Raw genomic sequence first — 57,671 nt, forward strand, 5'->3', positions numbered from 1 at the left:
ACTTCAGCGTTCATTTTACCACCGTTGTTCGAAGCGGTTGCGCAAGTAGATCGCAAGGCCGTTCATCAGGAGCAGGAAGACGAGGAGTACCACGATTGCGGCGCTGGTGCGTTCCACGAAGCCGCGGTCGATCTCGTCTGACCAAAGGAAGATCTGCACCGGCAGGACGCTGGACGGTGCGGTGAAGCCCGATGGCGGGCTGGCGACGAATGCGCGCATACCGATCATCAGCAGCGGTGCGGTTTCACCCAGCGCACGGGCCATGCCGATGATCGTGCCGGTAAGAATGCCGGGAAGGGCGAGCGGGAGGACGTGGTTGAACACGACCTGCACCTTGCTGGCACCGATGGCGAGGGCGGCATCGCGGATCGAGGGTGGCACGGCCTTGATGGCATTGCGGCCCGAGATGACGATGACCGGCATGGTCATCAGGGCCAGCGTCATGCCGCCGATCAGCGGGGCGGAGCGATAGTGCGGGAACAGGGCGAGGAACACGGCTAGGCCGAGCAGACCGAAGATGATGGAGGGGACCGCGGCCAGATTGTTGATCGAAATTTCGATCCAGTCGGTCCAGCGATTCTTCGGCGCGTATTCCTCAAGGTAGAGTGCAGACAGCACGCCGACAGGGAAGGCGAGGACGAGCGTGATGAACATCGTCAGCATCGAGCCCTTGAGCGCGCCCCAGATGCCCACCGATTGCGGGCTGGTTGCGTCAGAGCGGCTGAGGAAGCCCTTGTCGAACTGGCGCACCAGCACGCCTTCGGCCTTGAGCCGGGTCGCGAGCACTTGCTGTGCGGGGTCCCCGTCGCCGCGCATGGCGCGGGCCAGCGCGTCACTGGCGGGGAGCGAGACCTTGATCGTGCCGTTGAGCAGGCCGGGGTTCTCGATCAACTGATCGGCCACTTCACGCCATGCGCCGTTGGCCAGAATATCGTCAGCTTCGGGGCCGAGGGCCTTGCTGGCGGCATTGTCGACCACCTTTTCGAGGCCCGCCAGTTCAAGGCCACCCATCGGATCGGGCTGCGTCAGGCGTTCGGCGTCGATCTGCATGGCGCCTGCCAGCGGCACATCGAAACGCACTTCGCTGCGTTGGAAGCCTGCGATGCCAGCCGAACTCATGTTCACGAGCAGCAGGATGAGCATCAGCGCTGAGAAGGCGACGGCAAAGAAGCCTAGCCAACGGAAGCGGCGGTCAGCCTTCTTGCGACTGGCGAGGCCGCGTTCCATCATTGCGCGGCGACGCGCCTGTGTTTCTTCGAAGGAAGGGGTGGCGGAGGTCATCTGGGCGGCCTCAGTCATAAGCTTCGCGGTAACGCTTGACCACGCGCAGGGCGATGAAGTTCAGCGTCACATGCTTTCAAACGGGTTGGCAGTGAGATTGGCCGAGGCACCAGCGGCCATGACCACGATCATCGTTTCACCAATCGCGCGGCTGATGGCCAGCATGACGCCTGCGACGATGCCGGGCAGGGCGGCGGGGACCAGCACCTTGCTGATGGTTTCAGACGTTGTCGCGCCCATTGCAAGGCTGCCATCACGCAGCGATTGTGGGACCGCGGCAATGGAATCATCGGCCATCGAGGAGACGAACGGGATGATCATGATGCCCATGACAAGGCCTGCGGCAATCGCGCTTTCGGTGGAAGCGCTGGAAATGCCTATGGCGTGGGCGGCATCGCGCACCATCGGAGCGACGGTCAACGCGGCGAAATAGCCGTAGACGACGGTGGGAACGCCCGCGAGGATTTCGAGCAGCGGCTTCATCACCTTGCGCACGTTGTTGCTGGCGTATTGGGTGAGGAAAATGGCGCTCATCAAGCCGAGCGGGATGGCGACGATCATGGCGATGATCGCGCCGATATAGATGGTGCCCCAGAACAGCGGGATTGCGCCATAATCCTTGCCGTCGGGCGTGCCCGAACTCATCGGATCGGGCGACCAGTGGGTGCCGAACAGGAAATCGATGGGCGAGACCATGCCGAAGAAGCGGACGGTTTCGAACACAAGGCTGGCGATGATGCCGATAGTGGTGAGGATGGCGACCAGCGAGGCGATCATAAGCAGCGCCATGACTGCGCGTTCCACGCGTGTGCGGGCGGTGAAATCGGGCTTGAGGCGCAGGAACGCGAAGGCTCCGCCTGCAAAAGCGACGAGGAGCGTGACGGCAAGGCCGATGGAATTGTAGAGCGTCAGCGCCGTGCGGTATGGTTCGACCAGCGCCTGCGCTTCATCGTTGAAAACGCCGAAGGCTGCGCCCGAAGCGACCGAGCGGGCCTCTGCCAGTAGGGTTTCGCGTTCGAAACCGAAGGCGGGGAGGACCGACGATGCCGGATCGGCAAGAACGTGTGCGGTGACCAGTGCAGGGCTGAGGGCGTTCCACAGGACCGCAAAGAGTACAGCGGGCACGCCGACCCACAGCGCGACATACCAGCCGTGGAAATTGGGCAAGGAATGCAGGCGGACACCCGGCGCAGCCTTGCGGAAGGCCCAGGCGCGCGAACGTGCCGCCAGCCAGCCCAAAAGGCTCAGCCCGAAGGCGAGCAGAAGCAGAATGGCTGGCGACATAACCCCCGTTATTCCCTTTAACTTACTTCAATTGCGAACCATCAAGAACCGGCAGGTCGTTAACAGCCTTGGCGCTTCCTGCAAGCACGTCATCAGGCGCAACCACCATTCCGAGCTTGGCAAGAGTGCCACCCTTGCCCCAAAGCTTTGACCATTCAGTGACAAATGCCTGCAATCCGGGAATTGCTTTCAGATGGGCTTTTTTCACGTAGATGTAGAGCGGGCGTGCACCGGGATAGCTGAAGTCCGAGATCGTGGCATAAGTCGGCTCGATCCCCTTCATCGTCAGGCCCTTGATGCGACCCTTGTTCTCTTCCAGATAGGAGAAGCCAAACACTCCGATGGCCTTGGGATTGGCTTCGATCTTCTGGACAATCAGGTTGTCATTCTCGCCCGCGTCGACATAGGCACCGTCATCGCGCACTTCGGTACAGATCTTTTCGTGGGCAGACTTGTCGCTGTCCTTCAGCGCTTGCATCTCGGCGTTTTCGTCGCAGCCCTTGGCAAGGATCAGTTCTTTGAGCGCATCACGCGTACCCGAAGTGGACGGCGGACCATAAACAAGGATGGCTTCGGCCGGGAGTGACGGATTGACGTCTTTCCAGGTCTTGTAGGTCTGCGGCTTGCCATAGGGGTTCTTGGCGAGCGCCTTGTAAACATCCTCGGTCGTCAGCGCGATGCCGACACCGCCCTGCGCTTCGGCAAAGGCTACGCCATCAAGGCCGACCTGGACTTCAACAATGTCCTTCACGCCATTCGTCTGGCAGCTTTCGAACTCGGACTTCTTCATCCGGCGCGAGGCGTTGGCGATATCGGGGAACTGCGCGCCTACGCCGCCGCAGAACAGGTTCATGCCAGCGCCCGTGCCAGTCGATTCGATGATCGGTGATTTCAGCGAAGGGTCGGCCCGCGCGAGCGATTCGGCCACAGCCTTGGCAAACGGGTAGACGGTGGAAGACCCGACGGCGCGCACCTGATCGCGGGTGCCCGCATCCTGCGAACCGCACCCGGCAAGAGCGAGCGCCGAAAGCGCGGCAGCGGAAAGGGCAATGTTGCGAATCGTCGTCATGTTCATGAGCCTTCGTCCAAGTGGGCAGGCTGGCCAATGCGACGGCTACGTGACAAGTTTATGACAATGGTGATTCGGCGGCAACGTTCTGTGGTGCTGCCAGTGGAATGCGCACTGTCACGGTGGTGCCAATCCCTTGCGTGCTGGCGATATCGAGCTTGCCGCGATGCCGTTCGACAATATGCTTCACGATAGCGAGGCCTAGGCCTGTGCCGCCTGCTGCCCGGCTGCGGCCGGGGTCGGTGCGATAGAACCGGCGGGTAAGATACGGCAAGTGATCGGGGTGAATGCCTTCACCCTTGTCGGCCACCACCAATTCAGCCTCGCCGCCGTGGACGGTGATTTTCACCGTTACCGGCTGCACCGGATCACCATATTTGAAGGCGTTATCGATGAGGTTGCGGACAAGCTGGTCGAGTTGCTGACGGTCCCCCATGACAATCGCCTGCGTGGTGTCGATGGCGAGGCGCTGTTCACCCATCGTCATGGCGGTTTCGCTGGCAATAGTACCGACCATCTGGCCAAGATCGATGCGGTCACGCGGAAGCTCGTGCTTTTCAGCCTCGATGCGCGAGAGTGACATCAGGTCTTCGACCAGACTTTGCAGACGGCGTGATTCGCGCAGGACGGTAGCGTGGAACCGGGCAGCTGTGGCCTCGTCCACCTTGGCGTCAGGGTCGGCCAGTGTTTCGATATAGCCGATGATTGATGAAAGAGGGGTGCGCAGTTCGTGGCTGGCATTGGCCACGAAATCGGTGTGGGCGCGGCTGATGTCAGCCTCGGCAGTGCGATTGACCATCTCGATTAGCGAGAACCGTTCGTCGATGGGAACGCGGCTGACCTGCCAGATGCTGCGCGCGCCAGTGAGGCCACGCACCAGCGCACGGCCCTGCGGCTTTTGCAGCAGCCCGATAGCTTCGGGATGACGCAGCGCCACGCGTGCGTCCTGCCCGATGATGTGCGCGCCCAGTTCCTCGCGTGCGGCAGCGTTGGCTGCGGCAATGCGTTGCCCATCGAGCATCAGGACGGGCAGGCCGAAGGGTTCGACCAGTTCGATCATGGCTTGGCGAGAAACGCTGCCATCGTCGCGGTCGATGGTTTGAACTGTGGGTTCAGGCCGCGCCAGCCAAAGCGTTGCGAGCCAGACGAGCAGGATCGCCAGCGACATCCAGAAGCCCGAACCGCCCAGATACATGACTATTGCAGCGCAAAGCGCCACGATGATGCTGGGAATTGGCAACGACAAGCCCTTCATCGAATCACGCCGTATGGATTGCCTGTGCCTGCGAATCGCCGAACGGTGTTTCGGCGTTGTTGCACTGCGAATAGGCGAGGGGTGATGGGGCGCGCAAGCAGCCTGCGGCCTGTGTCACAATTGATCCGTCTTTTGACGCATTCGCCCAGATGGTAGGGCTAGTTCACTAACGCGTTGAAGATCATGGCAAAACTTGCCCCGCTGGCAAGGCTGGCCGCATGGCCGGTCAGCGTGGTACCGGAAAATGAAATGCCGATCGGGTCAGCCTCATCGATGCCGGTGGCATTGTCGTCCTCAACCGTCGTGGCTGCGGCGCAAGTGGTGCCAGACCGGGCGGTGCCCGCCAGATAGGTGAGCGACGAGGGCAGCGTGTCGGTTACGTAAACGTCATTGGCTGCCAACGTTCCGGGGTTGGTGACAAGGATACAGTATCGCACGGTCGCGCCCGGCAGCGCCTTTGGCCCGGTACTGCTTATCCCGTCTGACAGGATCGTCGATGTCTTGCTGACCACCAATGGCAGTATTCGGGTGTTGGTATATGTACAGACAATCGCCGTTTCGCCATTCCCGATGGTCAGCCCGTCTGCCAGATTGGTGTCAGCCGCGCCGGTGCAAGCCACCGCACCATTGTAGCGGCCTGTATTCGTGCCCGCCATGATCTCGGCAAGTGTTAGCGTCTCGCCAATCACCACGGGGGTGGGCGATCCATCGGTATCTAGCTGGTTCGCCGTGCCAGCGTCTGAGACCAGCGTATCAATGACGGTAGCGCTGCGCGAAAGCGTGACGTTTGCATCATCCCCGACCACAGCGTTTGCCCACTGCTTGCGCAGGGTAACGCGAGAGTCATTGTCGACGATGGTGTACGTTCCGGCCGTTTGCGTTGTGCCGCCGCAGATGGTGGTGTGGCCACGCGTGTAACCGGTGCCTGTGGAGAGCGAGTAGGTGATTGTCTCGTTGCTCTCGATCGCGTTGTCATCGACAATCGTGATGCCGAGCGGGATCGCGGTATTGTTGTACGTTCCAGCCGGGACCGTGACGGTGAAGGTCGATCCGCCGCCGGGCGTTGTATAGTCGGTGCCGCGCGTGGCCGTGCCGCCGGTGATGGTCATGGTGACACTGATGGCACTGGTCGCGCGCCCGGTGACCAGCAGCGTTGCAATGTTGGACGAAGGCACGGATTCGCTGCCCGAGCTGCTTCCGATGGAAAGCTGGATGAACGGACGAAGAGTCAGCTGGATCGCGTCGAGAAAGTTGCCGAACGAACCCGGATCGGTGGTGTTGAACTGCACCCGCTGCATACCGGTGGAACCGGTATAGGTTGCCGTGCCGGTGTTGACATTCCACCGCAGGTTGTTGGTTCGCGAGCTTTGTGTAGCCAGAGTTTGGATCACACCGCCGCTGCCGTTGGCCACCTGAAACCGAACCGTTTGCGTACTTGCGCCACCTTCGCGGGCACGATGGGCGAATGTCCAGCCAATCGGCTCGCCATTGACGAGGCAGATGTTCTGGAAAAATGTGCCGTTCACATTGGCGTTCATTTCGGCAAAGACATTGCCGTCATAGGCTGGAACGCCATTGAAATTGGTGTCCCACAGTTCGATTTCATCGGTCGTGGTATCCCACCCTGGTACCAGATCAATCGACATGATTTCATAATTGGGCGATCCGGGGCCAGCCGGATCGTTGGCTTCAAACGATGGGTTTTCAAGCGAGCGGAACTGCGCATGGGCAGGGCCTGATGCCGCTGCAAGGCTGCATAGGCCGAGCAGCGCCCGGCCCAGATGCTTCGGAAACCTTGTGCCGATATGCACCCATCTACTCCAGTTGCGGCCTCCGATCACTGCCGCAGCCCCAGAAAGCCGAGACTGTTGCTGTCAAACTTCATGCGCATGGCAACAAACAGGCCCGCGGTCGTCTGCCGCGCCGCGATGAAATCGGGATCGCGATAGCCCGTCAGGTTGTAGCCCACGGTGATAAGCGTATCCTTGACGAGGCTCACGCCGATCTGCGGGCCGATTGCAAAGTGCGTAGTGCCCGAAGTCAGATCGTGACGCACGGTGACAACTGCGCCAATTTCGACCGATTTGCCGAGTCCGATGCGACCATCAAGACCACTGATCAGCGACGTGCCTTCAAGGTCATAGCCTTCAAAGGCATCGAAGGTGTGCCGCACCGCGGTGAACAGGCCGATTTCGGTGCGCTGCGCGTCTTCGCTGCGGGGCGACCAGTTGAACGAGGCACTGGCCATCATGCGCGTGGATTTGGCATCGGTGCCGCCGAGCAGTGCGGTGCGCGAGCCGATAGCGGTGCCGTTTTGAATTTCGTCACTGCGCAGTTCCAGCTTTGACAGGATCGCGAGCGCGCTGTCCGCCGGGCGGTGGGCGAGCGAGAGTGCGGCGTCGAAAATCTGGCTGCGCTGGCCGTTCTGGTCCTGTGCGCGGGTCATGGTGAAGCCTGCGCCTGCCATGCTGCCTTCGCCAAGCTGGCGGATTGCACCGAGCACGACGCCCTTGCGGTCGGTCAACTGGCCATTGCGCATTTCGCCACGGCCCGTCACGCTCCAGCGGTCCCGCCGCCAGGTTGCGCCAAAGGTTATGGCGGTGAAGTCTTCGGCAATCGTCCCGGCATCGCCGAGGTTGCCGCCGCTCGAAGCAGGTTGGTCGATGTTGATGATCCGGCTCGCGTCGATCCCGGCAAGCGTGGTTGAATGGTCAACCGTGGCATCGATGGTGAGCGAGGGTGTGATCGGCAGCGACTGGGTGAGGCCGAACGCGGCGAAGCTGCGCTTGCCATATTCGCTGAGCGTTTGTTGGCCAAGCGAGGTCACTGCGCGCGCGCCGTCCCACGGGCCGACCTCGAACCCTGCCTGCACGGTATCGGCAGAGACAGCCTTGCCGCTGGCACGCTCGTAGGTGCCGAGAAGCTTGATCGAAGGCGTGAAGGCATAGGCTGCGCCAACGCGATAGCGAGAGGGCAGGTCGATGCTCTCAGCCGCGCCAAGTGCAACACTGGCTGCGCCGTTGATCTCAAGGCGGTTGTCGAGAAAATGCCTGGTTGCGCCAGCCTCGACCGTGGTGGTGCGGGCGGTGCGGCCATCGGCCAGACGGTCGTCGAACATCGCAAGCCCAAGGCGGCCTTCGGTATCGCGGCTGCGCCACACGCTGTTGATCTCGGCGGCCTTGCGCTGGGCTGCATCGGTGAGGCTGTCATCGAACCACGTGCTGGCGGTGATGGCGAAAGCTTCGCTCAACCGGTAACGGCCATCCACGCCAACCTTGCGGCGGCCACGTTCGGCATTGTTGAGCTGGCCAAGGCCAAAGCGGCTGCCGGCAGAGCGGATGTAGGCGAGGGCGTCAAGCGCGCCATCATGATGCTCGATTTCGGCGATCCATGCGTTGTCATGCGCACCGGCGAGGCGGCTGATTGCGGCTTCTGCGCGCAGTTCGGTGCCTTGGCCCAGCGCAGCCTTCACATCGATGGCGGCAAGGTCAGACCGGGCACCGTTGTTTGCGCCGGTATCGGTGATGGCGGTTGCGCCGATGCGCAGCGCGCCGCCCAGCGTAGTCACGTCAGCACGCAGGCCTGCGTTGATCTCGCCGCCGGTTGCCTGCTCGATCTCATAGTCCACGATGATGAAGCGCGGGTTGAGGTTTTCGTCGCGGCTCAGTACCGGGGCCCGGAAGATTATCGTGCCGGTCAGCAGGTCGATGTCGTAGTCGATGAAACGCTGGAGCGTCTTGGTATCGACGATGACTTCGGACCGGAAGCGGTCGCGCACCTGCAGCGTCACGATCTCGCTATTGGCGATGATGCGACGGCTGGTGAGGCGATAAGGGCCGGAAATGCCGCCGCCCTGGATCTCGTCACGGCGGTGCGTGTCGCCCGTGCGGGCGGCAAAGCCCTGTACGTGCAGCGCGCCGAAAGCGCCCTCAGCCGCAGCGCCGGTAACGGTGCGTTGATAGCGGGCCAGAACGGTTTGGTCGAACGCCGTCACGAAATCACCGTAGATTGCGTAAAACGCGCGTGCTTCGAGCCGGATGTACAGCTTTTCGCGGCTGGCGGCGTCGAAGCGGCGGCTCGAACCATCTGCGAACACGGTGTAGTAAGCTTTTGGATCGATCGCGCCGAGCAATCGCTGCTGGTCCTTCTGCTTGGCGCTGTCGTAGCTGGCGGTCAGCAGGAATTTGCCCAGCACGCGGCCCTTGGCATAGAAAGCTACGCGAGCATTATTGCCCAGATCGCTGTCAAAGCGGCCATCACGCTGCATCTGCTTGGCGATGGAGCTTTTGCCGCTGGCGGCTTCTGCGAGGCCGACCAGCGTCCATTTCTGGTCGCCCGGCGCAATCCAGCTTTCCAGCGTCTGGCGGCGGGTGATGGTCTGGTCCTTGAACAGGAACTCGGCGCGCAAGGGACCACTGACCATGGTCGGGGCCAGTTCAACATAGGCAATGCCATCATCACCCTTGACCACAAAGGTCGGTGCGGCGCGGTCCAACCCGGACAGCGTGCGCGATTGCATGGCGTCGATGGCCAGCGCGCTTTCATAGGGCTGGTTGAGCGTGAATTCGCCCGTGATCCCGGCATGGACCGGACGGCCATTGCGGTCGGTCACGCGGATCGCCAGCATCGGACGGGTCGTTCCATCGGCGACAAGCTGCGATTTTTCGCGGATCAGTTCCACACGGGCGGGAACCTGCACGAAATGGACGTCGCGCTTGAGTTGTGCGGTTTCCTTGCCATCGGCGCTGCGGACGGTGGCAGACAGCGTCGAGGCCTCCCCATCAAGCGGGACGCCGCGCCAGACGCTGACGGCGTAGCCCTGCGGTGCAGCGCTTGCGCCATCGAACGCGATCGGATCGACGGGCTTGCCGTTGATCTTCAGGTCAACCGTCTCACCCTTGCGGTGGCGGATGGCAATGCGGATTGCGGGCGAGCGCGGGTTGTGGTCCGCCGTGGGGAACAGAAAATCGGTGGGGCCATCGCCCATTGCCAGCCAGTTGGTTTCAGCGCCCGCCGCCTTGCGGTCTTCCAATTCGGCTTCGCGCACCGCTACGGGCTTTTCAGCCTCAGCCTGCTCAGTCTTTTCTGCGTCGGCCTTTGCGGGAATTGGCGCTGCCAAGGCAACTTCGCGCAGCACTGCGCTGAAATCTGCCACGGCAAGCGTCCCACCCTGGCCGGTCACGAAGCGCGAGGTCGTGTTCCCGGCGCTGCGCGTGGAATTGGCGCAGTCGATGAAGCGGCCACCTTCGGGCAGGGTCTGCTCGGCTACCTGAACCACGTGGGTTCCGGGCACCAGACCTTCGAAGTGATAGCGGCCATCGATATCGGTGATAGCAAAGCTGCCATCTTCCAGCATTACCCGCACGCCCGGAATTCCGACGCGGCTTTCGCGCACGTTGCACTCGCCAGCAGTCACCCGGCCAATCAGAGTCATCCGGCTGGCCAGAACCTCGTCCTCGATCCGCACGCGTGCCTGCGCCGTGCTGGTCTGGCCGCGTTCGTCGGAAAGCTGCACGATGTTGGTCGCTTCTCCAGCCGGGGCGTCGGGGCGGGCCGTCATGGCGTAAGTGATTTTTGCGGTTTCACCAGCGGCGATCCGGCCAAGCGCAATCGTCATCAACCGACCATCATCGGCAAACTGGACGGCAGCTTCGGCGCTCTGGCCGTTGACGCGGACAGACTTCGGCACAAAACGCAGCCAGCGCGAAGGTGTGTCCTTCAGCGAGACGTTGAACAGTGCGCGCTTGGCGTTGGGATTGCTGGCAAGCACCGTGAAGATCACCGGATCACCCGGATTGATGACTTCGCGCGAGGCTACCTTGGTGACCGAAGCCGCGACGCTGGGCGAATCCATCGGAATATCGACACGCACGGGATTGGGAGAATCCAGCGTCACCACGCCGCCGAACGAGGCATCGCTCAATTCAACAAGATCGCCTTCGGGGCGCACAATTGCCCGCAGATTTTCCAGCGGCACTGTAGAGGGCACGACAAAGCCACCGGGCGGAACCACGCGCAGGCGATAGCGGCCCAAGGCAGCCAGCGGGAAGCGGTATTCGCCCACCGGCATGGGATGCACAGTGCCCGAAGCGTCGGTCACGGCTTGCCCTGTCACCACGGTTGAGGGCCACCCCGTAAAGCCATCGTCGGCAAAAACCTGGGCGGGCTGGCCGGTTGCGTCATCGATCAGGGTGATCGTCACGCCATCAATGGGCGTGCCGTCGGCACTGTCAAAGACGAGGCCATAAGGGTCGGCCAGCACCTGAACGCTGCTTACCGGCTGGGTTCCCAACGGGATGGTGCTGTCAGCGATCTCGACCGTGATGGAATCACCGTCGTGGACGCTCAACTGGCAATCGCGCCTGGTCGGGCTTGGGGGAATGGCGGTAGTTGCAATTGCTGCAAGGAATTCACCGGTGTTCGCCCCGGTCTCGGCAATCGTCATCAGTTCTTCGTCGCCTGACGATGTCACTGTCTTGATCTGCAGATGGTCGATTTCCGTGGCCGAACGATTGGCCGACGGCGCCGTGATCCGCACGTAGAGCAGTTCGCCAATGCGGAAGCTGTCGGAAGGCTGGAGCGAGCCGCTGAGCGTGATGGCTGCGCGGTTGCCCGACAGCATCATGCTACCTTCACCGCACGTAGGCGTGGCCAGCGTGATCGTGCTTGATCCGTCCGGCACATAGCGCAGCGTCTGCAATTGGGCGATGGCCACTTCGACCGGGAACGACACGGTGTTGGACGTGGCCGTCACGGCCTGGCCGCGATCCGTCCAGTTCGCGGTTGCGGTGTTGGTGATCGTCTCCTGCGCGGTGGTGGCGCAAGGGGCAGTCAGCAAGATCGCGGCCAGCAAGTCCGAAAGCCAGTGTCTGAAGGTGGAAGGTCTGAAGGAGAACATGGTGCAGGGAGGTGCCGGTCCCACCACGCGGGCGGGACCGGCAATCTCGTCAGTTGATCGTCGCGTGGAACAGGACGGTCTTGGTCGCACCGCCCGAAAGCGTCGCGATCGTGCCGGAAACCGTGCCGCCGGTTTCGCTGCCGGCGGTGGCCCCGTCAGCAAGGCAAACGCCGCTCCCATCAACGGTGCCGTCAACCTTCACCCCGAACGACCCGTCGTAGGTGACGGTGGTCGGCAGAGGGTCGTTTACGGTGATTGCAGCAGCATCAGATGCACCGCTCGCGTTGGAAACCGCGATGCAATATTCGACCGTTGCACCGGGGATCATCTTGGGATTGGTGGCGCCGTTGACCGGGTCCGAAACGATGCGGCTGGTCTTGGCGACGGTCAGCGTGGCCGTGGCAACCGTGTAGTCATCGCGAGCGGAGTGAGCGGCATCGCGCTCGCCGTCGTCGGTGCCTGCGGTAACGTCTGCAAACACGGTGTCCATACCAGCGGTGTTGCCACCTGTGGTCTGGACCAAAGCCGCACCCTGCGAGGCGGCAGTTCCGGCTTCACGTCCTGTTGCAAGCAGGGCAACGCCTGCGACCGAAGCATTGGCCAGGCCAAGCGGAATGTCGCTTACCACAAACACGCGGCGGGTTGCATCGGCGGCCACTTCGTCAAGGAAGGTGACCAGCGTGTCCGAACCGGAGTCAAACGTGTTGTCGCCGTTGTCGAGGTAGATCCGCACGTTGGTTGCCGTGAAGCTGTCCGTCCCGCCATGCGCAGCGGTGCCACCGCTCTGCTGCAGGGCGTCCAGTGCGAAGTCGAGTGGCGCGTTCGAGTTGTTGGTCACGGTAAAGGTCGTAACCTGCGAGGTGGAACCCGGTGTCACGATCGTGGTGGCAGTGCCAACTTCAGCCACGGTCAGGTTGATCTTGCGGTCAACCGTCAGCGTGTCGCTGGCCGTCTCGTCATTCTGGTCGATGCCACCAACCTGATAGCTGATGGTGGCGGTGTTGGTGATCAAGTCGCCTGCAGTGGTGCCGGCGGCGTGCGCGTTTGTTGCGCCGAACGCGAACAGCGCAAGCGCACTGGTCGCGCCCAGCATCTTGCTGGTGCTTTTCATGGTAACGATCCCTGTTCAAAACTGCCTGCTCAAATCACCGCCAGCAGGCCGGGCGGTCTTTCGCAGAGCTTTCAGCGAACGATGGCGTGATACTCGACCGTGCCGCTCCCCCCCGGAGCGATGACTGGCACGGTCCAGCGGATATGGGTGATGTCGTCGGCCAAGGCCGGGCGCGCCGCACCGCTGGCATCCTTGACGGTAAGCGTAGCCAACGAACCGTAAGCCTTGCCGCCATCGACCGAGACTTGCAGGCTTGCTGCACTGTCATCGGCCACGCGCACGGCCTTGGGCACCGGGTTGGTCACAACGAAATTGTCGGCTGGCTTGCTGCCCTTGTTGGCGTATTTCGTTGAGAACAGCAGCCTGTCGCCGGGGACCACCACTTGTGGGTCTTCCAGCACGATCTTCGTGCCGCCATTGGCCGTGACGCTCTTTTCGAGCTTCACATCGCCTTCGAGCGCGACGCTTGGAGTTTGCTGTTGCGCCATCGCCGGCGATACCGCCAGGGCGAGGGCCATGAATGCTGTGCTGAGCCTGATCATGTTCTTGTCCCGATTTCTGTGCAGGTGCTGCGGATCAATTGATCGTGGTCTGGAAAGTGACCGCGCTGCTGGCCCCGCCCGCAAGCGTGCCAATGGTCACATCGATGCCGGAAGAGGAGGCAACGCCCGCATCGCTGTCTGCTGCGTCAGTCAGCGCAGTGCCGCCCAGCGTGGCCGAGTTGGCAATGTAAGTCGTGCCCGCAGGAATGGCGTCGGTGATGTGCAGGTCATTGACGGAGCCAGTGCCGGTTGCCGTGGCTGCAATGGTGAATGTCACCACCGCGCCCGGAACCGGCTTGGTCCCGCCAAACGGATCGGCCACAGTGTAGGACTTCACCAGTGCCACGCTGGCCGAACTGGCAATCAGCGAGCCGAGCGCATTGGCATTGGCTGTGGTTGCGCCGACCACGGCATCGCCGCCGCCCTGGCCTTGCCCCGCAAAGCTGGTGCCGGGTGCGCCAGCGCCGGTCAGTGCCTGCGCAGTCACGCGGACTTGCCCCGCAGCGCCATCCGCCGTGCCCGAAGGCTGCGATACGACTACGAAGATGCGCGTGTTGGCATCGGCGGCAAGTTCTGCCGTCGATCCGCCATTGGTGATGACCGTGTCCACGCCCGGTTCATACGTGCCGTTGTTGTTGGCATCGATCGCGATGGACTGGATTTCGGCGTCAAACCCATTGCCGGTGACAGCAGGCGATACCGTGATCGAGAATGCCTCTGCACCATTCCCGGTGTTGTCGAGCCGGTAGGTGAGCACTGCCGTGCTGCTAACCGGAACTGCGCCGGAATCGAGCGAACTGACTGCGACATCAAGCAGTTCATCCACGCGGATCGAAACGGTGTTCGAAGTAACCGTGGTGGTGGCGCTGCCGCTGCCATAGCTGGCAGATGCGGTATTCTGGATCAATGTTCCAGCGGTGACCCCGGCAGCTTGTGCGTGTGTCGCGGCAAGGGCCGACGTGGCAGCAAGCGATGCAAGGGCGAATTTTGTGCAGGCGTTTGTCATATCCGCAGCAGTAGGTCTGCGTGGTTACCAAACGCTAAAGCACTTAGTATTTCCCCTTAGTTTTGGCCGATGACAGTGGTTAACCAAAGTGAGCTAACAATTTCTTAATTACTAAAATTAAACCACGATGTCAGTTGTTTGTGAGATAACTGAAATGGAATGTCGGCTGAGATTTATCTTCGGGATTGAAGTGCGATTTTTGGGCAGGAATTTGCTCATCAACCAAGAGGCCGCCCGAATCGCGCAGGGATCGACTGGCGGTATGCGCGCAGAACAACGCTGCGCGGACAATAGGCCAAGCCTGTGATCTCGTGATGGATTGGCTGGTGACCCCTACGGGAATCGAACCCGTGTTTCAGCCGTGAGAGGGCCGCGTCCTAACCGCTAGACGAAGGGGCCTGATGCCATTTTGCGCACTGCCTTGGCAGGTAATCTACACCGCTTGTTCCGTCCCATCAGGAGGGAGGAAAGTGGTGACCCCTACGGGAATCGAACCCGTGTTTCAGCCGTGAAAGGGCCGCGTCCTAACCGCTAGACGAAGGGGCCACTGGGCTTGCGCCGCTGGGTACGATCTTTGCGCGCCCTGCCAGCCACAATTGCCGTCCTCGCGATCCGTGGAGCAGCGTCTGCCCCATTTCGCTTTGCGCCGCGCGAAAGGCGATGGCCTTGAACGAGCGTCCATCTGCGCCTGCGGCCACCATGCGCACGTGATCGGTGCCAACCAGATCGCACTTGACCAGCCGGACCGGACCCACTGCCACACGCGGCCCCGGCCAGCCTACGCCGAACGGCCCTGCCACCTCCAGCGTCTCGACCAGTGAGGGCGTCAGCCCGCCGGGGCTGAGCGAAAGATCAAGCAGCAGTGCCTGCGATGCTCTTGCACCGACGATCTCACGCGCCAGCCGTTCGTCCAGCCAATCGGCCAGCGCGTTGACCTGCCCAGGCTCTATAGTCAGCCCACAGGCCATCGCGTGTCCGCCCCCTGCCACCAGAAGCCCTGCCTCGCGCGCGGCGATGATGGCCGCGCCAAGATCCACCCCGTTGATAGAGCGCCCCGATCCCTTGCCTTTGCCGCCATCGTCGGCATCCAGCGCGATCACCAGCGAGGGCTTGCCGGTCTTCTCCTTGATCCGACCCGCCACAATGCCGATCACGCCGGGATGCCAGCCGCGCCCGGCCACGACCATCACCGCACGGTTATGCTGCGAGGCGACCTGCGCTTCGGCGGCTTCCTGCACTTCCTGTTCAATCGCGCGGCGTTCCTCGTTCAGCTGTGATAGCTGCGCAGCAATATCGCGTGCCTCGTCCGGGTCTTCGGTGGTCAGTAGCCGCACACCCAGCGTCGCCTCGCCCACGCGGCCCCCGGCGTTGATGCGCGGCCCCAACGCAAAGCCCAGATCGCTGCAAGTCGGTGCACGGTTCAGGCGGCTCGCATCAATCAGCGCCGCAAGGCCCACATTCTCGCGCCGCGCCATGATTTTCAACCCTTGCGAAACCAGCGCCCGGTTCAGCCCTTTGAGTTGTGCAACGTCGGCAACGGTCCCCAGCGCCACCAGATCCAGCAGCGCCATCAGATCGGGAGCCTTGCGCCCCATCCGCTCGAACCACTTGCGCGCCCGCAATTCCCGCACGATCGCCACCGCCAACAGGAACGCGACGCCAACCGCTGCCAAATGCCCGTGCGATGCTGCCTCATCACATTCGTCCAGCCGGTTGGGATTGACCAGCGCGGCGGTCTGAGGAAGGTCTGACGAGCATTTGTGGTGATCGACCACGATCACATCCACACCTTCAGCAGCGGCCATCGCCAGCGCCTCGTGTGCCATCGCGCCGCAGTCCACCGTGACAATCAGTTGCGATCCATCGCGCGCCAAACGCACCAGCGCTTCGCCGGATGGGCCATAGCCTTCAAGCAGGCGATCTGGAATGTAATGCCCCGCGCTCACACCCACTGACCGCAGCAGCCGCACCAGCAGCGCCGCGCTGGTCGCGCCGTCCACGTCATAGTCGCCATAGATGGTGATGCGCTCGGCATTTTCTATGGCATCGCAAAGCCGCGCAGCAGCAGTGTCCATATCTCGGAAGATTGAAGGATCAGGCATGAAATCGCGCAGCGTGGGGCGGCGGTGCCGTTCCAGATCATCATGGCTTACCCCGCGTGAAAGCAGGAGTTGGGTGACAATGTCCTCGCCCGGTGCGCCGCTGCCGCTGTTGTTGAAGCCAAGGTCCATATTTCCGCCGCGCCAGCGCCAGGCTTGGCCGGAAAGAGAATGCGTTATCGCTGTTACTGGAATCATGGGGTTGCGCTATAGCATCGGGGGCTTTCCGAAAAGGGCCGCGCGAAAAGGGTAGCCTCAGTGCGTTTGCGCACGCGCAATGACATGTCACCGGGGCATAAGGTTTCATCATTCCGCACCAGACCCGTTCGCGTCTGGCGTCGTTGAGGAGGATGGTGTCATGCGCAAGTTCACGGTTCAAATGGCGGTGAGTGGTTTGGCCCTGTGCGGCCTTGGTGCGGGCGTGTTCGCGCAGCAGGCAGCAGGGCCGATCGCCCGCTACGAAATGCGGGCTGAAACCATGTCCGGGCTTGGCGGAATGGGCGGCGGCGGCGGTATGGGCGCGGCTATGGCCATGGCGTTCGGTGGCGCTCCCAAAGCGCAGCATATGCTCTGGCTCGATCTCGGCTCCAGCCGAGCTGCTGCCGATGGCAAGCCAAAGGCCGAACATTTCATGCCTGCGGGGGCAAAGCTCGGAAAATCGGTGCTTTTGCGCTCGCCCGAACCTTCAAAACCTGCACCACGAGAGCGGACAGAGCCACAGGAGAAGGATTTTCAGCGACCGAAGGGCCGTATGCTGATCTTCTGGGGTTGCGGTGAACACGCGCCCAAAGGGCAGCCGGTCGTGATCGATTTCAGCAAGCTTGCGGCAGGGCAGGTGCCGCCGGGCCTGTTCACCACAACCGTGCCGATGGATCGCTGGGTCTCGCCATCGTCGAGCAAAACATATGGCTACTGGCCGGGCGACGATGGCAAATCTGCAAAACCGGATTCAGCGCTGCCGGGCACGCATCGGGTCGCAGGAAACTATTCCCCCGAAATGGCTTTTACGCTGGCGAAGGATTTCATGGCGCCGCTCAATGCCTCGAACACGCTGCAACCTGGCGGGGCAACGCTGCTGCGCTGGGGGGCGGTGCCCGATGCTACCGGCTATTACGCGATGATTATCGGCGGAAAACAATCGGGCAGGGGTGGGGACATGGCAGACATGGTCTGGTGGTCGTCCAGTGCCAGTCGCCAATTCGGCGGAGGCCTGCAGGACTGGATGGCACCTGCCACGGTGGCAAAGCTGGTGACCGACAAAACCGTGCTTTCCCCGCAGACCACTACTTGCACCGTGCCCGCCGAGGTCAAGGCCGCAGCCCCCGATTTCATGTTCGGCACGCTTCACGCCTATGGGCCGGAGGAATCCTTCGCCTATCCGCCGCGTCCCGCCGATCCGAAAGTGAAGTGGGTGCCTGAATGGACCGCACGTATCCGCCACCGCTCGACCACGGGCTTCCTTGTAGGTATGGACGGGTTTGGTGCAGGTGCAGCGGTAGATGGGGAACAGCCCAGGCCCGCTTGCAAGTCCAAGAAACGGGGTTTGGGCGGTATGTTGGGTGGAGCGATTGGCGGGGCGCTGGGCGTGCCAACAGGGGACGGTTGTTGAAGGAAGATCGCTGAAACGGCATGGCAGCGGGGCTGTTGATCATATGGCATAGTCGCACCGGCGCTGCGCGGGCTATGGCCGAGGCGGCTCGTGACGGTGCCGCCCGTGCCGCGCATTGCCGAATCCTGTCTGCCGATGAAGCCATGCCCGACGATTTGCTGTCCGCTGCTGGTTACCTGTTCTGCTGCCCGGAAAATCTCGCCGACATGACTGGCGCGATGAAGGAGTTCTTCGACCGCTGCTACTATCCGCTGCTGGGCCGGATTGAAGGGCGGCCCTATGTAACAATGATTGCTGCGGGTTCGGATGGATCAGGTGCGGAACGACAGATCGACCGGATCGTTGCAGGTTGGCGTTTGCGGCGGGTTGCCGATGGAATCATAGTATGCACCAAGTCGCAGACTCCCGAGGAAATTCTTGCACCCAAGCATGTTTCAAACACGTTGTTGCAAAGCTGTCACGATCTGGGACAAGCCATTTCCGAAGGTCTTGAACTAGGCGTATTCTAAGCGTTCACCACCTATATGGTCCATCGCGAAGCTTACTGCTGTAGGCAGACTCGACGCCAGTCTGACAAACGAGGGACTCTGGCAAACGAGGAACTTGGCAGATGTGGCAGATGGGATCGTTGTGAAAAGGGACTTACGTGGACGCCAGTGACCGGTCTGCCGACTGTGCGCCCTTTGCCGCGCTTGTCTATGACCCACCGAAACTTCCTACGCTGGCGGATATTGAGCGGGAAGTCATGCGCGGGTCGGCTTTTTCCGTATCGCATTCACCAGATGTGCTTGAAGGTTGGGCAGAAATTCTGCGTGACGGGCTGACTTTCGATCTTCGCGGCCTTGCTGGCGGGCCGCCACGTCCGTTGCCCGAAGTCAAAGCCGGTGTGGGCGCAGAGCTTGCCCGGTTTTCGGATATGGCTGCGCTCACGTTGTATCCCGGACCGCATCTTGCGGGCGCGCAAAGACTGCTGCCGGTGATTCGGGTTGCGGCCAATCTCCTAATCGATCTTGCGCGAATCGGACCGGCAAATGCGGTTGCGTGGCTCCCGGCCCGGCTTTTGATCAGGATGGACCTGTTCGAACGTGCTGTGCGCCCTTGGCTTGAGGGTGGCCCTTTTCCGGCCCCGGCCTTTGTTGCTCTCCATGCCAATAGTTCTGGTGGATTGCGAACAGAGGGGCTTAACTTTTTCATAGAGCAGGAATTTTCACTCCAATCTCAAACGGAGACTGGCATTGCCCAGTTGCCGCGCGTGGCCATCCGGCTGATTGACTGGCTGGTCGCGCATGGACCCGTAAGTATTCCTACGGAGGCAGTTCTTGCCGGAACGGGAGCAGTCTTTCTTGAGGTGCAGGACAAGGGCCTTATCCTTGCCCGGTGCGACTGAGCTTCGATCTTTCAAGAAACAAGCGGCGAAAGCTGCCCTTCGGGAGCGTAAATGTTCCCGGAAAGGCAGGCTATTCTCCGCAGCTTCAGCGCCATCATCTGGTGCCGCAACAGATACTGCATGTCGCGGCACTTACGCAGTTCGTTTCGCAACTGGGGATTGAGCGGCTGGGCATTCATGACTTCCGCCGCAACGGCCAACTCCTCCCCGCTTGCGAGCAGGTGGCCCGCCGCATTGGCCTCCCGCTCCATCGCGGCCCGCATCGCGCCTACAACGAACTCGTGATCGAGCGCGTGGGCCAGATTGAAGCTGATTGGTCACGTGATCGGCGCAAAGGGGCCGAGGCGGACTACGTGGCGCTGATGCGGTTTGATCTTTTGCAGCGAGCTTTGCGGCGGCGCTTCCTTGATCCGCGCAACTGGTCGCGGGTGCCGCTGAACACCCGCGATCCGGCGCTGGACTTCAGCCATCTTGATGAAATGGCTGATCTTTTCTGGTCGGAGACGACCTCTGCGGCGTGTGCTGCCTGAACTGCACCTAAATGCACCTAAATGCACCTAGGCGCACACAAGTTACTTCAAAAAGGGCGCGGAGTTGCCCGAAAGCGCCTCTGCAGCAGATCGATATTCCGCCTCAAGCCGATCGACCCGAACCGCGACCGATTCGACTGCCTTGACCGCGCCGATACCTTGCCCTGATCCCCAAATGTCCTTCCACGCCTTTGCCTCGGTGTTGCCGCCTGACCCAAAATTCATAGCGCTGGGATCGCTGACAGGTAGGTTGTCAGGATCCAGTCCGGCATTGACGATGGAGGAGCGCAGGTAGTTGCCGTGGACGCCGGTGAAGAGGTTGGAATAGACGATATCATCGGCGCCGCTGTCGACGATGGACTGTTTGTAGGCGGCATTGGCGTTGGCTTCCTCGGTAGCGATCCAAGCTGAACCAATGTATGCAAAGTCTGCACCAAGTGCCTGAGCTGCAAGGACAGATCGGCCATGCGCAATCGCGCCGGATAGCGCGACCAGGCCGTCAAACCACTGCCGAATTTCTTGCATCAGCGCAAAGGGCGATTGCGCGCCTGCGTGTCCACCTGCGCCCGCTGCGACCGGAATAAGGCCATCTGCGCCCTTCTCGATGGCTTTGTGGGCGAAGCGATCGTTGATCACGTCATGCAGCACGATGCCGCCCCAGTTGTGGGCTGCCTGATAGACATCTTCGCGCGCGCCGAGCGAGGTGATCAGCATGGGCACCTGCCATTTCGCGCACATCGCCATGTCTTCATCCAGACGGTTGTTGGTCTTGTGGACGATTTGGTTGACGGCGAAGGGCGCGGCGGGCCGATCCGGGTTGGCGCGGTTGTGGGCGGCCAGTTCTTCGGTGATCTGGTGAAGCCATTCGTCCAACTGGCTGATCGGGCGCGCATTAAGCGACGGGAAAGACCCGACAATCCCGGCCTTGCACTGCGCGATCACGAGTTCCGGGCAGGAAATGATGAACAGTGGCGAGGCGATGACGGGCAAGCGCAAGTTGGCGAAAAGGGGAGGCAAGGGCATCCGGTTCCGGTCCTTCTCAAGGAAGTTTAATCACATGATTAAATGGCTATTCCAAGCTGCAGCGCTTGTCAAAGGGGTTCAGGTGAGCAGTTCCTCGATGCCGTAGAGCCGCGCTGCGGTTCCTGCGAAAAGTGCTCGTTTTTCAACGTCAGACGCACCTTGCGCGAGGCGTTTGAAGGTGTTCCATAGCGTGTTGTAGCTGGCACCCCATTTGTCGACCGGATAGTTGCTTTCGAACATGGCGCGATCCGGGCCGAAGGCTTCGATGCAGGTTTCGATATAGGGCCGCCACATTCCAGCCAGCGTTTCGGACGACAGGCCAGCCATCGGACCTTGTTCGGGCAGGCCGCAGAATGCCATGGCAAGGCCGCCGAGCTTGATCGTTACATTGGGGCACTGCGCGATGGTGCGGATGTTTTCGCGCCAGATATCAAAGCGTTCGTGCAGCTTGCCGTGGTAGCTGGCGGTGCCTAGCGGACTGCCGCAGTGATCAAGGCAGATCGGTTGATCGGGGAAGGCGCGGGCGAGATCAAGAAGATCGCCCAGTTGCGGTTCAAGCAGCCACGCGTCGAAAGTGAGGCCCAATTCGCGCAGATGCCGAAAGCCCAAACGGAACTGGTCTGACAGATAGACATGCGCAGGGATGTGGAAGGCAGGACCGAGCAATGCAGGGTCGGCATCCCACGCAGCCTGATGACGAATGCCCCGAAACCGGCCGTTTCCAGCCGCGGTCAAGGCCTCAAGGACCGGTCTTGCGCCGTCTCCAAGCATCAGGTCTGCGTGGCCGATGATCGCCGCGCAAGGGCGGAAATTGCCATAGAGGCCGCTGGCGCCCTGCGCAGCCACACCGCCGACGTATTCCACTTCGCCCACCGGCTTCATCGCTGGATCGGCTCCGGCGCGATAAAAAGCGCCGCATTCCATGAACACCGTGCCGACAACATTGTGGCCACCGCGCGCATCGGCGAGCAACTGGTCGAAGGTGTAATAGGCGGAGTGCGTCAGCGTTTCGAGGAACGGGTGGCGCGGTTCAGAAAACGCGCCGATCAGCGGGCGCAAGTCCCACAAGTGGTGGTGCGGATCGATGATCGGCAGATCGGGTTCGAGAATCGCTTCTTCGGCCATGTCCTGTCCCTTTTTGCGCCTCTTGCGGACGAGTGGGGACTATGGCGCATCGGTTGATGGCGGCAAGTGCGATTTAAGCGGGCGGTTGAAATTGCGTAATAGGAAGTGGGTTTCGCGCAGAGGCGCAGAGGAGACAGAGATCGCAGGGCGGGTGGGCAAATCGGCGAAGCCGACAAACTGTCCAGACGCTGGCTGCGGCTTATGGTGCCTGCGGCGCAGGGCAACGGTCTCTGCGGAACTCTGCGCCTCTGCGCGAAACAATCTTTCTTTTTAACCGACCGCGTTAGCTGCGCTGAGGACGGCGCGGACTGACGCAGTTGCAACGTCCTCGTCAATGCCGACGCCCCAGATGGTGCGGCCATCGGCTGTTTTGCATTCGACATAGGCAGCGGCGCGGGCGTTGCTGCCTGCGCCCATTGCGTGCTCGGTATAGTCGGTTACGTCGATGTCCACGTCGAAGCCGTCCTTGAGCGTGGCGACCACCGAGGAAATGAGGCCGTTGCCGCGGCCGGAGACGGTCTGCACCTTGCCATCGACTTCGATCTTGCCTGCGAAGATGCGCGTGCCGTCTGATCCGCGCGTTTCATCGTATTCGACCAGTTGCAGGTGCTGTGGCGCATCGAGGCGATAGGCCTTGCGGAAGACGCCCCAGATATCAGCTGCTTGCAGTTCGCGACCCAGTTCATCGGCCAGTTCCTGCACGTGGCGCGAGAAGTGGGCCTGCATCTTCTTGGGCAGCTTGAGGCCCTGATCCTGTTCAAGAACCCAGGCGAAACCGCCCTTGCCAGACTGCGAATTGACGCGGATCACCGCTTCGTAGCTGCGACCAAGGTCCGCCGGATCGATGGGCAGGTAGGGGACCGCCCAAAGTTCGTCATTGCGCTGTTCAGCGGCGGCGAAGCCCTTTTTGATGGCGTCCTGATGGCTGCCCGAAAACGCGGTGAACACCAGTTCGCCGCCATAGGGGTGGCGCGGGTGGACTGGCAACTGGTTGCAGTATTCAACCGTCTGGATCACTTCATCGATGTCCGAGAAATCCAGTTCAGGATCAACACCTTGCGTGTACAAGTTCAGGCCGACTGTGACGAGGCAGCAGTTGCCGGTGCGCTCTCCATTGCCGAACAGGCAGCCTTCCACGCGGTCTGCGCCAGCCATCAGGCCGAGTTCGGCAGCAGCAACGCCGGTGCCGCGATCGTTGTGGGTGTGCAGCGAGATTACCGCACGATCCCGGTTCGGCAAGTTGCGGCAGAAATATTCGATCTGGTCCGCATAGATGTTGGCCGTGGCCGCCTCTACCGTGGCGGGCAGGTTGAGGATGATCGGCTTTTCGACCGTAGGCTGGAGAATTTCCATCACCGCTTCGCAGCATTCGATGCTGAAATCGAGTTCGGCGGTGGAGAATGTCTCCGGGCTATATTCGAAGTGCCAGTCAGTCTGCGGGAAACGCGCGGCCTGATCGCGCAGGAACTTTGCGCCGTCCTGCGCGATCTTGCGCACGTCTGCCCGGTCCATGCCGAACACGACCTGCCGCCACAGCGGCGAAACTGCATTGTACACGTGGACGATGGCTTGCTTGGCGCCGGCAAGGCTTTCGAACGAGGTCTTGATCAGATCTTCGCGCGATTGGGTGAGAACCTGCACGAACACGTCATCGGGGATGCGCCCGGCATCGACCAGGCCGCGAATGAAATCGTACTCGGTAGCGCCCGCCGAAGGGAAGCCGACCTCGATTTCCTTGAGGCCGACTTTCAGCAGCAGGTCGAAGAACCGGCTCTCTGATTTGGCCATTGACGGTTCGGCAGATCGATCTGCGGGAACGGGCGATACTTGGCCGAAGGGTTCTTGAGCATGGTCATGAAGTTACACTCGAAATATCTGGATTTTGCCGCTTGCGATGCTTCATCCCCTGGGCGCCGTGCGCACCGGTAAGGACCGACGCGTCAGCTCACGCCCAAGGGCGGATAAGTCGCAGGGTAACATCCAGTCGAGCAATCATAACACAAGCCTATGGTGAATCGCGGCGCGCTTGTCCAGAATGTTTGCAACGGAAAAGGGAGAGCCTGCATGACTGTTGCGCCATTCGTAGTCGATATTCCCCAGTCGGCGATCGATGACCTGAATTGGCGGATCGACATGGCACGCTGGCCTGAGAAGGAGACGGTGGACGATTGGTCACAGGGTGCTCCGCTGGCAGCCTTGCAGGACTTTGTAGGCTGCTGGCGCAACGAATATGACTGGTATGCCTGTCAGCGGATGCTGAACGACTGGGGTATGTTCGAGACCGAGATTGATGGCGTAATGATCCGGTTCCTGCATGTGCGATCAGCGCATCACGAAGCAAAGCCGCTGGTGCTGACGCATGGCTGGCCAGGATCGATCCTCGAGTTCCGCCACTGCATCGCGCCGTTGACGCAGCCTGAGGCGCATGGCGGGACAAATGCGGATGCGTTTCATGTCGTGATTCCGTGCCTGCCCGGATACGGATTCTCTGGAAAGCCCGCAGTGAAGGGCTGGGGTGTGGAGAAGATTGCGCAAAGCTGGGGCGAGCTTATGCGGCGGCTCGGCTATGATCGTTGGTTTGCGCAAGGGGGTGACTGGGGTGCGGCCGTGACGACTTCGATTGCGGTGCAGCAGGTGGAGGGTTGCGCCGGTATTCACCTGAACATGCCGATTGCCCAGCCGCTGCCCGAAGATCTGGCCGCGCCAAGCCCTGACGAGGCGCTGGCGCTGATGAAGATGCAGCACTATCTCGACTGGGATTCAGGCTATTCCAAGCAGCAGGCCACGCGACCGCAAACGTTGGGTTATGGCCTTGTCGATTCACCAGTGGGGCTGGCAGGATGGCTTTACGAGAAGATGTGGGCGTGGACCGACAATGACGGTGCGCCCGAAGACGCGCTGAGCCGTGGAGACATGCTCGACAATCTGATGCTCTATTGGCTGACAGCAGCGGGAGCATCCTCAGCAAGACTCTATTGGGAGAGCATTGCCAGCTTCGTGCCCAAGGACATTCCGCTGCCGGTGGGGGCGAGCGTCTTTCCCAAGGAGATCATCCCGGCCCCGCGCAAATGGTTCGAGCGCCATTGCCCGAAGCTGGTTCATTGGGGGGAGTTGGCCAAGGGCGGGCACTTTGCCGCCTGGGAGCAACCCGAAGCCTTTGTGAAAGAGCTTCGGGTTGCGTTTGGGCTTATGCGATAGGGTCTTACTTCTTTTCGAAGGCGGCGGTGATGTCGAGCGTCACGTCGTCAGAGACGAAGGGCAGTGCGTACTTCACGTTGAAGTCTGACCGCTTGATCGTGGCTTTGCCGTGGAAGCCTACTGTGGCCGCCTTGCTGAACGGGTTGGTGCCCGCACCTGCAAAGGTGGCGTCGATAGTGACGGGCTTAGTTACGCCGTTGAGCGTTAGGTCGCCGGTGATCTTCGCGCTCATGCCATCGGCGCCGGGGGCGACGCTGGTGGAGACGAAAGTGGCGTCGGCAGGCGCTGCGCCGAAGAAATCAGCGGGTTTGCCATCGGCCGCAGGCTTGAGCAGGTGGCTCGTCAGCCCGGCGCTGGCAGTGACGACTTTCGATACGGGAATATTGACCGAGACTTTGGCAGCAGCAGGGTTGGCGGGGTCAATTTCCAGCGTGCCGGCCACATCACCGAAAATACCGAAATAATCGTTGAAACCGAAATGGTTGACCTTCCACGCGACGAGCGAATGACCTGCATCGGCGGTGTAGGTGCCAGCGGTGACGCGGGTCTTGTCAGCCTTGCCTGGCACATCGGGCATCTGGGCAACCATCGGGGCTGCTGCGGCGGCGAGGGCGAGCGGAAGCGCGATCTTGAGCGCACGCGGCATACGGATGAGGCTGGACATGGGGGGATCTCCTGAGGGGTAGGAAGACCTGTGGATGCCAAAGCCGGGCGGGGGGCACAAGCGGGATTTCGTGCGTTGCGGAAAGTAACCGGTTTAGCCGCAACGGATGGTCATGATCTTTCCGGCATCGTCCAGTATCAGATTTATCCGATCAGGCCGCATGTCTTGCGTGATGACCGAGCCGGGGCGGATCAGCCTGATGCGGTTGTGCAGAATGGCCCGGGCAAGGTCTTCGTGGACCTGCCGCTTGTAAACTATGCCAGTGAAGCGTTTGGCCTGGCGCATGTTGCATGTATCGGGTGCGGAGGCGGCGCTGGACGTGGCCGTGGGGGACGCAGGCGGCTGCGCAAGATCTGCGCCGGACATGGCGGACAGACCTTGCACGGGGATTCCAACCCATGCAGATGCCGCTGTTACGGCTATGATGACCCGTTTGCGCATGTTTTTACCTTGTGACGTAGATCACACCGTTTCGGTCTCTACCGATTGGTGCGTCGGCGTCCACTCCATTCGTCGATGCGATAGGGCAGTTCGCAGAAGCAATTGTGGTTTAACGGAAAAAAGGGCAGCCCGAGAGCCGCCCTTTTTTGCAAAGCACTGGTTCGAGTCGAACCGTTTTCAGTTTTTCGTCTGGTCGACCAGCTTGTTCGCGCCGATCCACGGCATCATCGCACGCAGCTTAGCACCCGTTTCTTCGATCGGGTGGCGACGGGCAAGGCCACGGGCGGCCTTCAGTTCAGGCTGGCCAGCGCGGTTATCAAGCACGAAGTCCTTGACGAAGCGGCCCGACTGGATGTCGGCCAGAACGCGCTTCATTTCCTTCTTGGTTTCTTCGGTGATGATGCGTGGGCCGGTCTTGATGTCGCCGTATTCGGCGGTGTTCGAGATCGAGTAACGCATGTTGGCGATCCCGCCTTCATACATCAGATCAACGATCAGCTTCAGTTCGTGGAGGCATTCGAAATAGGCCATTTCCGGTGCGTAACCAGCTTCGACCAGCGTTTCGAACCCGGCCTGAACCAGCGCGGTGGTGCCGCCGCAAAGCACGGCCTGTTCGCCGAACAGATCGGTTTCACACTCTTCACGGAAGTTGGTTTCGATGATGCCCGAACGGCCACCGCCAACGCCCGACGCATAGGCGAGGCCTACGTCATGCGCGTTGCCGGTCACGTCCTGATGCACCGCGATCAGGCAGGGTACGCCGCCGCCGCGCTGGTATTCGCTGCGCACGGTGTGGCCGGGGCCTTTGGGGGCGATCATGATTACGTCGATATCGGTGCGCGGTTCGATCAGGCCGAAGTGGATGTTCAGGCCGTGGGCGAACGCAATCGCAGCGCCGGGTTTCAGGTTGGCGTGGAGATCGTCGGCGTAGATGGCGGCCTGATGCTCGTCAGGCGCGAGGATCATCAGCACATCGGCCCATGCAGCGGCATCGGCGTTGGCGAGAACCTTGAAGCCTGCAGCTTCGGCCTTCTTGGCGCTGGCCGAGCCGGGGCGCAGCGCGATGGCCACGTCCTTGACGCCCGAATCACGAAGGTTCTGTGCGTGGGCGTGGCCCTGCGAACCATAGCCGAGGATGGCGATCTTCTTGTCGGTGATGAGGTTCAGATCGCAGTCTGCGTCGTAATAGACCTTCATTTCGTTCCCAATCTGTAGTGATTTCGTGAGTGGATGAGCGGTTAGGATTTCAGGCAGCAGTCGCGCCGCGGATCATGCCGACGATGCCGGTACGGCCAACTTCGACAAGGCCGAGCTCCTTCATCAGCGAGACGAAGCTGTTGATCTTGTCTGGCGCGCCGGTCAGTTCGAAAACGAAGCTGGATGTCGTGGTATCGACCACCTTGGCGCGGAACACATCGGCCAGGCGCAGCGCTTCAACGCGGTTTTCGCCCTTGCCAGAAACTTTGACGAGTGCCAGTTCGCGTTCCACGAACGGACCAATCTCGGTGAGATCGGTGACCTTGTGGACCGGCACGAGCCGTTCCAGCTGTGCGCGGATCTGGTCGATCACCGGGGGCGGGCCGTGCGTAACAATGGTGATGCGGCTGACGTCATGGCCGTCGGTAATGTCGGCCACGGTCAGGCTGTCGATATTGTAGCCGCGCGCGGTAAAGAGCCCGGCGATCTTGGCGAGAATGCCCGCTTCGTTATCGACGGTGATGGTGAGGACGTGGCGCTCTTGCGCCTCCTGCGGAATGTGCATCATTTTTCGGTTCCTCAGACCAGCGCTTTGGCTTCGTCGTCCATCGTGCCGGCCACTTCATCGCCGTAGAGGATCATGTCGGTGTGTGCGGCGCCGCTTGGGATCATCGGGAAGCAGTTGGCTTCCTTGGCGACGAGGCAATCGACGAAGACCGGGCCATCGTGATCGATCATTGCCTGAATGCCTGCGTCCAGCTCGCTTTCATCAGTGATGCGGATGCCCTTCCAGCCATAGGCTTCGGCCAGCTTCACGAAATCGGGCAAGCTGTCCGAATAGGAGTTCGAATAGCGGCTTTCGTAGGTCAGTTCCTGCCACTGGCGGACCATGCCCATCCATTCGTTGTTGAGCACGAACACCTTGACCGGCAGGCGATACTGCGTGGCGGTGCCCAGCTCCTGAATGTTCATCTGGATCGATGCATCGCCTGCAATGTCGATCACCAGTGCATCGGGGAAGCCCGCCTGCGCACCGATGGCGGCGGGCAGGCCATAGCCCATCGTGCCGAGGCCGCCCGAGGTGAGCCACTTGTTGGGCTTCATGAAGTGGAAGTACTGTGCCGCCCACATCTGGTGCTGGCCGACCTCGGTGGAGATGATCGGTTCGTGCGCCTTGGTCAGCTCATAAAGGCGCTCTACCGCGTATTGCGGCATGATCGCCTTCGATTTGCGCGGATAGGCGAGGCTGTTGCGGCCACGCCAGCCTTCGATGCGGGCGTTCCATGCCGATAGGTCCTGCGCTTTGTAACCGCGCTGGTGCCAAGCGTCGATCAACTGCGCCAGAACCTTGCCGCAATCGCCGATGACGGGCAGATCAACTGCCACGGTCTTGTTGATGGAGGCGCGGTCGATATCGATGTGGATCTTCTTGCTGTTGGGCGCGAAGGCATCGAGCCTGCCGGTGACGCGGTCATCGAAGCGGGCGCCGACGCAGATGATCAGGTCTGCCTGATTCATCGACAGGTTGGCTTCGTAGGTGCCGTGCATTCCCAGCATCCCCAGCCATGCCGGATGGTCTGCGGGAAATGCACCAAGGCCCATCAGTGTGGAGGTGACCGGGGCGCCGGTGATTTCTTGCAGTTCACGCAGCAGGCGCGTGGCTTCCGGTCCCGAATTGATCACGCCGCCACCGGTGTAGAAAACCGGAGCCTTGGCCTTGGCGATCATGTCGATTGCCTGCGCGATTTCGGTTGCGCCGCCTGCGGTCTGTGGAGTGTAGCGATTCCGCTGTTGGGGGGCTGCCCCGGTCCAAGTGGCCAGCGCAATCTGCACATCCTTGGGAATGTCGATCACGACCGGGCCGGGGCGGCCTTCGGTGGCGATGCGGAAGGCCTCGTCGATTGTGGCGGCGAGCTGCGAGGGGTCCTTCACCAGATAGTTGTGCTTGGTGCAATGGCGCGTAATGCCGACGGTATCAGCTTCCTGAAACGCATCGGAACCGATCAGGCCGGTGGGGACCTGTCCGGTGATGACCACCATCGGGATCGAATCCATGAAGGCATCGGCAATGCCGGTAACAGCATTGGTTGCACCGGGACCGGAAGTGACCAGCACAACGCCGGGCTTGCCGGTCGCGCGGGCATAGCCTTCAGCCGCGTGAGCTGCGCCAGCTTCATGCCGCACAAGAATGTGACGAATACGTTCATCGCCGAACAGCGCATCGTAGATCGGCAATACCGCGCCGCCGGGATAGCCGAACACGAATTCGACGCCCTTGGCGACAAGGCTTTCGACCAGAATCTCGGCGCCGCTGCGCTCGGTTGTCACGTTACTTCACCCTTTTTCGCGTGGAGGCCCGATAGACCCGATGCCACGCCGGAAAAACAAAAAATATCGGCCCGGCTACAGACTAGCTGCGCCGGGCCGTCTCTCCCTAAACGGGAGCTTGATCGACACGAATGTGGATCAAGCAATTGACGGCCTGTTACTTGACACAAAAGGTGGCGTCAAGCAGCTATATGCGCAATAAACTTACGATATGGGCCATGTCAATGGAATTTTCGTACGCAAAGCGTGGCCAGTCGCCTGGATTCTGGTTGCGCAGCCAGGTGTATTGCCGCTTGGCGTAGTTGCGCGTGGCCTGCTGGCCTGCGGCGATTGCCTGTTCGCGCGTGAAATCGCCGCGCAAGTATGACGTGATTTCCGGCACGCCGATGGCGCGCATGACGGGCTGCGAATCGGGCAGGTTCCGCGCAAGCAAGGCTGCCACTTCATCAATAGCACCGGCTTGGCACATCAGTTCGAAGCGCAAGTCGCAACGGTGGTAGAGCCAGTTGCGTTCAGGCATGAGGATGACTGGAGAGAGGGTGATGTCATCACCGATGCCGCCGCTGCGCTGCTTTTGCCAGTGGGCGAGCGGGAGGCCGGTTGAGCGCACCACCTCCAAAGCGCGGGTGATGCGTTGGGCGTCAGCAGGTGCGAGCAGGGCGGCGCGGTCAGGGTCTTCGATCTGAAGCGCGATGTAGGCATCGGCCACTGGAAGCGCGCGCACTGCTTCACGCACTATGGGGTTGATCTCGGGCACTGGGGCGATGCCGTTGAGGAGGGTGTTGATATAGAGGCCGGTGCCGCCGACGAGGATCGGCAAGGCTTTGGAGGCGTGAGCGCGGGCAATTTCGTGCTTTGCCGCATTGGCCCAATCGGCAGCGGAACAGGCCTGTGCGCCGTCCCATGCGCCAAACAGGATGTGAGGCACGCCCTGCATTTCTTCGTCCGAGGGGCGTGCGCTGAGCACCCGGAGGTCGGCATAGACTTGCGCACTGTCGGCATTGATGATGACGGCGTCACGCCCTTGCGCAATCGTGTGCAAGGCGAGTTTTACTGCCAGATCGCTCTTGCCGCTGGCGGTCGGCCCTGCGATTAGCGCCACTCTTGGCTTTGCAGCCGCATTGGTTTCGCTCTGGAAGGATTCTTCGTTGATCATCGCGCGCCTGATAGCAGACCCGGAAACGCTTGGTGAAAATCTCTCACTTGCGATGGAAATGATCGAGGCGCGCGATTGGGAAGTGGCGGGCGCGGGAATGCTCGACACCTGCGACGATGTGCTGGAACTGGAAGTGGTGGAGGGTGACCCTGCTGCTATCCGCCAGATCCTCGATCAGTGCTTTCCGACAAGCGATTTGCTGCTGGCCGAAGGACTGATCGAAATTCCGCGGCTGTTCGTGTCGGACATGGATTCGACCATGATCGGTCAGGAATGCATCGACGAACTGGCCGATTTTGCCGGTTTGAAGGAGCGTATTGCTGCGATCACCGAGCGGGCGATGCAGGGCGAACTGGACTTTGAATCCGCGCTGCGTGAGCGTGTGGGGCTGCTCAAGGACTTGCCCGAAACCGCGATAACGCAGTGTCTAGATGAGCGCATTCGCCCGGTTTCAGGTGCGCGGACACTGGTTTCAACGCTGAAGGCGCGGGGATGCCATACCGTCCTGGTAACCGGCGGGTTTCATTCATTTGCCGATCCTGTGGCGGACCTGCTCGGCTTTGACCGGGTGGTGGGCAACCGACTTGGCCTGCATGACGGCGTGCTGACGGGCGGACTGGCTGGCGGGATCGTGGACAGTTCGGTCAAGAAGCAGGTGCTGCTGGAGGAAACTGCACGACTGGGCGAGGGTGTATTCAGCCTTGCCACTGGCGATGGCGCGAACGACATTCCTATGATTGAGGCTGCAAGCTTTGGCATCGCCTATCGCGCCAAGCCCAAGGCGCGTGCTGCCGCGAACGGGTGGATCGACCGGGGTGACCTGACGGCTATTCTGTCACTGCTGGGCGTGCCGCGTGAGGATTGGGTGCTCGACTGATCAGGCGAACGCTGGGACCACGCGATTGCGGCGCGCGGCCAGCCTGATGATCAGTGCGGTGATGGCCAGCGTCGTCATGGTGATCCCGATGGCACGCGTATCGGGAACGGGAATGCGTTTGGCGTAGGCCAGCGTATAGATCAGCCAGATCACGTGGATGCCGGTGCTATGCAGACGTTTCCAGTTGCGGCCGAGTGTGCGCATGGCGGTTTTGCTGGAGGTGAGGGCCATCAGCAGAATGAAGATGTAGGCGATGCTGCCAGGGATCAGCGATGCCACCGTGCGCGGTTCGGGGTTCAGGTTCGTTGCCATGATCAGTGCGACCAGATGCACAGTGTGGCTGGCGGCAAAGCCGAGGCCCCACCAGCGCCGGTCACGCGCAAGCGCGCGGCTCCACGGGGCGGGGTAGACGCTGTAGAGCGATGAGGCGAGATAGGTCGCAAGGAAGATCGGGAAACCGACGCGAGCGGTCCACCTCGCGGCGAGTTGCCATTGTTCGAGTGTGCTGCCGCCAAGCTGAAGTCCGGCGGCAAGCGCCAGAAGCGCGGCCACAAGACCAAACGCTGTGGGCCATTTTCGGGCCATATTTATGCGATCCCCCATTTACACAAAGCAGGATGCACCGTGTGCGACCAAGGGGCAAGCGCATTTGCCGGACAGGCAATTGACGATCTATTTACAGAACTGTTAGTATTGCGTCCGAAAGACGTCTGGGAGAATCGCCGTGAATGCTATGACCGGTACGATCCATGCCGACCTGCCCATCTATGATGAGCGTCGCCCAGAGATGAAGCTCAGGCCACTGAAGGCATGGCATCACTTTCAGAACCTGCTGAAGGATAAGGAAAACACTGAAGAGGTGTTTCACATCTTCCAATCGCTGCCGTGGCGCAACCTGCGTTCATCGGCAGAGCATTTCCTGCGTAGCGAGCGCGGGCAGGCGTTGCGGGTGAGGGAGCCTTATCTCCCGGCGATTCTGGACGATCATGCTGCGTTGCGGCTGACGCCCAAGGGTTCGCTGGCGCACGCCTATTGCGATTTCATGGAACGCGAAGGGTTGAGCGCGCAGGGTTTGGTAGACGAGTTCGACCGGTTTACGCGCTCCAGTGGCTTCGAAGAGTTTGAAGACCAGTTCAAGTGGTATCTCAACCGTATGCGTGATGTGCATGATATGCTTCATGTTTTGACCGGCTATGGACGCGATGCGCTGGGTGAGGCTTGCGTGCTGGCGTTCACCTACAGCCAGCAGCCAAGCCCTGCGCACTTGTTCATCGGATATATGGCCGGGCTGAACATCAACAAGCAGACGAAGCGCAGCGCGCCGGTGCTGCGCGCGGTGCGCGAGGGGCAGAAGCTGGGCAAAGCCTGTCCGAGGCTTTGCGAGCAGGCGATTACCGAACTTCTGCCGCTGCCGATTGAAGATGTGCGCAAGCGGCTGAACATCACGCCTGCGGTGCATTACCACGATGCCCATGCGATTTGGCGTGAGCGGGGCGTTGATCCCTACGATTTGCTGGGCAAGAGTGCCGCGGTGAAGCTGGCGGCTTAACCTGAAAATCGGCGCTGCGCCCCCGCGAAGGCGGGGGCCTCAGGGTTGTTAAGGAGCGCTAGCATAAACCGCCTGAGGCCCCCGCCTTCGCGGGGGCTCGCAGTGCGCGGTGGTAGGCTTAGCCTTCCATCCAGTCGCGGAAGAAGGCTTCGTTGGCTTCGCGCAGGGTTGCGATAGGAACCGAGAAGCCGGGGCCGAATACGGCATTGCCGCCGGTGGTGCCGATGCGGGTCATAGGGATACCGGCGGCCTGAATGGTGTCAGCCACGGCGCTGGTCACGATGTAGCGGCCCTGATCTTCGCCGAATGCGGTGAACTGGTCGCCGATTTCTTCAAGCTGGCAGCCGATGCCGCTGGACATCGCCATCTCGGCCAGTGCGACAAGCAGGCCGCCGTCTGACACGTCGTGAACGGCGCTAACTTTGCCTTGGGCGATCAGCTCCCGCACGAATTCACCGTGGCGGCGTTCGGCCGCGAGATCGACCTTGGGAGCTTCACCCGCTTCGAGACCGTGAATTTCACGCAGCCACAGCGATTGGCCAAGGTGGCCGTTGTTCTGGCCGATCACGAAGATCGCTTCGCCTTCCGCCTTGAACGGGATCGTGGCCATGACTTCATGATCGAGCATCAGGCCAACACCGCCTATCGCAGGCGTGGGCAGGATGGCCGAGCCGCCGCCCGTGGCCTTCGATTCGTTGTAGAGCGAGACGTTGCCCGAGACGATGGGGTAGTCGAGCGCGCGGCAGGCATCGCCCATACCGTCCAGCGCGTGGACAATCTGGGCCATGATTTCCGGCCGCTGGGGGTTGGCGAAGTTCAGGCAGTTGGTGATGGCGAGCGGACGCGCGCCAACCGCGCAGATGTTGCGGAAGGTTTCGGCAACGGCCTGTTTGCCGCCCTCGTACGGGTCTGCATAGCAATAGCGGGGTGAGCAATCGGTGCTCATCGCCAGAGCCTTTTGCGTGCCGTGGATGCGCACGACCGCAGCATCGCCGCCCGACTTCTGCAACGTGTCTGCGCCAACCTGCGAATCGTACTGCTCGAAAATCCAGCGGCGGTTGGCGAGATCGGGGCAGCCGACAAGCTTGACGAGGTCAGTGCCGAGATCCGTGCTTTGCGGTACGGTGCCGAGAGGCGCGACGTTGGCCCACGCCTTATATTCCGCAAGGCTCAAGGCAGGGCGGTCATAGAGCGGCGCATCTTCTGCCAGCGGGCCGAGCGGGATGTCGCAGACGGTTTCGCCCTTGAATTTCAGCACCATGTGGCCTGTGTCGGTAACTTCGCCAATCACGGCAAAGTCCAGTTCCCACTTCTTGAAGATCGCTTCGGCCATCGGCTCTTTGCCGGGCTTGAGCACCATGAGCATCCGCTCCTGGCTTTCCGACAGCATCATTTCATAAGGCGTCATGCCCTCTTCGCGGCAGGGCACCTTGTCCATGTCGAGAATGATGCCGGCCTTACCGTTGGTGGCCATTTCGACCGACGAGGAGGTGAGACCGGCTGCGCCCATGTCCTGAATGGCTACGATGGCATCGGTCGCCATCAGCTCAAGGCAAGCCTCGATCAGCAGCTTTTCGGTGAAGGGATCGCCCACCTGCACGGTGGGCCGCTTGGCTTCCGAATCCTCGCCGAAATCTGCGCTGGCCATGGTAGCGCCGTGGATACCATCGCGACCGGTCTTCGAGCCGACATAGACGATCGGATTGCCGAGACCCGTGGCGGCGGAATAGAAGATCTTGTCCTGCTCGGCCACGCCCACGGTCATTGCGTTGACGAGGATGTTGCCATCGTAGGCGGGGTGGAAGTTGGTCTCACCCCCGACGGTCGGCACGCCGACGCAATTGCCATAGCCGCCGATGCCCGCAACGACGCCTTGAACAAGATGCTTCATCTTGGGGTGATCGGGGCGGCCGAAACGCAGCGCGTTCATGTTCGCCACCGGGCGCGCACCCATCGTGAACACATCGCGCAGGATGCCGCCGACGCCCGTGGCCGCGCCCTGATAAGGTTCGATGTACGAAGGGTGGTTGTGGCTTTCCATCTTGAAGATGGCGGCTTGCCCATCGCCGATGTCGATCACACCCGCGTTCTCGCCGGGGCCGCAGATCACCCACGGAGCGCTGGTGGGCAGCTTCTTGAGGTGAATTCGGCTCGACTTGTAAGAGCAGTGCTCTGACCACATGACCGAAAAGATGCCGAGTTCGACAAGGTTCGGTTCACGACCGAGCGCGTTCAGAACGCGCTGGTATTCTTCTTCGGACAGGCCGTGGGCGGCGACGACATCTGCGGTGATCTCGGACATAGCGCGCGCCTTAGCGATGCGCGCGCAAAAGGGCTAGTGTTAACCTGCAAACTTGAGCGCGATCCATGTTGCCGCAGTGGCCGCGATGGTTGTCGCAAATGTGCCCCAGATAACGTCGATCACTGTAACATGAACCGGCCAGCGGGCCATGACCGCCTGGCTGGTGAGGTCGTAGGTCATATAGCACATGGCGCCGAGAATCGCGCCGTTGAGAGCCGCTGCACCAAGACCTTGCGTGAGGCCGGGGCGGACTGCGAACCACACCATTCCGGCAAGGTAGAGCGCGTAGAACACCAGCGCCGGGGCAAGGCGGAACTGATCGGCCAGAAGATTTCCCAACGCCGGGCGATAAAGCTTTGATCCGGCCCACCCCAGCCAGACGGCATCAAGCGCACCGAATACCACCGCAGCACCGATATAGGCGATAACATATTGCATGGGCGCAAACTCTCCTGATGCCAATCTGCTGCGATTGCTACGGATCGAAGCTTGACCACACCCCTGCGCGCCGTCAATGCTGCCCCTATGGGAACCGGACCTGATATTGCCAGCCTGAGCTTCGAAGAAGCGCTGAAGGACCTCGAAAACGTCGTGCGGCGGCTCGAAAGCGGGGATGCTCCGCTGGATGAATCGATCGATCTGTATGCGCGTGGCGATGCATTGCGCGCACATTGTCAGGCTCGGCTCGATGCGGCTCAAGCGCGAATCGAGGCCATCGTGGCCGACCGGGACGGCAAGCCGCAAGGCTTGCGCCCAATTGACGAAACCCAGGGTTGAGCGAGGCCAGATGGCGGCTGAAACCGGTCTGCTGAAGCCTGCGCTGAAGGCGATTGCCGAGGAAATCGACAACAGCTTTGATCTGTTGCTGCCGGTGCCGGGCGATCCGCGCGATCGACTGGTCGAGGCAATGCGCTACGCTACGATTGGCGGGGGTAAGCGCGTGCGGCCACTGCTGGTTTGCGCCACCGCAAGCATGTTCGGCGTATCGCGTGAAGCAGCGGTGCGCGTCGGCACTGCGATCGAGGCGATCCACGTCTATTCGCTGATTCACGATGACCTGCCATGCATGGACAATGATGCCCTGCGCCATGGCAAGGCGACCGTGCATCTGGCGTTCGACGATGCGACGGCGGTGCTGGCTGGCGATGCCCTGCACGATTTCGCGTTCGAAGTTCTGTCCGATCCAGCCACCAGCGGTGATCCGTTTACGCGTATCGAACTGCTCCGCACGCTCGCCACCGCAAGCGGGTTGAACGGTATGTGTGGCGGTCAGATGATGGACATTGTGGCCGAAACTTCGAGCTTTGATTTGCAGACGGTGACGCGGTTGCAGCAATTGAAAACCGGCGCGCTCCTGTCTGCCTCGGTGGAAATGGGCGCAATTCTGGGCAAAGTACAGCTTGAGGCGCGTACTCATCTGCGCGGTTACGCGCGTGATATCGGACTTGCTTTCCAGATTGCCGATGACTTGCTTGATGCCGAAGGCGATGAAGCTGCGGCCGGCAAGGCGCTGCGCAAGGATGAAGCACAAGGCAAGGAAACCTTTCTGTCACTGCTAGGGCCGGAGCGTGCCCGCGAACAGGCGCGTATGCTGGTCGATCAGGCAGTGCAGCATCTGGCAAGCTATGGCCCTGAGGCCGACCTGCTGCGCGAATTGGCGCGCTTTATTGTGGAGAGGAATCACTGATGGCGCAGCGTATCGGCGTCTATCCGGGCACGTTTGACCCGATCACATTGGGCCATCTCGATATCATCCGTCGCGGCGCAAAGCTGGTCGACAAGCTGATTATTGGTGTGACGACAAACCCTTCGAAAGACCCGATGTTCACGCCGGAAGAGCGCATGGACATGGTTACGCGCGAAGTGGCCGATCAGGGGATCGACAATGTCGAGGTCGTTGGCTTCAACGCGCTATTGATGAAGTTTGCACGGGCGCAGGGGGCCAGTGTGATCGTGCGTGGCCTTCGCGCTGTGGCGGACTTTGAATATGAATATCAAATGGCCGGCATGAACCAGAAGCTCGATGCAGAGATCGAGACAGTGTTTCTGATGGCCGATGTCAGCCTGCAACCCATCGCTTCCAAGCTGGTGAAGGAAATTGCGCTGTTCGGGGGCGAGATTGCCGACTTCGTAACGCCAACAATCCGTGATGAAGTGGTTGTCAGGGTTGAGCAGAAAGGCCGTTTGGGCGACTATTAAGCGCATTGCGCAGCAACAATCGGCAATCGTTCCCAGAATCGTTCATTGCAGCGACAGCGCGAGCAGCCTATCGGCGCTTCACGCAACCCGGAGTTCAACGTTTTCATGGTTTCGCGCTTTCTCACCGCACTTGCGCTCGGCGCTGCCCTGACGGCTTCCCCGGTTCTCGCTCAAGACACCAAGGGCGAGGCTACTGAAGCCGCGCCCAAGCCTGTCAACTATGTGGTCAACGCTGACCAGAGTGTTGACCGCGAAAACATTCTCTATCTCGACCTGTCGAACGGTGGCCGTGTGGCTATTCGTCTGATGCCGGAATGGGCGCCTTCCCATATCGACCGGATCAAAACACTGGTTCGCCAAGGTTTTTATGATGGTGTGATCTTCCACCGCGTGATCGATGGGTTCATGGCGCAAACCGGTGACCCGACAGGTACCGGGCAGGGCGGATCGCAGCTGCCTGACCTGAAGGCTGAATTCAATGCGGTCCCGCATTTGCGTGGCACGGTTTCGATGGCCCGGACCAACGAACCCGATACGGCCAATAGCCAGTTCTTTATCGTGTTTTATCCGCGATTTGCGCTCGATCACAAATACACGAACTTCGGTCGTGTGATCGCGGGAATGGACAATGTTGATTCGATCACGCGTGGCGAACCACCTGCGAATCCGACCAAGATTGTTCAGGCCTCCATCGCGGCAGACAACAAGCCTGCACCGGTGATCACGCCGCAAACGGAAACGAAGTCATTTACCGCTGACATGCTGAGCAACTCTTCGTCGAACTGATCTTGCTGGTACTGACTGGGGTCGCGTTGGCAGCGGTTTGGCGCTAGGGCGCGCCCATGCGTGTCGACATCTTCGATTTTGAGCTTCCGACTGAAAACATCGCGCTGCGACCAGCGCGCCCTCGCGATTCCGCACGCCTGCTTGGCATAGAGCGGGATGGCCCGTTCCGTGATCAGGGCGTGCTTGACTTGCCATCGCTGCTGAACCGCGGCGATGTGTTGGTGTTCAACGACACGCGGGTGATCCCGGCCCAGCTTGAAGGTCAGCGCGGAGAGGCGCGCATAGGTGCGACACTGCACAAGCGGATCGATCTGCGCCGCTGGCAGGCATTCGTGCGCAACGGCAAACGGCTGCGCGTAGGCGATACAATTCAATTCGGCGCAGGCGTGACCGCGCAGGCCGAACGCCGATTGCCCGATGGCAGTTGGACGCTGTTCTTCCCCGGAGATGAGCCGGTTGAGGTGCTGCTAGAGCGCGCCGGACAGATGCCCTTGCCGCCCTACATCGCTGGTAAGCGCCCCACCGATGCGCAGGATCGCGAGGATTATCAGACCATGTTTGCAGCCAAGGACGGCGCTGTTGCTGCGCCTACCGCTGCATTGCACTTCACGCCCAGCTTGCTCGATGCACTTGCTGCGGCCGGAGTGCGGAGCGAGACGCTGACGCTGCATGTGGGGGCGGGCACATTCCTGCCGGTCAAGGTTGAGGATACGCAAGACCACCAAATGCACGCCGAATGGGGCACGATTGATGCGGCAACAGCAGACCGCCTCAACGCTGCGCGCGCTGCGGGCAGCCGTGTGATCGCAGTCGGCACCACATCACTGCGTCTGCTGGAAAGCGCCACAGGTGAGGACAAGGTCATCCGGCCGTTCTCAGGCGATACGGCGATATTCATCACGCCTGGCTACAGCTTCAGGGCCATCGACGGGTTGATGACCAACTTTCATCTGCCCAAGTCCACGCTGTTTATGCTGGTCTCGGCGCTGATGGGGCTAGAGCGGATGCAGGCGGCCTATGCCCATGCAATCAGGCAGGGCTATCGGTTTTACAGCTACGGGGATTCGAGCCTGCTCCTGCCATAAAGCGCAGTTTCACCGCGCTCTCACACGGGTAGCCTGCCGATCAAACAGATTAGGGGCAGGCAATGGCAACGATGGTCGATATTCCGGCACACGTACCGGCAGATCGCGTGGTTGATTTTGACCTCTTCAACCCGCCGGGCGTGGAAGAAGACTATTTTGCGTCTTGGACAAGCTTGCTGGATGGACCGGGCCTGGTGTGGACAACGGCAAACGGCGGGCACTGGATCGCGGCACGCGGCGATGTGGTGCGGGCGTTGTGGGCGGATGCCGAGCGGCTTTCGAGTGAGTGCCTTGCTGTCACGCCAGGGCTCGGTGACGTCATGCGATTCATTCCACTTCAGCAAGATGGGGCCGAGCACAAGGCGTTTCGGATGCCGGTGATGAAGGGGCTGGCCTCGCGCTTCGTCGTGGCTTTGGAGCCGAAAGTGCAATCAGTGGCACGTGAACTGATGGAAGGTTTGCGTCCGCGCGGGGAATGCGAATTCGTTGCAGATTTTGCCGAGATTTTGCCGCTCAACATCTTCCTATCGTTGATTGATGTGCCGCGGGAAGATCGGCCTGCTTTGCGCAAACTGGGTGTGCAGCTTACCCGGCCAGATGGTTCCATGTCCGTCGATGAACTTCGCCAGGCGGCGGATGATTACCTCTGGCCGTTCATCCAGAAGCGATTGGCGGAGCCGGGTGACGATCTGTTCAGCCGTATCCTGTCAGAACCTGTCGATGGCAGGGCGTGGACCGAGGATGAGGCACGGCGTATGTGCCGAAATCTGCTGTTCGGTGGGCTTGATACGGTGGCGGCTATGATCGGCATGGTTGCGCTGCATCTCGCGCGGCACCCTGACGACCAGCGGTTGTTGCGCGAGCGGCTTGAACTCATCCCAGATGCGGCTGACGAGCTTATGCGGCGTTATCCGACCGTCGCGGTGAGCCGCAATGCGGTGACAGACGTCGAAATTGACGGCGTTACGATCCGTGCGGGCGATCTCGTCTACTTGCCAAGCGTGTTGCACAACCTTGATCCTGCCTGCTTTGAAGTGCCCGAAGAGGTGCGCTTTGATCGCGGCCTCACGCCAATCCGCCACACAACGATGGGCGTCGGTGTGCATCGCTGTGTGGGGGCAGGGTTGGCGCGAATGGAAGTGATCATGTTCTTGCGCGAATGGTTGGGCGGGATGCCCGAATTCACGCTTGCCCCAGGCAAAGCGGTGGCGATGAAAGGCGGCAACGTGGGGGCCTGCACGTCGTTGCCGCTTGTCTGGAATAATCAGGGCTGAGCGGCGGGCACCGTGTTGCCGCTGCGTAGGTCAGCGGCGGCATCGCGATAGGCCCGGTCGGTTTCCAGATCGCGCACCGGGATGGAATCGATGCCTGACAGGATCGTGGTGATCAGTGGCAAGTCACCACGCCAACGCTGATTGCGGAAGTTGCCTTCGGGATCGTAGCGACGAATGTCGGGCAAGAGCAGCGGCGCTTCCAAGCGGCCCATGGCGGCAAGGAGCGAGGCGCGGGCGAGATATTCGTTTGCCATCGCGCTGACATAACTGGTCCGCACGTTCAGCAGATCACGCGCCAGATCGAGCACGTCGAGCGTGGTGCGCGCACCCGCCTTTTCCTGGATCACAGCGCCGTCATAGGCCTTGCGTGCTGCTTTTGCGGCCATGCGGAAGTGTTCGACCGATTGGCCAGCGGCGCGCCAGTTGTTCCATGCTTCGGCCACAGACTGCCGCGTATCGCGCAGTGCGGCATCCAGCAGTCGCCAGTCGGCATCGTTGGCCTGCTCTGCGCCTTCTATTCGGGCGCGGCGGTTGCCGCCATCGACCAGTGGAATGCCGACGACGATGGCCGAGCGCAATTCGGTGGTGCGGCGGCTGTTGGAATAGGGCGTGACGGTGCCGTAAGCGCCGCTGCTCTGCAATGATACGCTGGGGTACTGTTCGGCGCGGGCGGCGGCGAGTTCGGCACGTGAGGCCTTTTCGCGGGCGCTGGCTGCGCGGATCAATGCGCTCTCCGCTTCGGCAATGGCATAGGCCTCGTCGAGGGTTGCGACGCCGGGATCAAGCGGCGGGGGCGGGGCAAGTGTGCCGGGCAGCGCGCCAACGCTTTGCAGAAAGCGCGATTCACTCGCCCCCACACCGCCCTGCGCATTGAGCAGTTGCGCGCGACCGACGGCGACGCGCGTTTCCACCTGCTGCAAGTCTGTCGAAGTCACTTCGCGCACCTTGAACCGGGCGGCGCTGGCAGAAAGTTGGCGGTCGAGCAGTTCGAGGTTCTCGGTGCTGATATCGGCCACTGCGCGGTCACGCACAAGGAACACGTAGTCGCGGATCACCGTGAACATTGTCTGCGCTTCGGCAAGTCGCAACTGGTTGCGGCCAAGATCTATTTGCGCCAGTGCCGATTGCTCGGAAGCGAAACGGCGGCCAAAGCTGAATAGCGGCTGCGTGAACACCAGCGCGGCCGTGGAGGCAAAGCCATCAATCGCTGCGTAGTTTCCGCTTTGCTGCTGGGTTCGGTCCCACGCGAACTGGTGCCGCCCTTCAAGGTTCACCTGCGGACCGTAGGCCGAACGCGCGCCGGGATAGAGTGCGTCGGTGGAGCGGAGCACACCGCGCTGGGCGAGCAGATTGGGGTTGCCCTCATAGGCCAGCGCAAGTGCTTCTTCGAGCCGGGTCACCGGCTGTGGCGCTGCATCCTCGCGTACGGGCATTTCCTCCTGCGCATGAGCAATTGGCGCAGCGCACAAGGCTGCGGAAACACCCAGCATTAGCCAACGCACATCAATCATCGCGGAAGGCTCGGGCGAACTGATCGCGCAGGGGTTTGGTGATGTACGAAATCATCATGCGGTCGCCGGTCTCGATGAACACTTCGGCGGGCATACCGGGTTTGAGCGCCAGTTCAGGATAGCGTTTGAGTTCGGCCTGATCGATGGCAATGCGCGCCGGGTAAAAGCTGGCCTGGGTTTCAGCGTTGGTGGTGAGGTCCGCTGCAACGAACACCACCTTGCCGGTGATTTCGGGCGTGGCCGTGTTGCTGAACGCGGTAAAGCGGATGCGTGCGGTCTGGCCATCACGCACGCGATCGATGTCCATCGGGGCGACGGCGGCTTCTACCAGCAGAGTGTCGCTATCCGGCACGATCTCCATGATCACTTCAGCCGGACGCACGACGCCACCGATGGTGTTGAACGCCAGTTTGTCGACCACACCGTCGTAGGGTGCTCGCACAAGGCTGCGGTCCTGTGCATCACCTGCCGACACACTGCGCACCTGCTGCTGGTTGAGCACTGAGTTGAGCTGGGCTAGCTGGGTGCCAGCTTCGGACCGGCGCGTTTCGCCAAGCTGGATGATCTGCTGGCGCGCCTCGGTGATACGGGCCTGCGCCTCTGCAATGGCGGCCTGCATCGCGCCGATGTTGCCTTCGATGTCGGCAGCGGTGCGTTCAAGCTGGTTCAGGCGGCTGATCGTGACGAGATCCTGCTCCCACAATTCACGCACGCCCTTGCGCTCAGGCTCTATCAGTACCGACTGCTTTTCAAGGCTGCGAATCTGCGAGCGCTGTGCAGCGATCTGCTGACCATATTGCGCGATCCTGGCGTTGAGTTGGGCGGCAAGGCCAGCTTGCTCGGACTGCCGAATGCGGAACAGCTTTTCTTCGTCTGCCATGGCCTTGGCAGCAATCGGATCACCGCGTGAGAGTTCGGCGGGAAACCGGATGCTTGGCGCACCGAGCCGTTCAGCTTCAAGCCGGGCGCGCTGGGCCAGCATTTGATCGACACTGAGACTGGAGAACTGCGCATCAGCCCCGGTCACCTTGTCATCAAAGCGCACCAGCACTTCACCCTTGCGGACATGCTGGCCGTTGCGGACAAGGATTTCGGCGATTACCCCGCCATTGGGATGGGCAATGCGCTTCACGTGGGATTCAACGCCAACCTGACCGCTGGAGATGACGGCGCCTCCGATCGGCACCAACATTCCTGCAAGCACAAAGATGGCCAGCAATACCGCCAGTGCAATCGAGACCGAGCGGACCTTGCGTTCGACATCAGCCTCGGGATCGTAGGCAACCTCGGTTGGTGCTTCAGGGGCGGTGGTTAAGCTCTGCAGCATGTCAGGCCCCGGTTCTTGCAGGTTCAGGGGTTGGCTTTGCGGGAATCAATTTGGCGAGAACCTCTCTGGTCGGCCCGAATGCCGCAACTTGCCCATCGCGCATGATCATGGCGTGGCTGGTGCGTTCCACAATGCCGGGGCGGTGTGACACGATCACGGCAATCCCGCCACGCGCGCGGATCGCCACCACTGCTTGCTCCAAGGCTGCATCGCCTTCAGCATCTAGGTTCGAATTGGGCTCATCCAGCACAACCAGAAATGGATCGCCATAAAGCGCGCGGGCAAGCCCTATGCGCTGGCGCTGGCCTCCGGGCAGAACATCACCGCCGGGGCCGACGGGGGTGTCATACCCCTGCGGCAGGTGTGTGATCAGATCGTGGACTCCGGCTGCTCGTGCTGCCGCAATCACGGCTTCCGACACAGCCTGTGGATCGCTTTCGCGCCGGGGATCGAAGCGTGCAATATTCTCGGCAACGGTGCCTTCCAGCAACTCTACCGTTTGCGGCAGGTAGCCAAGGAAACGTCCGCGCGCGGTCTCACTCCATTGATCGAGTGCGCCGCCATCAAGCCGCACGTGCCCGCGCAGCGCGGGCCAGATCCCGACCAGCGCTTTGCCAAGGCTGGATTTTCCAGCCCCGCTCGGCCCGATCACGCCACATGCATCGCCCGCAGCCAGAGTGAACCGGGCACCGTTGACGATCGGAACTTGCGTTCCGGGCGCGGCTACGAACAGTGCTTCGACTTCAAGTCGTTCTTTCGGCGATGGAAGGGTTGTTGCCACTTCGGCGGGTGGTGGAACCTTGTCCAGCATTTCGGTCAAGCGAAGCCAACCGTTGCGGGCAGCGATCATGTTCTTCCAGTTGCCGATGGCCTGATCCACCGGAGCGAGCGCGCGTCCAGACAGGATCGACGCGGCGAAGATCACCCCGCCGCTGGCGCGGTCGTCAATCACCAGCAGTGCGCCTACGGTGAGGATGATGGATTGCAGCGCAAGGCGCAGGATCTTGCTGAGGCCGGTAAATGCCGTAGCAGTGCGGTTCAGGGCGTTCTGCGTGCCGGTATAGCGCTGGTTGATCGTTTCGAACCGCTCCTGCATACGCTCGCGCATTCCCAGCGCCGCAAGCAATTCGACATGGCGAAGGTTCGCCTCTGCGGCGCCGTTGCGCCACGCTGCCAGTTGCGCGACTTGCGATGATGGCTGCTGCATCGTGCGGTTGGTGAAGATCGTCAGCGAGAAAATGATAGCTGCGCCGACCAGCGTGGTCACGCCAAGCCAGAAGTGCAGGGCAAACAGTACCGCGATGAAGAACACGATCCACGGCAGGTCAATCAGCGTGGCGATGCCGCCCGACAGGAACGCACGCACTTGTTCCAGATCGCGCATCGGGATGAGTCCATCGCCCAATGAGCGGTTTCCCTGCAATCGCAACTGGGAGATTGCATCCTGCACACGCCGGGACAAACGACGATCCAGAGCGTTCGCCACATCAGCCAACATGCCGGACCGAACTGTCTCGAAATAACCCTGAAAAAGGTAAATGGCGGCGAGCAGGATGAGCAAACCAAAAAGCGTCGGAATGGACCGACTTGGCAGGACCGAATCATAAATCAGCATCATGTAGAACGACCCGCCAAGTAGCAGGACGTTGAGAACCGCACTCGCTGCAATTACCGCTAAGAATACACGCCTGTACGCTTTTGCAGCATCCCAAAGTTCGCCGCGGCGCATTGGCTGGGTCAAGAACACCAAAAATCCCCTGTCTGACGCTGGAAATGCGTCGAGGAAAAACCCACGTCCGAATCGTCCTTTGCCGCAAGACTGCTGGTTTCGGCCTGATTCGTGTGGTGTCCCCGACCTCGTGCTAGTCTGGATTGAGGTTTGTTGCCAAGGCATAGCTTGGGCAAACAACCGGAACTTTCAGTTTTGCTCTGTGGCTCAGCGGCAATGGCACGGTTGATCACCAGCGTTATGAGTCTGCCACGGTCACCGAGGGAACAATTGAAAATTCGGCAATTCTATCTGAACATGCACATCGCTTGACAAGTATCGTCCCAACGAGTGCGATTGCGCCCTGCATTTGACTTGCACAACGCCCTCCCGACCTTCCTGTTATAAAGATGACAAGTGACGTAATGCCGTGTGAGTGTGATTTTGGTCGCTTGCAGGTGCGAGATCGCTCGAATATGGATTGATACGTAAGGCGGGCAGGACATGGTTAACGTTCTGCATAAGAGAGCCAGTCGGGTTGCCAGTCGTTCAACGGGTGCTGACTCTCGCACAGAGGCAATCGCGCGGACATCAATCCGCGCTCCGCGCAGCACTTCAGGCAACCAACTGGCAACCATGCTGATCTTCCGCCGCAATGGAATGGAGATCTGGTCATGGACGTTCTGGGCACCAACAACGATGACATCTTGAACGGCACTGAAGCTGCCGAACTGATCGAAGGGTTGGAAGGCAACGACGAGCTTAACGGGCTTGGCGGCAATGACCTGCTTGATGGCGGCCCGGGCGACGATCAGATGAGCGGCGGTTCCGGTGATGATGTCTACCGGGTCGACAGCCCGAACGATGTGGTGATCGAACAGGAAGGCGAAGGCACGGACACTGTTGTTGTTACCTCCGCGTTTCCTGAAGGGAACTATTTTGGCCTGTCAGAGAATGTCGAAAACCTGACATTCGAAGTCTCTGCGTACCAGACCGCAGACGGCAACAGCCTGAACAACGTGATCGAAACGACTGCCACGGAATACTTCCAGATCAGCGCCGGCGATGGCGATGACAACGTAACGGCAGCAGCGGCTAGCGGCACCGGCTCGATTGATGGCGGGGATGGCAATGATTCGCTCACAGGGTCTGCCACGACCAACGTGTTCACCGATGAAAACGGTTACGTTAGCGTCGATCGTGAATACCTCTATGGCGGCAACGGCGATGATGCCATTTTTGGCGGCGGCGGCCTTGATGAAATCTATGGCGGCGATGGCAACGATCAGATTACCGGGTCGGACGGAAGCGTTGAAGCCAGCGTAGACATCTTCGGCAACCTTCAGGAAGCACAGGGGGACCGCATCGATGGCGGTGACGGCAACGACACGCTTTCGGGCGGGGAAGGCAATGACCTGATTGAGACCGGCATTGGCGAAGACACTGTCTTTGGCGGTGCAGGTGACGATGTCATTACTGCTTATGACTATACCGGGACCGGGCCTGACACGCTCTATGGCGGTGAGGGCAATGACTACATCGAGGTTTCGTCAGAAGGCTCACAGGTCTTTGGCGATGCCGGGCACGATACCTTGCGCAGCAACAACCAAGGCGCTGCCAGTTTCTTTGGCGGTGAAGGTCATGATTCCTTCGTCCAGATCATTGGCAACGATCATGCCGATACGATGGAAGGTGGCGCGGGATACGACCGTTTTGTGCTGAATTCCTACCTCAGCGGTACGGTCGATGTCATCAATGGCTTCCAGACCGTGGATACTGGCGATGGGATCGATACGATCGATCTGCACGAGTTCCTTCGCAATGGCGGTCTGGGGAACTACACCTACGGCACCAATCCCTTCCAGACCGGACACATGCAACTGGTCCAGGATGGTGCCGATGTGCTGCTGCAGGTCGATTACAATGGCAGTGCGTCCGAGTGGCAGACAGTGCTGCAGCTGACCAATGTCGATCTGAACGACTGGCAGATCGGCAATCTCAGCCCACCACTTGCCCGCAACGGGACGGGGTTCTCGACCTCTTCGAACGGCGGTGAAGATGACGACTACCTGTTCGGAACGGGTGAAACCGACGCGATCAGCGGCGGAGGCGGCGCTGATCGTATCTCTGGCGGCTGGGGCGATGATGTTCTGAACGGTGATGCGGGCGATGATCTGATCGATGGTGGCGAAGGGGCCGACCAGTTGTTCGGGGGCGATGGCAACGACGTGTTTGGCGATAGCCCGTTGTCAAATCTTGAGCTGCGGGTGAACAAGCCAGCAAGCATCGTTGGTGATGACAGTGCAGCAAACTATCGCAATGAAAATGACCGTGGCGATTTCCGTGATGGCCAGGTTGACATCATGACCGGCGGTGCGGGCGCTGACATCTACTACCTCGAATACAACAACAACGACAATGAATCCGTTGATATAATTACCGATTTTGATGTGAATGAAGATGTGCTCGGCCTCGCTCGCTTGCTGGAGCAGGGATATATCTACAGCGACAGCAACCCTTTCGAGAACGGCACTTTGCAAGCGGTGCAGGACGGGGCCGACACCATCATTCGTTTGTATGGCTATCTCGACCTTGTGCGTTTGCAGAACCTTGATGCTGAAAGCCTGACAGGTGCGAATATCGACCTTGGCTTCCCGCTGGTTGGTGAACCGCAGACGCTCACTGGTACAGAGGGGAGCGATTCGCTTTACGGTGGCTTTGGGCCAGACACGATCGAAGCGCTGGCGGGCGACGATTATGCAGACGGCGGGAACGCTTCGGACTTCATCGAAGGTGGTCTCGGCAATGACAACCTCTATGGCGGTCTTGGCAACGATACCATCCATGGGGGCGACGAGGGCGTCTATGTCTCGCCCTTGCCCGCCGATCTTGGAGGGTATTTCGGCACGCTGAGCAATGCGTTGGTCAACGGTCTTGGCGGCACCGCCGGCTTTGGCGAAGAGACCGTAGGGCGGAACGACGACGGCAGCTTCTTCCTCGACTTTCCTGCAGAGTTCGACGCAACGGACTGGGTTGTTGAAGGGAACACGCTCAGCGGCTTCTCGCTGAGCAACAATGGCTCGGTGAGCTTCGACGGGCTGACGATTTACCTTGTTCCTGCCGATCTTGATACCCGCTCCACCGGGATGTCCGCCAGCCCTGGTGGCAACAGCACCGGCAGCAATCTTGTCTGGTACGATTTCGACAGTGAAAACAGCACGATCACAGTTACATGGGACGATGTCGGGCGCTATTCGTTCGGCACTGTGCCAGTGGCAGCGCAAGCGCAGATCACAGCGCTTGGTGGTGGCGAATTCGACATTGTCCTGCGATATGAAGCCCAAGGCTTCTCCATCGGCAATCCTTATGTCCAGCTTGGCGGTACAACCTATTCGTTGCCCATTAGCAGCGGACTGCATGTCAACGAAGGCAACATTGGCCAGCCCGGTGTTTGGGCATTCCAGATCCGCGATGGCGTGGTCATCGGTCTGCCAACCAACGGCGACGGCAACGACTATCTCGACGGCGGAGATGGCAATGACACGCTCTACGGTGGCACCGGCCGCGATTCGCTCTACGGCGGACAGGGCGATGATACGCTATACGGTGGAGTGGGCGACGACAGCCTTTACGATTACAACGGCAATAACGCGCTCTATGGGGGCGATGGCAACGACTATCTCTCGGCAGAGAATGGCGTGTCGACGGTCGATGGTGGGGCCGGAAATGACGACATCAACTACTACGCGCCATACAATGGAGATGGTGGCTCCGAGGCATCGTTCTCGGCCTTTGCTGCGGCCATTGATGTGGAGATCCCGGCCTCAGGCACTGTGCTTGGTGGCGATGGTGACGACAACATCCAGATCAACGGTGGCCCGGTGGATGTCTATGGGGGGGCTGGCGACGACAACATCCAGACCTACGGTGGCAGCGGCATCGTCGATGGCGGCGATGGCAACGACACCTTTGACTACGTAGGCTATTCTGCGGAATCCCGCACCTATACGGGCGGAGAGGGCGCGGACACCTATCACTACCGCGGTTTCGATTTTTCGAATGCGCCCGGTGTCGTTGTGGTCACCGATTTTGCCACCGGCCCTGAAGGCGACACTTTCGATCTTACCAACTTTGGCTACGCGCCGAACTATGAATACGGATCAAACCCCTTCGCAACCGGGCACCTTCGCCTGGAGCAGCAGGGTGATGATGCGGTCATTCTGGGGGACTACGATGGCGCAGATGGTACAGAGCATGACTTCATCGAACTGGTCCGGTTCCAGAACACGCTGGTCGATGATTTCGTGCCGGAGAACTTCGGTGGATTCGATCCGGCTGCTGATGAATCGCTGAACGTCGTCGGAACCGAAGACGCCGACGAACTCTATGGCGGCGCGGCGGGTGACACGATCAGCGGCCTGGGTGGCAATGACACGATCTATGGCGGCAATGGCCCCGACCAGATCGATGGCGGCGCTGGGTATGACGCTCTCTATGCTGGCAGCGGTGACGATACTGTCCTGACAGGGCCTGATGGCGCAACCGTTTTCGGCGGTGAAGGCGCTGATACGGTCACCGGCAGCGAAGCTTATGACGAGATCTACGGCGAAGGCGGTGACGACCAGATCGATGCAGGAGCCGCGGGCGACTATGTCGAAGGCGGGGCTGGCAGTGATACCCTAACCGGCGGCGATGGCGATGATACGCTGATCGGCGGTTCCAATTCCGGCGGAAGCTCGGATGACGGTGACACCATCTACGGTGGAGCAGGCAACGACACGATCTACCTTGATCACGCCTACTACGGTGGCGGAGACAGTGGCAGCGATGTGGTCGAAGGCGGTGAGGGTGACGATACCATCGTGCTGCGCGCTTATGCTTCCAGCACGTCCTACGACAGCGGCACCGATCAGGTCGATGGTGGCGCGGGCGAAGATACGTTCATGCAGGTGGGCGTCGGCCCCGGTATTGCCACGCTGACCGGCGGTGAAGGGATTGACACCTATCATGTCGGCAATCCCGGCAGCGGCTCCAGCACTGATGTCGTAACCGATTTCATTGCGGGCGATGGAGGGGACCGCATCGATTTCGGCGCGCTTTCGTTCAGCGGCCTTACGGGCGACGAAAGCCCGTTCACCAACGGCTACCTGCGTTTTGTGCAGGACGGCCCCGATACCCTGTTCGAGTATGATGCCAGCGCTACGGGCAACTGGGTCACGCTCATGCGCCTCGAAGGCGTTGACGCCACGAATCTGACTCGTGCAAATCTGGCCCAGAACTGGTCGCCCGATGGCCTTGGCATCGTCATCAACGATGATGAAAACGGCAACACACTCAGCGGCACCAACGATGGCGACACGATCCTCGGCAATGGTGGCAATGATGCGATCTATGGCGCGGGCGGTGCCGACCAGATCGACGCAGGTGCAGGCGTTGATACGGTCTACGGTGGATCGGGCGCTGACACGATCGTCGGTGGCGACGATACCGGGTACCTCTACGGCGACGCGGGCAACGACACTATCGATGGCGGCTCATCTGCCGACGACATTCGCGGCGGTGAAGGCGACGACGTGGTGCGTGGCGGCGATGGGGCCGATACGCTTGAAAACTACTACGGCGGCGGCGGTAATGACGAAGTCTATGGCGGCGGCGGCAATGACGTCATCTATCTGAGCTATGGCGGGGCCGATTACGGAACCGATACCGTCGATGGCGGGGCGGGCGATGATCAGATCCGCGACATCAGTGCGGGCGCAGGCTTCACCACGGTGACCGGCGGCGAAGGTCGCGACACTTACGTCTTCACCTATCTCTCCACGAGTTATGCGGTTGATACCGTCACCGATTTTCAGACTGGTCCGGGCGGCGATTTGCTGGACTTCTCAGCTGTCTCGTTCTCCAATCTGCCTTCGAACCGCAATCCCTTTGTCACTGGGCACATCCGCCTTGTTGCTGACGGGGCAGATACGCTCGTCCAGTACGATCAGGATGGCGCCGAAGGTGCCAGCAGCAATTTCTTCACCATCTTGCGTCTCCAGGGCGTTGCACCCGAAGCTTTGACCCGCGACAACTTCACCCAAGGTTTCTCGCCCGATGGCGCGGGCCTCATCCTCATCGGCGACGAAGAAGCCAACACGCTCACCGGCACGCCCGATCCCGATACGATCACCGGCAACGGCGGTGATGACCTGATCTACGGCGGCGCAGCGACTGACATCATCGACGCAGGCAGCGGCAACGATACGGTCTATGGCGGTGACGACAATGACCAGATCGCTGGCGGCGCTGGCTACGACACCCTTTACGGGGACGGTGGAAACGACACCATCGATCTCGGCGCAGATAGCGATGGCGGGGTGATTGTTGGCGGCACGGGCGATGACGGTCTCACCGGAAGCGACGGTGACGATACGATTTATGGCGGCTCCGGCAACGATGCTATCACTGCCAATGGCGGCAATGACACGATCTTTGCAGAGTCCGGTGACGACACCGTTTACGGCGGCGAAGGGGCGGATTCCATCTATGGCGGTGGCCAGGCCGCAGACCTGCTCTATGGCGGAGAGGGCAATGACCGCCTCGAAAACACCCAGGGCGCGCTCTACGGCGGCGATGGTGCGGACGAACTCTACCTGAGCGGCGCCGGTGGCGGCACAGCCGATGGTGGCGCGGGCGATGACTTCTTCACCTGGCTCACGCTTGGCGGCGGCACGGCTGATCGCTTCACCGGCGGCGACGGGCGTGACACGTACCGGCCATACTATTTCAACGCGTCCTATACCGTCGACGTTATCACGGATTTCACAGGTGGAACCGGCGGCGATCTGCTTGATATCGCATACCTTATCGCTTCGTTGAGCAACTACGCTGGCGGCACCAATCCCTTCGGCAGTGGCCATTTGCGCTTTGTCGCCGATGGAGCCGACACGCTGCTTCAGATCGATCCTGATGGCAGTGCGGATGGCTGGAACACCGTGCTGCGTCTGGAAAACCTCGATCCGACCACTCTGGTGCGCGACAATATCGTGCAGGCTTTCTCGCCCACTGGCGTTGATGGCGTGACGATCAACGATAGCGATGATGCCAGCAATCTCAGCGGCACGGCTGACGATGATACAATCAGCGGCAATGGCGGCGATGACACGATCAATGCGCTGGCCGGCAACGATACCGTCTTTGGCGGCGACGGGGCAGACACCATCAACGGCGGCCTTGGCGATGATACGCTTGCTGGCGATGCGGGCAACGACACCATTTCCGGCGAAGGCGGTGATGACATCATCACCGGCGGCGCTGGGGCTGACTCGCTTTATGGCGGCGTTGATGATGACACCATCGATGGCGGCACCGAAAACGACTACATCGACGGAGGCGCCGGCTCGGATATTCTGTCCGGCGGCGATGGCAATGATACGATCTACAGCGGTTCAGGGCCGAACGATGAAGTCTATGGCGGAGCCGGTGATGATTATCTTTCCGGCAGCGCAGGATCGCACGTGGAGGGCGGCGAAGGCAACGATACGCTGGTCATCGCAGGCGCTGGCGCAACGTTCCTGGGCGATGCGGGTGACGATACCTTCCTTCAGGTCAGCCATGATGATGGAGCTGCCGATACGCTGACCGGCGGAGCCGGACGTGATACCTACCAGATATACTACGTCAGCGCATCGCACACCGCCGATACCGTGACCGATTTTGCGCCCGGCGCAGGCGGCGATGTGCTGGACATCTCGCTGGTCCTCGCCTCGATGAGCGGACTTTCCGCAGACAACCCCTTTGTTGCAGGCTTCATGCGGCTGGTCTCGAACGAGGAGCTGACTGCGACGCTGGTTCAGGTCGATGTCAATGGCGGCGCTGACAGCTGGCAAACCGTGCTGGTGCTTGAAGGCGTTGCGCCCGAAGACCTTACGCGTGAGAACTTCGCGCCCCAGCACGCACCTGACGGATCGGGTATCGAGATCATTGATGGGCCAGATAGCAGCACGCTGACCGGAACGTCAGGCGATGATGCCATCTACGGCGGTGCTGGTGCGGATTCCCTCTACGGCGGGTCGGGCAGCGACCTGCTCGATGGCGGTACCGAGAACGATGGTATCTATGCAGGCCGTGGCAACGACTTTGCGTTTGGCGATGCAGGGGCGGACTCCGTCTTTGGCGAAGCAGGCGATGACGAAGTCTACGGCGGCGAGGGTAATGACTATGTCTATGGCGGCGCAGGAAATGATGCGCTGTTCGGCGGCGCTGGCAATGACTACCTTGCCGATACGGAAGGGAGCAACACCTTCGATGGCGGCGATGGCGACGATCAGTTCGCTTCGGTGGGCCTGGGCACTGATGTCGATACCTTCACCGGCGGCAGCGGTCGCGATAGCTATGCCCTGAGCTGGTCGGCTTCCAGCGCGCTGGATGTGGTGACAGATTTCGCCACGGGCGTTGGGGGTGACATCATCGACATCAATTATGTCGGCGGCGTCTATCTGGGCGGGGATAACCCCTTCCTGCGCGGTTTCCTGCGGCTTCAGCAGGATGGCGCGGACACGCTTCTGCAATTCAACGCAGATGGTATTGGCGATGATTGGCAGGACGTTCTGCGGCTTGCGGCCACCAATGCCGGCGATTTTTCCTATGACAATTTTGCCCCGCAATTCGGCCCTGACGGTACAGGTGCAACCATCATCGGCACGGCCGGGGGCGAAACGCTCATCGGCACTATCAGCAACGATACCATCGAGGGGCGCGAAGGTTCGGATGCGATCTATGGTGGTGTAGGCACCGATATTCTGCGTGGTGAAGACGGCAACGATACGCTTGATGGCGGTGCTGGTGACGACAGCTTGTTCGGCGGCATTGGCAACGATAGTTTCGTAGACCTGTTCGGCGCCAATACGATCGATGGCGGCGAAGGCGAAGATCAGTTCTACTACGTCGGCGGCAGCACACAGGTTGATGCACTGACCGGCGGAACAGGTAGCGATACGTACCACATTTCGTGGGTCTCCGGTCGTCCCGCCGACGTCGTTACCGATTTTGCCGCTGGCGTCGGTGGTGATGTAATCAATGTTTCCACCGTCAACTCAGTTGGCTATTCCAGCGCGGTCAATCCGTTCGTGACCGGCTACATGCGTTTGTTGCAGGACGGTCTCGACACCGTGTTGCAATACAGCGCCGATGGAACCGGTACGATCTGGGAATCCGTTCTTCGGCTGCAGAATGTCGATGCAGCAACACTCAACTATGCAAACTTCTCGCCCCAGTTCGGCCCCGATGGTGCGGGGATCACGATCAACGATGGGCCGATGAGCAATTCACTTTATGGCACGCCCAGCAACGACACCATCTTTGGCAATGACGGTAGCGATGGCCTCTATGGTCAACTCGGCGATGACAAACTCTATGGCGGAAACGGTGCCGACTACCTGACAGGTGTTGGCGGCAATGATGAGCTTTACGGCGGCATCGGCAACGATACCCTCATCGACATCGATGGTGCCAACCTGATCGATGGCGGTGAAGGCAACGATACCTTCCAGCAGGTCGGATATGGTGACACCGGATCGCAAATGACGGGCGGCACGGGTTCCGACAGCTATCAGTTGCTCTGGCGTGCTGGCGGGATGACCGATGTCATCACCGATTTCACGACCGGTCCGGGCGGCGATACGCTCTATCTTCATTCGATCCTCAGCCAGTCCATCGGCTATACTTCGGGTGAAAATCCGTTCCTCACCGGGCATCTTGCGCTGGTGCAGGATGGTTCGGACGTGCTGCTGATGTTCGATCGCGATGCAGCAGGCGCGGGTGAAGCCGTGGCGCTGGTTCGGATGCTGAACGTTTCAGTCGGCGATTTCACACTCGACAGCTTTGAGCCCAACTTCTCGCCGGGCGGCGAAGGCGTCACACTTGAAGGCACGTCGGCAGGCGAAGTGTTCTATGGCACCGCGTCGAACGACACGATCTCCGGCCTTGGTGGTGCAGATACAATCTATGCCGGATCGGGCGATGACACCGTCTATGGCGGCACCGGCCCGGACAATCTCCAGGGCGGGCAGGGCAATGACGCGCTCTTTGGCGGTGATGGCAACGACACGATTGTCGACTCTCTCGGCACCTCCACGGTCAGCGGCGGAGAAGGTGACGATTACATCTCCGTAGCCGGAGGCACGGTCCACGGTGACGAGGGCGACGACACGATCCAGGCTAATGGCGCAGGCGATTACTACGGCGACTCAGGCCGCGACACGCTATCCGGTTCGGGCACGCTCTATGGCGGTGATGATGCCGACGTTGTGACCGTCAGTGCCGATGGCGGCACAGGCTATGGTGATGCCGGTAACGACGATGTGCGCGGCGGCAATGGCGCGCAGTCGCTCTATGGCGGCGATGGCGTGGATACCATGCGCGGCGGGACCGGCAACGACCTGCTCTCTGGTGATGCTGGTGACGACGAGCTGAATGGCGAGGCTGGGGACGACGCGCTGCAAGGCGGCACGGGCTATGATTCCGCCCGCTATTTCGGCAATCGCGCCGATTTCACCGTTACCGACAATGGCGATGGCACTTTCACCGTCACCGACGACCGTCCCGGATCACCGGCAGGCACGGACACGTTGCAGGGTGTCGAAGTGCTGGTCTTCGACGATCAGGAACTGCCGCTGGCAACCTTCGCAGGCTACACCTGGTACGGATCGAGCGCGGATGACAGCATCCCCGGCACGCCGCTCTATGTGCAGCCCGGCGCGATCATTCCGGGCGGTGAGCCTGGCTTCGATATCTCGAACCCGGTCACCGACTATGACCTGATGGGCGATGACACGATCTATGCTGGCCCCGGCTTCGACCAGATCAATGGCGGTGGCGGCAACGATACGCTGTTCGGTCAGGGTGGCCCCGATGTGCTCTATGGCAACACCGGCAACGACACACTGCATGGTGAAGAAGGTGATGACGACCTCTACGGCGGATCGGGCCTCGACACGATCTATGGCGGCGAGGAAGACGATGTCATCAGCGGCGGCCTGCATGACGATACGCTCTATGGCGGCAACAATAACGACACGATCACCGACTTTGAAGGCACCAACCTGATCCACGGCGATGCCGGTGCAGACGTGCTGGCAGGGTCTGGCACCATCTACGGCGGTCTTGGCGCTGACAGTGTCAATGTGACCGGCACCGGCTACGGCGATGGCGGCAACGATTCTGTCACCGGTACCGGTGAAATGCGCGGCGGCGATGGCGACGATTCCGTAAGCGGCACAGGCGTGCTTTATGGCGATGCCGGGAACGATGCGCTGACGCCCTTTGGATCGTCCACGGCCTATGGTGGCGACGGCAATGACAGCTTCGGTCAATCGCTGCTGCATGAAGGCGATGCCACCTACTACGGTGGCGCGGGCGACGATGCCATTTCAATCATCTACGGCAGCGACACCGCCTTCGGCGATGACGGTGACGACACGATCTCGGCAAGCTCGGTATCCGGCGACAATGCGCTCAGCGGCGGTGCCGGCGAAGACCTCATCACCGGCGGTGCAGGCAACGACACCATCGATGGCGGTGCCAACGATGACGTGGCAGTCTATGCCCGCACTCGCGGAGACTTCACCGTCACGCAGAACGGCGCAGGCGGCTATACCGTGGTCGACAACCACGGCAACGAAGGGCAGGACGACGTTACTGACGTTGAAACCTTGCGCTTCACCGATGTCGATTTCCAGGTCACCGATGGCAACACCGGCCTCACGCTCGGCGGCGATGCCGATGCCAACCTGATCAGCGGCACCCAATTCGACGATATTGTCCACGGCGAAGGTGGCGATGACCAGATCGAGACCGGTTCCGGCAACG

Annotated in this window: 37 protein-coding genes, 2 tRNA genes and 2 pseudogenes (1 of these 41 running past the window's edge); 14 read left to right on the forward strand and 27 right to left on the reverse strand. The window is 60.8% G+C overall.

All coding sequences use genetic code 11. The features are described from left to right. Positions 1-15: 15 nt before the first annotated feature. The 12 genes and pseudogenes from pstA to recJ form a co-directional block, all read right to left on the reverse strand. Entirely contained in the window at positions 16-1,281 is a 1,266-nt protein-coding gene (pstA, locus tag B7X90_RS03060; RefSeq protein WP_292621563.1) for a phosphate ABC transporter permease PstA, read from the reverse strand. Between the two features lie 10 nt (positions 1,282-1,291). Beyond that, positions 1,292-2,565 (reverse strand): annotated as a pseudogene (gene pstC / locus B7X90_RS03065) (phosphate ABC transporter permease subunit PstC). A gap of 22 nt (positions 2,566-2,587) precedes the next feature. Continuing rightward, on the reverse strand, positions 2,588-3,634 hold the full coding sequence (locus B7X90_RS03070; protein WP_292621565.1) for a substrate-binding domain-containing protein: 1,047 nt from the start codon (positions 3,632-3,634) through the stop codon (positions 2,588-2,590). 58 nt (positions 3,635-3,692) lie between these two features. Further along, the gene (locus B7X90_RS03075) at positions 3,693-4,874 is read right to left on the reverse strand and encodes an ATP-binding protein (RefSeq protein ID WP_292621566.1); all 1,182 of its coding nucleotides are present in this window, start codon (positions 4,872-4,874) and stop codon (positions 3,693-3,695) included. A 173-nt stretch (positions 4,875-5,047) separates the two neighbouring features. Further along, positions 5,048-6,700, reverse strand: a complete 1,653-nt coding sequence (locus tag B7X90_RS03080; protein WP_292621568.1) for a hypothetical protein — start codon at positions 6,698-6,700, stop codon at positions 5,048-5,050. Positions 6,701-6,726: 26 nt separating this feature from the next. Next, complete coding sequence (locus B7X90_RS03085) at positions 6,727-11,787, reverse strand: hypothetical protein (protein WP_292621569.1); 5,061 nt, start codon at positions 11,785-11,787, stop codon at positions 6,727-6,729. 49 nt (positions 11,788-11,836) lie between these two features. Next, positions 11,837-12,898: a hypothetical protein gene (locus tag B7X90_RS03090; protein ID WP_292621570.1), complete on the reverse strand. Its 1,062-nt coding sequence runs from the start codon at positions 12,896-12,898 to the stop codon at positions 11,837-11,839. A 71-nt stretch (positions 12,899-12,969) separates the two neighbouring features. Further along, complete coding sequence (locus B7X90_RS03095; protein ID WP_292621571.1) at positions 12,970-13,440, reverse strand: hypothetical protein; 471 nt, start codon at positions 13,438-13,440, stop codon at positions 12,970-12,972. 34 nt (positions 13,441-13,474) lie between these two features. Then, entirely contained in the window at positions 13,475-14,446 is a 972-nt protein-coding gene (locus tag B7X90_RS03100) for a hypothetical protein (protein WP_292621572.1), read from the reverse strand. Between the two features lie 324 nt (positions 14,447-14,770). Beyond that, positions 14,771-14,845, reverse strand: a tRNA-Glu gene (locus tag B7X90_RS03105). 72 nt (positions 14,846-14,917) lie between these two features. Then, a tRNA-Glu gene (locus B7X90_RS03110) sits at positions 14,918-14,992 on the reverse strand. After that, a complete protein-coding gene (gene recJ / locus B7X90_RS03115; protein ID WP_292621574.1) occupies positions 14,971-16,743 on the reverse strand; it encodes a single-stranded-DNA-specific exonuclease RecJ in 1,773 nt (590 codons plus the stop codon). The genes B7X90_RS03110 and recJ overlap by 22 nt, the downstream gene beginning before the upstream one ends. 160 nt (positions 16,744-16,903) lie before the next feature. Between recJ and B7X90_RS03120 the strand changes: the two genes are divergently transcribed. The 4 genes from B7X90_RS03120 (at position 16,904) to B7X90_RS03135 (ending at position 20,071) form a co-directional block, all read left to right on the forward strand. After that, entirely contained in the window at positions 16,904-18,154 is a 1,251-nt protein-coding gene (locus tag B7X90_RS03120; RefSeq protein WP_292621576.1) for a hypothetical protein, read from the forward strand. 20 nt (positions 18,155-18,174) lie between these two features. Continuing rightward, the gene (locus tag B7X90_RS03125; RefSeq protein WP_292621578.1) at positions 18,175-18,663 is read left to right on the forward strand and encodes a flavodoxin family protein; all 489 of its coding nucleotides are present in this window, start codon (positions 18,175-18,177) and stop codon (positions 18,661-18,663) included. Positions 18,664-18,800: 137 nt separating this feature from the next. Continuing rightward, positions 18,801-19,541 (forward strand): hypothetical protein, encoded by a 741-nt coding sequence (locus tag B7X90_RS03130; protein WP_292621581.1) that lies wholly within the window; start codon positions 18,801-18,803, stop codon positions 19,539-19,541. Then, complete coding sequence (locus B7X90_RS03135; protein WP_292621584.1) at positions 19,532-20,071, forward strand: AHH domain-containing protein; 540 nt, start codon at positions 19,532-19,534, stop codon at positions 20,069-20,071. Before B7X90_RS03130 ends, B7X90_RS03135 begins: the two co-directional genes overlap by 10 nt. 42 nt (positions 20,072-20,113) lie before the next feature. On the opposite strand, the gene B7X90_RS03140 is transcribed toward B7X90_RS03135, so the two are convergent. The 3 genes and pseudogenes from B7X90_RS03140 to leuA all read right to left on the reverse strand — a co-directional run bounded on the left by B7X90_RS03140 (position 20,114) and on the right by leuA (position 24,075). Then, the gene (locus B7X90_RS03140) at positions 20,114-21,094 is read right to left on the reverse strand and encodes a nitronate monooxygenase family protein (protein ID WP_292621587.1); all 981 of its coding nucleotides are present in this window, start codon (positions 21,092-21,094) and stop codon (positions 20,114-20,116) included. Positions 21,095-21,172: 78 nt separating this feature from the next. Further along, positions 21,173-22,219 carry an amidohydrolase family protein gene (locus B7X90_RS03145; RefSeq protein ID WP_292621589.1) on the reverse strand — a complete coding sequence of 349 codons (1,047 nt, stop codon included), beginning with the start codon at positions 22,217-22,219 and terminating at the stop codon, positions 21,173-21,175. A gap of 270 nt (positions 22,220-22,489) precedes the next feature. Beyond that, positions 22,490-24,075: pseudogene (gene leuA / locus B7X90_RS03150) on the reverse strand (2-isopropylmalate synthase). A gap of 208 nt (positions 24,076-24,283) precedes the next feature. On the opposite strand from leuA, the gene B7X90_RS03155 reads away from it, so the two are divergent. After that, positions 24,284-25,417, forward strand: a complete 1,134-nt coding sequence (locus B7X90_RS03155; RefSeq protein ID WP_292621590.1) for an epoxide hydrolase family protein — start codon at positions 24,284-24,286, stop codon at positions 25,415-25,417. 4 nt (positions 25,418-25,421) lie between these two features. Here the strand turns inward: B7X90_RS03155 and B7X90_RS03160 are convergent, their stop codons facing one another. From B7X90_RS03160 to miaA, 6 genes are all read right to left on the reverse strand, one after another. Beyond that, a complete protein-coding gene (locus B7X90_RS03160; protein ID WP_292621594.1) occupies positions 25,422-26,081 on the reverse strand; it encodes a YceI family protein in 660 nt (219 codons plus the stop codon). 93 nt (positions 26,082-26,174) lie between these two features. Then, the gene (locus B7X90_RS03165) at positions 26,175-26,447 is read right to left on the reverse strand and encodes an I78 family peptidase inhibitor (protein WP_292621596.1); all 273 of its coding nucleotides are present in this window, start codon (positions 26,445-26,447) and stop codon (positions 26,175-26,177) included. Between the two features lie 252 nt (positions 26,448-26,699). Further along, the gene (gene ilvC, locus B7X90_RS03170) at positions 26,700-27,719 is read right to left on the reverse strand and encodes a ketol-acid reductoisomerase (RefSeq protein WP_292621599.1); all 1,020 of its coding nucleotides are present in this window, start codon (positions 27,717-27,719) and stop codon (positions 26,700-26,702) included. A gap of 49 nt (positions 27,720-27,768) precedes the next feature. Beyond that, positions 27,769-28,284, reverse strand: coding sequence for an acetolactate synthase small subunit (ilvN, locus tag B7X90_RS03175; protein WP_292621638.1), 516 nt, complete (start codon positions 28,282-28,284; stop codon positions 27,769-27,771). A gap of 14 nt (positions 28,285-28,298) precedes the next feature. Further along, positions 28,299-30,047, reverse strand: coding sequence for a biosynthetic-type acetolactate synthase large subunit (gene ilvB / locus B7X90_RS03180; protein WP_292621601.1), 1,749 nt, complete (start codon positions 30,045-30,047; stop codon positions 28,299-28,301). Between the two features lie 187 nt (positions 30,048-30,234). Beyond that, positions 30,235-31,203 carry a tRNA (adenosine(37)-N6)-dimethylallyltransferase MiaA gene (gene miaA, locus B7X90_RS03185; protein WP_292621603.1) on the reverse strand — a complete coding sequence of 323 codons (969 nt, stop codon included), beginning with the start codon at positions 31,201-31,203 and terminating at the stop codon, positions 30,235-30,237. Between miaA and serB the strand changes: the two genes are divergently transcribed. Further along, positions 31,196-32,080 carry a phosphoserine phosphatase SerB gene (gene serB, locus B7X90_RS03190; RefSeq protein ID WP_292621605.1) on the forward strand — a complete coding sequence of 295 codons (885 nt, stop codon included), beginning with the start codon at positions 31,196-31,198 and terminating at the stop codon, positions 32,078-32,080. The genes miaA and serB overlap by 8 nt on opposite strands. On the opposite strand, the gene B7X90_RS03195 is transcribed toward serB, so the two are convergent. Then, a complete protein-coding gene (locus B7X90_RS03195) occupies positions 32,081-32,665 on the reverse strand; it encodes a hypothetical protein (RefSeq protein WP_292621607.1) in 585 nt (194 codons plus the stop codon). 148 nt (positions 32,666-32,813) lie between these two features. On the opposite strand from B7X90_RS03195, the gene B7X90_RS03200 reads away from it, so the two are divergent. Next, positions 32,814-33,629, forward strand: a complete 816-nt coding sequence (locus B7X90_RS03200) for a Coq4 family protein (protein ID WP_292621640.1) — start codon at positions 32,814-32,816, stop codon at positions 33,627-33,629. Between the two features lie 118 nt (positions 33,630-33,747). On the opposite strand, the gene purL is transcribed toward B7X90_RS03200, so the two are convergent. Next, positions 33,748-35,931 (reverse strand): phosphoribosylformylglycinamidine synthase subunit PurL, encoded by a 2,184-nt coding sequence (gene purL / locus B7X90_RS03205; RefSeq protein WP_292621609.1) that lies wholly within the window; start codon positions 35,929-35,931, stop codon positions 33,748-33,750. Positions 35,932-35,970: 39 nt separating this feature from the next. Further along, positions 35,971-36,369 carry a DUF2177 family protein gene (locus tag B7X90_RS03210; protein WP_292621610.1) on the reverse strand — a complete coding sequence of 133 codons (399 nt, stop codon included), beginning with the start codon at positions 36,367-36,369 and terminating at the stop codon, positions 35,971-35,973. A gap of 87 nt (positions 36,370-36,456) precedes the next feature. Between B7X90_RS03210 and B7X90_RS03215 the strand changes: the two genes are divergently transcribed. From B7X90_RS03215 to B7X90_RS03240, 6 genes are all read left to right on the forward strand, one after another. Further along, positions 36,457-36,708: an exodeoxyribonuclease VII small subunit gene (locus tag B7X90_RS03215; RefSeq protein ID WP_292621642.1), complete on the forward strand. Its 252-nt coding sequence runs from the start codon at positions 36,457-36,459 to the stop codon at positions 36,706-36,708. A gap of 10 nt (positions 36,709-36,718) precedes the next feature. Continuing rightward, positions 36,719-37,618 (forward strand): polyprenyl synthetase family protein, encoded by a 900-nt coding sequence (locus B7X90_RS03220; protein ID WP_292621612.1) that lies wholly within the window; start codon positions 36,719-36,721, stop codon positions 37,616-37,618. Next, entirely contained in the window at positions 37,618-38,130 is a 513-nt protein-coding gene (coaD, locus tag B7X90_RS03225; protein WP_292621614.1) for a pantetheine-phosphate adenylyltransferase, read from the forward strand. The genes B7X90_RS03220 and coaD overlap by 1 nt, the downstream gene beginning before the upstream one ends. A gap of 105 nt (positions 38,131-38,235) precedes the next feature. Continuing rightward, positions 38,236-38,916 (forward strand): peptidylprolyl isomerase, encoded by a 681-nt coding sequence (locus tag B7X90_RS03230; protein WP_292621643.1) that lies wholly within the window; start codon positions 38,236-38,238, stop codon positions 38,914-38,916. Positions 38,917-38,972: 56 nt separating this feature from the next. After that, positions 38,973-40,001 (forward strand): tRNA preQ1(34) S-adenosylmethionine ribosyltransferase-isomerase QueA, encoded by a 1,029-nt coding sequence (queA, locus tag B7X90_RS03235; RefSeq protein ID WP_292621616.1) that lies wholly within the window; start codon positions 38,973-38,975, stop codon positions 39,999-40,001. Between the two features lie 62 nt (positions 40,002-40,063). Continuing rightward, positions 40,064-41,275 carry a cytochrome P450 gene (locus B7X90_RS03240; protein ID WP_292621618.1) on the forward strand — a complete coding sequence of 404 codons (1,212 nt, stop codon included), beginning with the start codon at positions 40,064-40,066 and terminating at the stop codon, positions 41,273-41,275. Here B7X90_RS03240 and B7X90_RS03245 read toward each other — a convergent pair. From B7X90_RS03245 to B7X90_RS03255, 3 genes are all read right to left on the reverse strand, one after another. Beyond that, positions 41,266-42,708, reverse strand: coding sequence for a TolC family outer membrane protein (locus B7X90_RS03245; RefSeq protein WP_292621619.1), 1,443 nt, complete (start codon positions 42,706-42,708; stop codon positions 41,266-41,268). The two genes, B7X90_RS03240 and B7X90_RS03245, sit on opposite strands and share 10 nt — an antisense overlap. Positions 42,709-42,778: 70 nt before the next feature. Continuing rightward, the gene (locus B7X90_RS03250) at positions 42,779-44,113 is read right to left on the reverse strand and encodes an HlyD family type I secretion periplasmic adaptor subunit (protein ID WP_292621620.1); all 1,335 of its coding nucleotides are present in this window, start codon (positions 44,111-44,113) and stop codon (positions 42,779-42,781) included. Between the two features lies 1 nt (position 44,114). After that, on the reverse strand, positions 44,115-46,007 hold the full coding sequence (locus tag B7X90_RS03255) for a type I secretion system permease/ATPase (protein ID WP_366409659.1): 1,893 nt from the start codon (positions 46,005-46,007) through the stop codon (positions 44,115-44,117). Positions 46,008-46,495: 488 nt separating this feature from the next. Between B7X90_RS03255 and B7X90_RS03260 the strand changes: the two genes are divergently transcribed. After that, positions 46,496-57,671, forward strand: partial view of a type I secretion C-terminal target domain-containing protein gene (locus B7X90_RS03260; protein WP_292621622.1) — the 5' portion only. The gene runs 7,100 nt beyond the window's last position; only the first 11,176 of its 18,276 coding nucleotides appear in the window; its start codon is at positions 46,496-46,498; its stop codon lies off the right edge, out of view.

It is taken from the genome of Novosphingobium sp. 17-62-19 (assembly GCF_002256775.1).
Taxonomy (GTDB): Bacteria; Pseudomonadota; Alphaproteobacteria; order Sphingomonadales; family Sphingomonadaceae; genus Novosphingobium.

Coding starts and splice junctions, on each gene's coding strand:
- pstA (WP_292621563.1), bottom strand. CDS start 1,281: ATGACCTCCGCCACCCCTTCCTTCGAAGAAACACAGGCGCGTCGCCGC.
- B7X90_RS03070 (WP_292621565.1), bottom strand. CDS start 3,634: ATGACGACGATTCGCAACATTGCCCTTTCCGCTGCCGCGCTTTCGGCG.
- B7X90_RS03085 (WP_292621569.1), bottom strand. CDS start 11,787: ATGTTCTCCTTCAGACCTTCCACCTTCAGACACTGGCTTTCGGACTTG.
- B7X90_RS03090 (WP_292621570.1), bottom strand. CDS start 12,898: ATGAAAAGCACCAGCAAGATGCTGGGCGCGACCAGTGCGCTTGCGCTG.
- B7X90_RS03095 (WP_292621571.1), bottom strand. CDS start 13,440: ATGATCAGGCTCAGCACAGCATTCATGGCCCTCGCCCTGGCGGTATCG.
- B7X90_RS03100 (WP_292621572.1), bottom strand. CDS start 14,446: ATGACAAACGCCTGCACAAAATTCGCCCTTGCATCGCTTGCTGCCACG.
- recJ (WP_292621574.1), bottom strand. CDS start 16,743: ATGATTCCAGTAACAGCGATAACGCATTCTCTTTCCGGCCAAGCCTGG.
- B7X90_RS03120 (WP_292621576.1), top strand. CDS start 16,904: ATGCGCAAGTTCACGGTTCAAATGGCGGTGAGTGGTTTGGCCCTGTGC.
- B7X90_RS03125 (WP_292621578.1), top strand. CDS start 18,175: ATGGCAGCGGGGCTGTTGATCATATGGCATAGTCGCACCGGCGCTGCG.
- B7X90_RS03140 (WP_292621587.1), bottom strand. CDS start 21,094: ATGCCCTTGCCTCCCCTTTTCGCCAACTTGCGCTTGCCCGTCATCGCC.
- B7X90_RS03145 (WP_292621589.1), bottom strand. CDS start 22,219: ATGGCCGAAGAAGCGATTCTCGAACCCGATCTGCCGATCATCGATCCG.
- B7X90_RS03155 (WP_292621590.1), top strand. CDS start 24,284: ATGACTGTTGCGCCATTCGTAGTCGATATTCCCCAGTCGGCGATCGAT.
- B7X90_RS03160 (WP_292621594.1), bottom strand. CDS start 26,081: ATGTCCAGCCTCATCCGTATGCCGCGTGCGCTCAAGATCGCGCTTCCG.
- B7X90_RS03165 (WP_292621596.1), bottom strand. CDS start 26,447: ATGTCCGGCGCAGATCTTGCGCAGCCGCCTGCGTCCCCCACGGCCACG.
- ilvC (WP_292621599.1), bottom strand. CDS start 27,719: ATGAAGGTCTATTACGACGCAGACTGCGATCTGAACCTCATCACCGAC.
- ilvN (WP_292621638.1), bottom strand. CDS start 28,284: ATGCACATTCCGCAGGAGGCGCAAGAGCGCCACGTCCTCACCATCACC.
- miaA (WP_292621603.1), bottom strand. CDS start 31,203: ATGATCAACGAAGAATCCTTCCAGAGCGAAACCAATGCGGCTGCAAAG.
- B7X90_RS03195 (WP_292621607.1), bottom strand. CDS start 32,665: ATGGCCCGAAAATGGCCCACAGCGTTTGGTCTTGTGGCCGCGCTTCTG.
- B7X90_RS03200 (WP_292621640.1), top strand. CDS start 32,814: ATGACCGGTACGATCCATGCCGACCTGCCCATCTATGATGAGCGTCGC.
- purL (WP_292621609.1), bottom strand. CDS start 35,931: ATGTCCGAGATCACCGCAGATGTCGTCGCCGCCCACGGCCTGTCCGAA.
- B7X90_RS03210 (WP_292621610.1), bottom strand. CDS start 36,369: ATGCAATATGTTATCGCCTATATCGGTGCTGCGGTGGTATTCGGTGCG.
- B7X90_RS03215 (WP_292621642.1), top strand. CDS start 36,457: ATGGGAACCGGACCTGATATTGCCAGCCTGAGCTTCGAAGAAGCGCTG.
- B7X90_RS03220 (WP_292621612.1), top strand. CDS start 36,719: ATGGCGGCTGAAACCGGTCTGCTGAAGCCTGCGCTGAAGGCGATTGCC.
- coaD (WP_292621614.1), top strand. CDS start 37,618: ATGGCGCAGCGTATCGGCGTCTATCCGGGCACGTTTGACCCGATCACA.
- B7X90_RS03230 (WP_292621643.1), top strand. CDS start 38,236: ATGGTTTCGCGCTTTCTCACCGCACTTGCGCTCGGCGCTGCCCTGACG.
- queA (WP_292621616.1), top strand. CDS start 38,973: ATGCGTGTCGACATCTTCGATTTTGAGCTTCCGACTGAAAACATCGCG.
- B7X90_RS03240 (WP_292621618.1), top strand. CDS start 40,064: ATGGCAACGATGGTCGATATTCCGGCACACGTACCGGCAGATCGCGTG.
- B7X90_RS03245 (WP_292621619.1), bottom strand. CDS start 42,708: ATGCCCGTACGCGAGGATGCAGCGCCACAGCCGGTGACCCGGCTCGAA.
- B7X90_RS03250 (WP_292621620.1), bottom strand. CDS start 44,113: ATGCTGCAGAGCTTAACCACCGCCCCTGAAGCACCAACCGAGGTTGCC.
- B7X90_RS03255 (WP_366409659.1), bottom strand. CDS start 46,007: ATGCCTTGGCAACAAACCTCAATCCAGACTAGCACGAGGTCGGGGACA.